This is a genomic window from Vibrio sp. 397 (assembly GCF_033339395.1).
GTDB lineage: Bacteria > Pseudomonadota > Gammaproteobacteria > Enterobacterales > Vibrionaceae > Vibrio > Vibrio alginolyticus.
Genome location: NZ_JAWOUN010000003.1, coordinates 172,160 through 229,830 on the forward strand (window position 1 = coordinate 172,160; position 57,671 = coordinate 229,830).

Genomic DNA, 57,671 nt, shown 5'->3' on the forward strand with positions numbered 1-57,671 from the left:
TCTTTACCATCAACAAAGCTTTTGCTGGCGTGTTTGAGTGTGACAAGTGGGCTTTCCATTTCCTCTCCCTGTATTCAAAAGGTGTCGTTTCTTTTGGCAATGCTTATTGCTGTTCGTTCTTTAGAAACTTTAGACAACAATCAGATAAAAACAGCGATTTACATCGATTTCTTAATAACTTGTACTGAAAAGAAGAGGGAAGAGATTAAATGAGGAGGGATATGACTGGCATTAAAAAAGCCCGAGTCAAACTCGAGCTTTCAAATACATTCAGCGTGGTCAGCTTACACGTAGTACGCTTCAACTTCGCCTTTAAGCTTGATTAGCATTGGGTTACCGAAACGGTCTTTTGCTTTAGGAGAAGCAATTTTTACCCAACCTTCGCTGATGCAGTATTCTTCTACGTCAGTACGCTCTTGACCGTTGATACGAATACCGATTTGGTGCTCGAAGCATTCTTTGATGAAGAATGGGCTACGTGGGTTACCCACTAGGCGATCTGGTAGAGCTGGTTTAGCTGTGTCTGTCATTTTGTGTGACCTAAATTCCGTAAAAAGTGCGCTATTGTAGTCAGTGCACTGTGTGTGTTCAAGATATGTTGAGAGTGGATGCGTTGTTTAACTTTCAAGTACCGCCTACAACCCCTTCAAATACTGCGCGTTGGCTGTTGGTTGAATCATGTCATTCAGCGTTTGGACGGCTTGTTCACTGTGATCTTCAAGTAGAGCTAAGAACGCGTCAATCAACTCAGGTTTGCTTGCTGAGACTTTCGTTTCTGTCTGGATATCACGCAGATCGATCAACACATCGGTAAACAATTGCGGCAGATCGTGCAGCACTTGCAGGTTTAAGACGTTGTGCTCGCTGTAGATTGAATTGTGGCTGCCTTTTTGTTTTTGTACCACGTAAGGATTGTCTTCTAAGTTGATGATAGACGTGCGTTTATCACAGCGTTTCAAACAACCTTTGTTGACCTTCACCTTACGGCATCCTTCGGTTTGTTGGAACAAACATTGGCGGCTCGTGAGTAGGGTATTTGGATGATAAATGCTGTAGAAGCTGCGCATGTTTTTCGGACGCTTTATGTGACGCATCTGCTTCATATTCAGCTCGTTAGAAACAAACGCGCCACTTGCCGCGAACTCGTCTTAGGGCATTTAAACGCGTATGAGTTCACCGTGTTCATTTGTGGGCCTGCCACCCAGCCTAGGCCGAGCTCTTTTGCGAGCATGCCGACGCCTGAGTTGTTGGTGATCAACAATTCAGGTTGGATGGTTTCCAAAAATACACGAGCGGCGTGGTAGTCTTCGCCAATCAAAATGGCAGGGAACCAAGGTTTGAGCATTGGGTTGGCTTGGAACAATTCAATCATCGCGCTCAGTTCACCAGACAATCCCATTGGCAATTGATAGTAAACGTCAACGTTGTGGTATTCACACAGCATGGCTTCTTGTGCTGACGAGATCAGAACCGATAGTTTTGGCGCACCTTGGCGAGGGTCTGGTTGAGGTAACGCTGGCAGAGTTGGCACATCAATCGACCCTTTCAAGCTGCTGCCGGATACTTGTGTTGAAGTGGCATCGAACGACTTAGTTTGCTCTGCCACTTTCTCAATGATCGCGGTTTTGTCATCGTATAGTTTCTTTTTCACCGCTTGCACATCATCAGCAGATTGGCATTGGTAAACCTTCGAAAAATGCTTTACAGCGTGGTCGCGCGGGTTGTCGATGTACATCGCCTTGCCGAAATCACCTTGCAAAAATGCGTTGGAGAAATCACGGTTGAACACCGTGTATAACTCTGTGGTGTCTTCAGAGAGTTCCAAACCTTCGCACAAGCGATCGATTTGCTGACGCCAATTGTCGACCACGGTATAGACGTAGTGCGATTTCTTGATTCGTCCTTCCACTTTTAAGGAATACAAGCCAGCATCGGCAAGCGCTTCCAAGTCCCCAAAGGCGGAGTTGTCTTTCATATTGAGTGGGTAGTTGTTGCCCGTTTTGGTCGTTTCGTACTGTTCGCGACAAGGTTGACTGCAACGTCCACGGTTACCTGATGCACCATTGCGAGCGGAACTTATGTAGCAAATTCCGGAGAATCCGATGCAGTATGAGCCGTGGACAAACACTTCCATCATTACGTTGTGCTCGCGACCAAATTGCGCCAGATGTTTTATCTCACTGATGTTAAGTTCGCGAGATAAGTTTACTCGGCTTGCGGTGATCTGGTTGAGAAAGAGGATCTGGCCTTCGTTATGCGTGTTCAGTTGCGTTGAAGCGTGCACATCCAAATCGGGAAAGTGATGTTTGAGAATATAGGTCAGACCGAGATCTTGCACGATCACGCCATCGATTTTGGTGGTGTTCAGTTGGCTGAGTAAGCGAACAATCGCTGGAATTTCACTTTCTAAAATCAGCACATTCAACGTTAGGAAAATCTTACAGCTGTGCTGATGGGCTAACGTTAACACGCCATTTAAGTTATCTAAGGTGAGGTTGGTCGCTCGGTTACGAGCATTGAAGCGGTCGAGCCCACAGTAAATTGCATCGGCGCCAGCGGCAATGGCGGCTTTGATGGAATCTAAATCACCACCGGGTGCTAATAACTCAAATTGATCGCGTGTCACTACTTTTCTCTTTCTTACTAAAATAGGCTGCAAATGTTACGTATTTCACGCTTTTGATGCTCGGCTAGTTAATGCTTTATTAATCTGAATCAATTAATCCGTGTTACACGGTCGACTCTTGAGTGGGTAGAGTGCAATTCGCGATAGTGGGATCTGACTTCTATAGTTTTCCTACACTTGGTTTTTCTATATCTAGTTTTCGACTCAGAGAGAGGAAGGGACGACAAATGAAAAAAGTAATCATCGGGTTGGTCGTGGCGTTGACGTCATTGAGTGCGTTGGCTGGTGAGGGTGTGGTAACCGTTGCGAGCACGCATTCAGCAAAAGATACGGCGGATAAATTTGTCGCTATCGCGCAAGAAAAAGGGTTGAACGTCTTTGCGCGCATTAACCATCAAGAGAATGCCACGAAAGTCGATATGACGTTGCGACCAACTGAAGTTATCGTGTTTGGAAACCCTAAAGTGGGCACACCACTGATGATCTGTGCGCAGGAGGTGGCGCTCGATTTACCCCAAAAAGTGTTGGTGTATGAAGATGCTGAAGGCAAAACGTGGTTAGCTTACAACGATCCGATGTATTTAAAGCAGCGCCATCATATTGAAGGCTGTGACGAGGTATTGAACAAAATCAGCGGCGTGCTGGGCAATTTAACCCACGCGGCGGCGAAGTAGGGTGCAGTATTAGGGCTGCTTGTTATGTTGAAGAATAAAAAAGCCCCAATGATTGGGGCTTGAATGAAGCGAAGTATGCCGTTTAAAAATAGTGAAAGATCGGCGGTTCATGCATCAAGAAGTTTTGATGGGAGATGTTCCACGCATAGGCGCCCGCTAAGGTAAACACAACGTAATCACCAATATCGACGTGGGCGACGTGTTGATTGCGTGCCAGCACATCTTTGGGCGTACAAAGCTGGCCGACAAAGGTCGCTTGTGCATGCTGAATTGGATGAGAAATCTCATGGTGTTGCTCGCTTTTCAGGATGACGAATGGATGATCATGGCTCTGCGCCGCTGGCGTGCGGAAGTGGTGAGTTCCTCCGCGCGCGATGACAAAGTTTTCGCCAAGATTTTGTTTAATATCCAGTACTTCCATCACGTAATAACCGCATGCCGCCGTGATGAAACGTCCGCATTCAAAACGCAGTGTCCAGTCTTGCACTTGCTCTTTGGCGATGAGGAATTCCAACTTGTCGCAAAACTCCATCCACGGAAAGTGTTGCTCAGGGTTCTGGTAGTTAATCCCCATACCGCCGCCCAAGTTGATCATCAGCTCACTGAGTTCGAACTCCTGCTGCCACGTTTTCACGACTTGGAAATAGCGCTGCATTAACGCTAAGTGACGTTCAACATCGAGCTGATGCGACATCAAGTGAAAATGGAAGCCTTTGAGTGACACTTGCGGGAAATCGCGCAGCAACATCAAAGCATTACTCAGCTCGGACTCGTCCAAGCCAAATGGAGTCGGCTTGCCACCCATCGCCAACTTGCTGAGCGTGATGTCGCCAATATCGATGTTCATACGCAAAAAGATCGAAGCAGGGCGGTTGAGGCGCTCGGTTAGTGCTCCAATGCGTTGTAGCTCGGTGAGGCTTTCGACATGAATTGCATCAACATCAAGCTCAATCGCTTGTTGCAATTCACTTAGCATTTTTCCGGGGCCACCGAAGATCAATGGCTTATCGAGTTGTTGCTGGTGGAGGTGTGTCAACTCCCCGCCAGATGCCGCTTCAAAACCATCGACATACGGCGCGAGCGTTTTAAGAATCGGGCCCGATGGATTGGCTTTGGCTGCGTAAAATAGCTCGACATTTTTCGGCAAAACGTGACGCAGTTGTTTGATGTGTTCTTCTAAGGCGCTTAGGTCATACACGTATGCGCACAAGGGTTGACTTTGCTGCTGTGCGAGTGTGTGAACTTGTTGGCAAACGAGTGTCGGTAGAGAGAGGGAATTAGACATGTTGCGCTCCTTTTTCGTGTTGCTGCCAAGGCGTGGCGACTTGGGTATAGCCCGACTCCTTATCGGCTTTTTGCATCAAACGCGTGGTGAAATTATTTTTGCTCGGGAAGTGACCGCCATTCAGCAACGCTTCTAGTTCCGGCTGTTTTCCATTCACTGATTGCCAACGCACAATGGCACTTTGCACCGCATTCCATAGCGTTTGCTCTAGTGGCTCGTCACCTTCTGCGATGAAGAAAATCGCTTCGCTGATGTTGTTGATAAAGGTGCAGTATCCGATGCGATTCCAGCCTTGTTCGCGACTGTAGTAAACCGATTGTCGCGCGCGTTCAGACAAGTCAGTTAAAGTTTCTGCTGGCCAGAACTCCGGCAGTAACTTGGTGCCTTCCAAATCACGAATCCAAACACAACACGGCATCTCTTGTTCAAAGCCAATCAAGGTGTTTTGCAAATGTGGCTCAAACGCCACCCCGTGTTTGAAGTAGTAGTTAAACACACCCGGAATTAGGCAATGCAAATAGCGTTCAAACCACAGTGTCGCGATGTCGGAATAGCGATTTTGCGTAGTACGCGCTTTGTTTTTAAGGCGTTGAGCAATGCAACTGTTGCCGTTTTTGTCGTAAGCAAACAGAGCGCCAGCGAGGGTTGGTTTTAAGATGTCGACTTCGCTCAGCGAGAAATTTTCGCGGTATAAAATCCCAAACGATTCGCGTGCTTTGGTGTTGTCATCCCAATTGCGCTCAGCGACACTCTCTAGATTCAACGTGGTAGCGTAAGGCTCCGTCATCACTTTAAATACGGGGTTGTGCAGCTGTTCGTTTTCTCGAATCGGTTTGAGAATCGACGTGAGCTGCACGGCGCTGTCGAGTTCGTACCACGCGTTTTTGCGCACGCAATTGGTTAATCGTACGTTGATGGAGAATTTCGCAAACCAGTCCATATCTGGGTGGTAGAGGGTACGAACTGAAGAGGTCGGCTGCATCTTTTCACCACCTAAACCCAGTGGTGTGATCTTGCCTTGCTCAATGGCACGCTTCACGCTTGGGTTGCTCAAAATGGTGTAGCTTTCCCAAGGATGGCAAGGGTAGAGGGTCTTCTCATTGCTGGCGGTGTGTTGTGGCGCGAGCTGTTGTAGCATGCGCTGCGCAGGGTTAGCTTCTCCGTCAGAACTCAGCACATCAAGTAAGGACGTATCCACTTCAAACCAGTACAGCGGGACTTGCGCGCCGACTTCTGGAGAAAACGCCAAGAGATCATCCATGGTGACGCCCGAACGACTTTTCGGGGTCGGATGGAAAGTATGCCCCCAAATCAGAGACTGTTCCGAAGCGATAAACTCGTTGTGATGCGATTTGGGCGCGACGTTGAGAAACTGCTCGGTAACCAGCACGCTATTTTCTAGTTGTTCGATCAGCTCATGGTTAAACGGGATCGCCAACACCTGCTTGAGATAGTTAAGCAAAAGCGTAAGAGTTTGCGTGGCATCCAATTTCGCCCAACCAGATCCCGGCATTTTCGCCCACGGCAGTTCTGCCAATTTGATTTTGCCCAGTTTGCTCGCGTAGTGAATCGGCAAAACCAGCACGCCATTTTGTTGAGAAAGATGAACGGCTACCCGCTGCTTGGCGGAATAGTTGCGTTTTAACGTTTGGGGTAGCGATGTCGATTGGTAGTGCCATTCCACTTGTTGATTCGGTAGCGCAAATTCACGTAAGTAACAATTAAGAACACCCATTATCGTGTTGAGTTGGGCCTTCTCCCGATTGAGCTGCACATCATGCGCGCGCAACTCGCTAGTCTGAGAGGATTGAGTTTGTAACATGTTGATTTCCAAATTTTGAATGGAGAACCAGCGCGATCAAGGTGATTACGCTGACTATCGCAGAAAGTAGGAAAGGAACCTCAAGTAGCCCCAAGCTAGAAATGAAAGAAGCGCAAAATCCCGCCGCCACGCCACCCCATTTGGACATGGCATCAAAGCGAGAAAATACTTTGCCACTGAGTTTGCGATCCAGATTGCTCGCAAGATGCTGATGCAATCCGTGATAACAACACACCATCGCGATGCCAAAGATAATTCTCGCAGCAATGAGTGCGGTTTCGGACGCAATCAAATGCAAGGCAGAGCTCACGGCAAGCAATGCAAACCCGAGCCACAACGTGCGCAGCGGTTGATGGCGATTCAGCCCATCTGACAACACGTGGATTTTGCCTGCCAGCAACAGATAGACGCCATGCGGCAGTGCGTACAAAAAACCGATCCATGCGTGGTGAGTGATGCCATATTGCTGCACAAACGGCGAGAAATAAGGAAAGGTCACCACCATGGAAAACGCAAACCCGAACTGAGCAAAGAAGATCCAGCGAATGGCATGCATTGCGTTTTTCTGTGCAACCGGTTTTTCTTGCTGAGATTCTGAGTTTGGCTTTTCGAGGTTTCGTTCGGCGGGTTTATCCGCAGGCAGTGTTAGCGTGATGCCCATAGCAATTAAAGGCAAAACGCATAACCACAGGTACGCGTTGAGTGGGTTGGTTTCGGACAAGCTCCAGCCGAGCCCAATGGGCGCAACGATCAGCGCCAAGCGAGCAGATAGCTGGGTTTTATTGAGTGACTTGCCGAGTGTTTTGGCTTCTTTAATTTGACTAGATAAGTAGCTGTTCGAGGCGGCCATGGTGCCGCCAAAGGTTCCTTGAACAATAAGACCAAACACAAACATGGCGAGGTTGTCTGCCAAGCCGCACAGCGCAAACCCTGCTGCAAGGCCAAGTTGCGCACGCAAGAGTGAGAGGCGGCGACCGTAGCGATCGGCAAAGTTGCCCCAAAATCGCGCCGCCAACGCAGTACAAAACGTAGGTAGGATAAACAATACCCCTGCCCAGTCCGCATCAATGCTTGCGCCTAACGTTGGCAACACGACGGGTAGAAATAGCGGCATACCTAACGCGGCAAACGCAGCGATAAAGTGGCACAACAACACACTGTAGATGAGTTTGGTCATAATCGTTTAACGTACGCTTTTTTTGATGGCTTCTAAGTAGGCGCGTTGCGCTTCTTCGTTAGAAAGCAGCAAGAAGTTCGGAGCCGACAAACCATAGAACTTATTGATGTCACTCGCGCCGGAGGCTTCTTTCGAGAGCAAACTGCCAGAGCTCAACAAGTACTTGGCGTACAAATCAGGCGCCTCTTGCAGTAACTCGCGTGCCAGTTTTGTCTCTAACCCTTCGCCTTCCAATCGGTTGAGTTGCTCTGCAATGCTTTTGGCCACGATGGCGTAAAGCGATGCTGAAGAGGCAATGCCCTTCGCTGCCATAGATTCTACAATCGCTGCGATATCCAGTTGCAGTGTGATGGTGGTAAACATCTGACCGAGCGCCAATTCATTGTCGACTTTGATGCGTTGGTCGAGCAGTTCATCGCAATCCACTGGAATTGTTTTTGCGCCGTGTTTTTCGGCAGCATGGTCTGTTGCAAAGCGGAAGCGCTCTGGCCAAACTCGCGCCGCGTCGTTGTCTTTCATCGCGAGCGTCATTCTGCCCTGTTGATCAAATGCAACGATGGCGTTTTGCTGGTTGGACTCCAATGCGATGCCATAACGAAGCCACAAGGTGAGGTGCACTTGGCATAATAGATCGACGTAATCTTGGAACCACGCCAGCGTATCTTGTTGATAGTAATGTTCTGCCAAATGTTCTAAGAACAAGCGGTCGTCAGGCATTGGGCTTGCTAGTGCTGCAACCGGAACTAACGCTTTGTCTTCGCAATGAGTAAGTGGGTACTCACGTACGATGTACGCGAAGGTTTTATCATCGCCGATGTGTCCACCGTGTTTTTCGTTGCAATGGAACAAGCGACTGTTTAAGTCGGCGTCCGTTTGTTCAAGGTGGCTGAGTAGGCGTTCAAACCAGTGGCCGTCATACAGTGTTGAAGGCTTGATTAAGCGAATATTTTTCGTGCCTAGCGATCGCATGATCAGCGGAACCTTGATGTGAATGTGCGGTGCCTCGTTGACGACCACAGTACGAACGGAAAGCGTCGGCGTCACGTCTAGATACGTTAAAGGCGCTTCTATCACACCTTCGGGTAAGGCTTCTAAAGATCGCAGGGTGAGCGGATGCGCAGGGAACAGAACGTGGCTAAGTGCAAAATCAGCAGGAAGCCCAACTTGCTCCATGGTTGGCCAGCAATCAGGTTGTTCGCTGGTTAATGTCACCAGTGATTTTTCAATCGCAATCCAATGCAGAGCAAAGCTTTGTGCGAACTCGGGCGCGTACTTAGCAAGGTCTTCATCGCTCAGACCAAACTTCGCACGCGCAGTTGGATAGTACGGGTGGTCAAGGTAAGAAGCGATCTGGTCGGCAAGCAGCAGTTTTTGATGCCAAGAGCCAAGCTTGGATATTGGTTGAGAAATGTGGTCTGCGTGATGATGAAACGCTTGGTCACACAGCGCTTTGTGTTTCTCTGCACATTCCAGTTCTTGAAGATACCCCGCCAACAATTCGTGAGAGCTCTCATGCGCCAGTGTCGTTAGTAGCGCAATCCACTCTTGATAATGCTGCTGATGTTCGACTTGACCATTTTTCTCCACCCACCAACCTTGTGGTGTTTCGTCATTGGAGTGACCGTAGCGCCAGTGCTGCATGTAATACGTTGGCGCAACGGGTAAATACAACGTGAAATCAGAGTTGGCAAATATCAGCCAGACTTGCTCGTCTTGAGGAACAATTACCCCTTTTGGCGCGTCGCTACTGAACTTGGCCTTCGACAAAATGCCAAACATGTCTTCGCGCAAGCAAGTGTCGATCAATCGTTGCGTTAGATACAAAGCGTTGTCATTCATGCTGCCACCTCACGAGTCGGAGCGAGATCGAAATTGCTAAGCGCGTTCTGCAGCGCTTGGTCGAGGTTTCGCCCTGATGGTGAGACAATCGAAATTCGGGCGAGATAATCCTTATTGGAATAACTCTGTTGGAAGTGTTCTCCAGCGGTTTTTAGTACCTGTTGCTGGGTGATGATATCGTCATCGTGTTGGATGAACGACGTCGAACCTCCGTCAATCACACCACTGTGTCCCGCAACTACGTAGTGCACGTGCGCTGACCCATGAATTTGGTAATCGCCGTCCAATCTTCGACCCAGATGCAGACCCAAAATCGTGCTAAACCAGCCGAAGTGAGCGAGATTGTTGAGCAAGAATTCGCGGCCATCTCCAATACTGCGGTAGTTAATTTCCACCAGAACCGGGCCGTTTTCCGTGATGATAAATTCGCTGTGGCAAACTCCAAAACCAACGCCGAACGCTTTCAGTTGAGCCAAGCAAGCTTCTCGGTGAGCAATGCCGTTTGGTCCGTTCCAGTCTGCGGCGGTTTCGATAAAGTAAGGCGGCTCAGAGAGCGACACATCAAAACCGCCCACGGCGATAAGTTGGTTACCGTCTCCTAAAGTTTCGAGCGTAACCAACGGTCCTTGAAGAAACTGCTCCACCAGAATGGCGGCGTTTGGGTGCTTTTGCCAAAACGCCTCGCAGTAAGCATCGAGCTCGCTTTGGGAGTCACAGCGCTGTACATCTAAACTTGCCACGCCTTCTTTGGGTTTTGCTACGACAGGGAAGGCCATGCCTAATGCCGCATTCGAATGGCGGTGCAGCAAACAGCTTTGTGTGTTGGGTAGGGCTTTTTCATTTAACACTTGTCGAGTTAAGTGTTTGTTTTTGGCCTTTAACGTGACAGACCAATCTTTGGATGGGAGGCCAAAAAATTGCGCGCAGATGGCGGTGGAAGTTTGTAAGTGATCACTATTGCTAAAAATAGCGTCTGGCTTTAATTCATGCTCCGTGATGGTTTCGATGAGTTCTAATGGGTTGAAGACATCACATTCTAGAATGGTATCCGGATTAAAGTGACTATCACGACTCGCCAGCTCTAAATGGCTGAGCTTATGGTCGGTGATAAGAACGACGTGAAGGTCCATCGCTTTAGCTGCAGGCACGAAGCCGTGAGTGACTGCATCGTTAACGACATGACTTACGATAATCATCGTAGATTTCATGAGCTTTCCTAATTTTCTAACATTTTCTTCTAACGTTGATAAAGTCGCTCACGGTCGTCTTCCAATGTGCCTCTCGCGAGACGGAGGGCAGAAGTTTTAGTGTTTATTGTTATGATGTTTGGTTTTTTTTGTTGTTAGTTGTGTTTTTAGGGTAAATAAATATAGAGCATAAAATTAATATTGCAAATAGAAATAATATTTGTTCTTATTTCCATCCGTTGGCTTTATAACAACTAAACGGAATTATGGAATGAATAAATTATTGACCCTGACCCCCTTGGCGGTCGCGATTGGTTCTTCACTAGTAGCACCAAGCGCAGTGGCTTCAGAAGAGACGAACTCAACCTCATCAGCAACTGAAACGATTCAAGTCTTCGGGCATCAGTACGAAGGTTATGCTGAACACATGCCTCAATCAGGCACCAAAACCGATGTGGAATGGCTTGATGTGCCACAAGCGGTATCCGTAGTAACGAAAACAGAAATGCAAGACCGAGGCGCGGTGCGCTTAGTGGATGCGCTAGATGGGGTAGCCGGGGTCAATAACACCTTGGGCGAAGGCAGCCGCGATCAGTTCATGATACGTGGTTTTGATTCACTCAACGATATGTACCGTGATGGCTTGCGAGATGACGGTACGTTGCAGTCTTACCGCAGCTTAGCGAACGTTGAACGCGTTGAAATTGTGAAAGGCCCTGCGGGTGCTTTGTATGGCCGTGGTTCGGCTGGGGGCATCATCAACTTGGTGACGAAACGCGCTAACGGTGAGAATTTTACTCACGTAAACGGTAGTGTAGGCAGCAACAACCAGTATGTTGGTCAGGTCGACAGCTCAATGGCGTTTACAGATAAGGTCAACGGGCGTATTAACTTGGAATACCGTCAAGCCGACTCGTACGTTGATCATGTTGATTCAAACGATTTCTTCATTGCACCGACCATTCGTGTGTTACCAGCGGAAGGTCACACCATTGATATTGACGTGGAATACGCCCATCAAGAACTAGTGCCGTATCGTGGTGTGCCATCAAAAAATGGCAAGCCAGTTGATTTGCCAGTAAGCACTTACTTTGGCGGCACAAACGACTATCAGGAGTCAGACAGTCTCCGTATTGCGGTGGATTACGAATGGCGTCTGAATGATCAATGGGTATGGAACAACCGAGCGGCGTTCAACCATATCGAACTTGAGCAAAAAGGCACGCGTCAGGGCAAAGTGACGGGTAATGAAGTGTCTCAAACCGTTAACAACTTTGGTTACGATCCACGTACTACGACCACTTTACAATCTGAGTTGGTTTGGGAAACCAGGGACAATCAATTGATGGTGGGTGCAGATTTCAACCAGATCGATATCGACCTAACGTTGGCAAGTGACAAAACGCTTCCTCTGCAAAATATCTACGACCCAGTCGTTGGTCCAACGCCTGATCCGGGCTTTAAGCCATTTCGTGACAATACCACCACCACGACAGGTTTGTATGTGCAAGACGTCTATACGTGGGGCGACCTTTCTTTGATCGGTAACGTGCGTTACGACTCGATGGAGCTCGAACAACAAAAAGCGGGCTCAGATAAGGAAAAATTGGATGATGACAAAGTCAGCTACCGTGCTGGTTTGGTATACCGCATCAATTCCGACACATCCGTATACGCCAGTTTAGCGCGCTCTTGGCAGTTACCGTACGCTGGTATCTACATCAATCCAAAATTGGCGGAATTCTTCCACACCGACTTAAAAGAGGTGGGTGCGAAAGCGTACCTTTTGGATAACGCATTAATGTTGAATGCGGCACTGTTCCAGATTGATCAAGAGCAACCACAAACTAACGTGGACGGCGATGTGATCGATAAAATTGAAGTGCGTCACCAAGGTATTGAATTAGAGGCTCGCGGTCAAATCACCAAACAGTGGGACATCTCTGTGGGTTACAGCTACTTGGACGCGGAAGACAAAGCCACAGGCAAAAAGCCGAACGATGTATCAGACCACTTGTTCTCTCTTTGGAGCACTTACCAATTGAATGACAACTGGCGTTTAGGCGGTGGTGTGAAGTACGTGGGCGACCGTTACGCAGGTAACGACGAAGCTGTCGCACTTGGCGATTACACAACGGTGGATTTGATGGCGGCGTACACCACTGGTCGTCATAAAATCCAAGCGAACGCTTACAACATTTTGGATGAGAAATACATTCTTGGCGCAACAAACGGCACGTCTGGCTTAAACCAGATTGGCTACGGCGCACCAGCCGAGTTTATGCTCAGCTACGGATATCAGTTTTAGGCTTTTTGTGCGTAGTTAGCGCCTGTTAGCCAATTTTTTCCTCATATTGAGGATGTTTAGCCCCGAGAGCCTACGGGATGTATTCTGCCCGAGGCTCAATTTCTCGCAAAGGAGATCTTAATGTCTTACCAGAATTTGGATGGTAAAGTGCGTGTACGTGCTGGTTTGTCTACCACTTACAGTGTGCTTGCGATTGCAATCGCTTCTGCCACATCCATGAGCGCGGTTGCCGCTCCTGCTAAAAAAGAACAAACTACCGCGATGGAAACCGTCGTTGTCACTGGTAGCGTGATTGGTAAATCTGAAATTGAAGACGTCAAAGAGTACCCAGGTGCTCGTACCGTCATTACCCGCGATCAAATCGAGAAAACCGCCGCAGGCTCGATTGATAACGCGCTGCAGCGCGTGCCGGGTATTAAAGTTCAGGATGAAAGCGGAACGGGCGTATTGCCTAACATTTCCGTACGTGGTTTGAAAGCAAGCCGTAGTGGTCATGCTCAGTTCTTGATGGATGGTGTACCGCTAACACTTGCGCCATATGGTCACACTGGTCAGTCTATCTTCCCAGCAACACTGTCGATGCTTGATCGTATTGACATTGTACGCGGTGGTGCCGCAGTACAGTACGGCCCAAACAACGTCGGTGGTGTGATCAACTTAGTGACCAAACCGATTCCACACACGTGGCAAACTGAAATCAGTAACCGCCTTACCGTGTTTGATGGCGGTGATGCGCCGCTGAATGATTTTTACCTACGCACGGGCGGCTGGTTAAGCGACACATTTGCACTACAGTTGGAAGGTAACTTCCTAAAAGGTGAAAGCTTCCGTGAACATTCCGATACGGACGTGAAGAACTTCCAAGCCAAAGCACAGTGGCTACTGAGTGACACTCAAGAGATTCAAGCATTCCTGCAACGTTACGATGCTGAAACGCAAATGCCGGGCGCACTTTCGCCACAAGATTACGAGCAAGATCGTCACCAATCGAAACGTCCTTACGATGATTATGAAGGTAAGTCGACGCGCTGGAGTGTTAAGTACATTCACGATTTGCCATTTGCCGACAGTGCCGAGCTAGAAGTGCTAACGTTTGGCCATAAGTCAGAGCGTCTTTTCAAGTGGGGCTTTAACAGCGCGGGTGGCCATTGGGCGGATCCGGCTCTGCCAGCGACGGACGTTCGTACCTCTCCACGTGAATTTACCGTGTATGGTATAGAGCCAAAAATGGCGATGTACTTTGGCGAAGGTAAATCCGTTACTCAAAACTGGATCGTGGGTACCCGTTATGTTAATGAAGACATTGACTACAAACTCACTCAGACTCCAATCGCCGGTGGTGCAACCAGCGTTCCGCGTGATTGGCATCTAGATACGGACGCGTTTGCTGGATACGTTAGCAACGAAATTGGTTTGTTCAATGATACATTGAAGGTAACGCCTGGGTTGCGTGTTGAGTCGGTTCGAATGACGTTTACCGATCGTGGTAAAAAACAAACGGCAGACAACACCGTGACGGAATGGTTGCCAGGTTTGACGGTGGCATACAACTTAACTGACCAGTGGGTGACGTATGCGAACGCGCAAAAATCACTTCGTGCGCCACAAATTGCCTACATCCGAGGTTTGGGTGAAGAAGGTAGCGAACTGGCTTGGAACTACGAAGTCGGCGCGCGTTACACCCAAGATGCGACCAGCTTTAACGCTGCACTTTATCGCATCGACTTTGAAGATCAATTGCAATGGCAAAGCTCAACGCAGACCTTCGATAACATCGGAAAAACACTTCACCAAGGCATAGAGCTTTCTGCTCGTTACGTGCCTGAAGCACTACCTGCACTGAGTTTAGGCGCAAGCTACAACTATCTAGACGCTACGCTTGAAGAAGAAGGCGCGAATAAAGGTAATCAACTGCCTTACACCTCTAAGCATCAGCTTGGTTGGGATGCAACCTACGCATTTTACGGCATGGACACCACGCTATCGGGCTTCTACTTTAGTGATTCGTATACCGATAACGCCAACACCAGTGCCGAAGATGCAACTGGCGCAACGGGTAAAGTACCATCTTACATGGTGTGGAACTTCAACTTGGGGACGGATTTATACAAAGACGACAAAGGCAAGTTACGCATGAATGTTGCGGTGAACAACTTGTTTGACGAGGAGTATTACTTCCGCGGGATTGATACAAGCCCAGTTGGTCGGTACCCAGCTCCGGGACGCTCTTACACACTGGATCTGAACTATCAGTTTTAAGCGTTTCGTTCACCGAGTTTGAAAAGAAAAGTCGCCAATTTACCTTGGCGACTTTGCCGATCTTAGGTAATGGAAAACTCTTAGCACTGGAAAAAAGCAAGATGAAAAATAAAAAACAATTTACGATCAAACACTTTTCAACCGTTTTGCTGATGCTGTTGAGCTCAGCTTTGATGTCATTTAGCGCATTTTCTCAGGCGCGCAGCGTGCAAGATGAGCAAGGCACTTTTGAGCTAGAAGCGATACCTCAACGTATTGTGGTTTTAGAATTTTCGTTTGTCGATGCATTAGCGGCAGTCGATGTCTCACCTGTAGGCGTCGCCGATGACAACGATGCCACACGAGTCATTCCTGCTGTTCGTGCCAAGGTTGGTCCTTGGCAATCGGTCGGCATGCGCTCGCAACCGAGTTTAGAGGCGATTGCGGTGCTCAAGCCGGATTTGATCATTGCTGATGCAGAACGTCATCGCGCGATTTATCAAGATTTGCAGCGAATTGCGCCAACTTTGCTGTTAAAAAGCCGTGGTGAGACATATCAAGAAAATCTCGAATCCGCACACAAAATCGGCGTGGCAATTGGCAAACAAGCGAAAATGACACAACGAATTGAGCAGCACAAACAGACAATGGCGGAGTTCAAACAGCATTTTGCAACACAAGAAACCATTCAGTTTGGTGTGGTTTCTGACAAAGGGATGTGGTTGCATAGCCCGGTTTCTTACGCTGGGGGCGTTTTGAGTATGCTGGGCATCCAAAGCCCGCTGGCTCCATCTGAGCAAAAAGCGTATATCCCAACCAGTTTCGAACTTTTACTAAAAACCAACCCTGATTGGTTGTTAGTTGGACTTTACTCTCAACCAAATATTGTGGATGAGTGGCGCAAAAATCCATTGTTTAAGTTGCTAACTGCTGCGAAAAAACAGCAACTTGTTGAGGTTTCTCCTGAACTGTGGTCGTTAAATCGCGGCATGTTGGCTGCGGAAGAAATTGCCCGCAATCTTGAAGCGTTATTGGAGCGCTCATGAGTGCGGCGATAAGCTCGGAAAGCGCGTCTTCGGTTAGCAAATCGCATTGGAAAGCGAGCTTGTTTGTCTGTGCTATGGCGTTGTGTACGCTCTCAGGCTATGCAGCCTCAATGATTGGCTGGTCCAACTTTTCTTTGAGCGTTAATGATCTGACAAGCTATTGGTTTGCGTTTGATGAGGGCAATATGCTGCATCAAATCCTCGCGACGCTGCGTGCGCCTCGTGCCTATGCTGGGTTATTAATTGGCGCTTCGCTTGCGGTATCCGGAGTGCTGATGCAAGGATTAACTCGTAACCCTTTGGCGTCGCCATCCATTCTCGGCATTAATGCTGGTGCGGCTTGTTTTATGGCCTTGGCGTCCATCGGCGTACCATTCTTTAGTCAATTGAACTCAATCATCAACGCAGTACTCGGCGCGCTACTAAGTGGTGGTGCGGTCATGTTGTTGGGCGGTTTTTTTTCCGCGCGTTCTCACCCATTGCGTTTAGTGCTAGCGGGCATTGCCATCAGTGCACTGCTGATAGGGTTAACTCGTGCGTCGGTAATTTTGGCGGATGACATGGCTTACAGCGTGTTGCATTGGTTAACGGGTTCACTCTCCGCGGTAGATTCTGAACAGTGGCAGCAACTGTGGCCTTTTGCGACTTTAGGTTTGGTGCTCGCCATGGGCTTAGCGCGAAACTTAAATTTACTCGCGTTGGGGGACGAAGTTGCTGTTGGGCTAGGTGGTAACATTCGTCTTACGCGATTTATCAGTGGTTTAGCGGTTGTGCTGTTGGCAGGAACTAGCGTAGCGATTGCTGGGCCAATTGGCTTTGTCGGGTTGTTAGTGCCGCACTTGGTACGCCCGATTGTTGGTCACAACTATCACATTCTCATTCCGGTTTCCGCCTTGTGTGGCGCGGCATTGGTGACGTGGTCAGATGCTTTATCACGAGCGATTGCTTTTCCGGCTGAAACGCCAGTGGGCGTGATTACCGCGCTGTTGGGCACACCTTGCTTTATCGCGATTGCAATGAGGAAATCATCATGATGAATCAAACCAAACTGTTTGCATTAGTTGGATTGTTGCTGATTGCGTCTTCTCTCACGCTGTTTGTTGGTGCGGCGAACATGTCGGCTCAACAGGTTTTTGCATTACTGTTTTCTTTCTCTGACTCGGACTTTGTGATTCACCAATATCGATTACCGAGAATGTTGCTCGCCATTGGCGTGGGCGCTGGGTTGGGGCTGTCAGGCGTTTTAGTTCAAGGCGTCATCCGTAATCCACTTGCCTCACCAGATTTAATGGGGATAAGCGCCGGAGCAGGACTGGCGGCTACCGCTTGTTTGGTGCTGTATCCGAATGCGCCAGTGGCAATGTTGCCGATGGTCGCCATGGCGGGAGGCTTGCTTGCTGCTGGCTTTATTGCTGTGCTGGCTTACTGGTCGAAACCAACACCAGCACGTTTGGCGCTGATTGGTGTTGCTGTCAGCGCATTTTTAGCTAGCGGTATCGATTTTCTTCTGATTGTGCACCCTATTGAAATCAACACGGCGATGGTATGGCTAACCGGCAGTTTGTGGGGACGAAACTGGCAACAAGTGCCGTTTATTTGGAGTGCTTTATTGCTGCTACTACCATTGGCGTTTTGGCTGGCTTGGCGGCTAGATGTTATGGGACTGGGAGAAGAAAGCGCCACTACACTTGGCACGAAACCAAGACAGATCCAAATTATTGCGTTGATTGCTGCCGTGCTATTGGCGAGTATCAGTGTGTCTGTGGCAGGCACGATCAGCTTTGTTGGCCTGCTTGCGCCGCATCTTGCGCGTTTGCTGTTTGGCCACAACCACAAGTTGTTGATTCCAGCCGCTGCAACCCTTGGCGCTTTGTTGGTGATTTGCGCCGATGGTTTAGCGAGAGGCTTACAGCCACCAATTGAGCTACCAGCGGGAGTGCTGACATCTGTTATTGGCGCACCATATTTCATTTTTCTTTTGTATCGTTATAGAGGTTGGTAAGCATGTTACGAACGCAGAACTTATCCGTCGCGTACGGCAAACAGACCATCATTCCAGATCTCTCTTTGTCGATTCCTCAAGGTAAAATTACCGCACTAGTTGGTCCAAATGGTTGCGGTAAATCGACACTATTAAAAACCTTGGTACGCATCAATAAACCCGCTTCTGGCCAAGTGTTGTATGACGACAAACCACTAAGCAGCTACGGTGATAAACGCTTGGCGCGTTCGTTGTCTTTGCTGCCGCAGATTCTTGTCAGTCCTGAAGGTATTACCGTCAGAAAACTGGTCGAATATGGCCGCTCGCCTTATCTCTCTCATTGGGGCCGGTTAAGTCAACAAGACAAGACCTTAGTCGAGCAAGCAATGCAAGATACTGGCGTGATTGAGTTTGCTGACAAGCCAGTTGAATCGCTGTCTGGCGGTCAAAGGCAAAGGGCGTGGATTGCGATGGTAATGGCGCAAGATACCGACGTAGTGATGCTTGATGAGCCAACCACTTACTTGGATCTCTCTCACCAAGTTGAGCTGATGAAACTCATGAGGCAGATGAACGACAAAGGCAAAACAGTGGTCGTAGTGCTGCACGATCTAAACCAAGCGTGCCGTTACTGCGATCATTTGGTGGTGTTGGAAAAAGGTCAGTTAGTCACGCAGGGAACACCGCAAGAGGTAATGACAGAAGGCATGTTGTCATCGGTGTTTGATTTACAAGCGAGAGTATTTAATGACCCAATCTCAGGCACGCCGATGTGTGTGGCGGTGTAGGTTTACGTCTTTGGAAAGCTATCTGCAATAAAAACGTCGATCCATAAAAACAAACCCCGCTAGTAACAAAGTTGCTAGCGGGGTTTGTTGTTTTTAAGAGCGTCCTTAATGTGGCGTTTAAGCCAGTTTAAACGTCGCCACTTTCGAGTTGAGATCCTCAGCTTGCGATTTCAGCTCAGCAGATTGATTCATCGATTCTTCGGCACCAACTACCAAGTGATCGGTCACATCTTTAATGGACGTGACATTTTGCGTGATTTCATTGGTTACGTGCGTTTGCTCTTCGGCGGCGGTCGCGATTTGCGTTGCCATATCGCTGATCAGCGCAACGGCCGCGTTGATTTCATCCAGAGCCAGTGCTGCGCGATCAGCATCTTCCACCGAACCTTGCGCGAGCTGAGAGCTTGTATCCATGATGGTCACAGCGCGTTGTGTGGTTTGCTGCAAGGTCTCGATCGTCGAGCGAATCTCTTCGGTTGAGGTGTGTGTGCGTTGTGATAGCACGCGAACCTCGTCTGCAACAACGGCAAAACCGCGACCTTGTTCACCTGCACGCGCCGCTTCAATCGCCGCATTCAGAGCCAGTAAGTTGGTTTGCTCTGCGATGTCTCGAATCGTTGATAGCACGGTTGAGATGTCTTGCGCGTGCTGGTTGAGCTCACCGATGACAACGCTCGCTTGGTTGACTTCAGAAGACAAATTATTGATGGACGATTTGGAATTGATCACCAACTCATGACCGTTTTGTGTGCTTGCTGAAGAGTCTTGAGCGGCTTTAGCCGTCTGCTCTGCATGTGCTGCAATCTCTTGCGTTGCTGATGCCATTTCAGTCACAGCGGTCGCCACCATAGTGATTTCTTGTTGCTGATGGTTCAGATCGGAAACCGATTGATTCGCGCGAGTCGTGCTCAGCTCCGATTGTTGGCTCAGTTCTTCCGCTTGGTGACGAATGTGACCAATAAGTTGCTGCAAACTTTCAACGAACTGGTTGAAGTTTTCAGCCAGCTCACCAACTTCGTCACGGTTTTCTACTTTGATGCGTTGAGTTAGGTCGCCGCTACCGTTTGCGATTTGTGCAAGCGCATTCGAAACGTTGTAGAGCGGACGGAACAAGATGTTACATAGCAGATTAAACAAAGCTACGCAGATAACGACGACGATGGTGGTTGCGATGATCTGATCCCAAACAGCATCGTAGAGTGGGGCAACCAACGAGTTTTGATCTAACACCGTCACTGTTGTGAGCTTGGTACCCTCTATGTGGCGCGCGTAAATCACATATTCGGTGCCGTTAATAGAGACGCGACGCTCTGTACCTGAACGTGCGGCAGACGTAATGTCGTTGTTGTTGAGGCCTAGCTTGCTAACCGGTTGATTCAGCAGTTTACCGTTGTTATGAGTGAAAATATTGCCCTGTTCATTGGCAATAAACATATAACCTTCACCCGGTAGGATCACTTGGTTCAGACTGTTCAGGATATCACCGATCTCTACGTCAGCACCCAGAACGACGGTTTGACCATGCAATTGCAGGGCTTTACCGAGCGACACGACGTTAGCCCCCGTGGCTGCTGCGACGGTTGGGTTATCCATAAAGACTTTCGATGGGTTGGCGATTGCATTGGTATACCAACCCCACTTACGAGGATCGTTATTACCTGGTGGCAAAACCACCCCATTAGCGTTGTCTTGTGACCCGTCCGGGTAAGCGAGGAAAACGTTATCGAACGCGCCAGAGTCTCGGACTTGTTTCAAATGCGTAACCAGAGAACGTTTCTCTGAATCAGAAGAGAGTGACGTTAGTGCGCGCTCTTTAGAGAGTAGCCAGTCCTTTACGTATTGATTGTAAGATGCGCTAGTGCTTTCTAGTCGCTGTGCGACTTCGACATCGAGCCTATTTAATGAATCTCGAAAAGACAGCCCCTCTACCAGCACTCCCCCTAGAATGATGGCGGCACTGGCAGAGATTGCCAGTTTGTTTTTTAATGATAGATTTTTGAACATAAAGCGAATAATAGATCTTTGAATAATAGTTGTTGTGTTTTTATTCTCATCAGTGCTCTCTGCGCTGTTGAATATGCAGCAGAAAGTCAGATTCGAATCTGTTCAATAATTATATTTTATTGCTCAAAATAAATACTGACTCCATGTCGCGAATTTGAGTTTTACATCAAATAAGCAAAAGGATTTGGGACGATATTATTTATGTATTTGTAAAGTAAGGATTTGTCGATTTTTGTAAATGAGAATTCATTTCAATAAATGGTGATCTTTATCACATTTGCGTATTTGATAATCCATTAAAAATGTGAAGGTTATAGCACCGGATATATATTGATTAGCTTAATCATTGTTATGGGCAATCGTTATGCGCAGTATATTGTTAGTCCCCGCGTTATTAGTGTCAGGGTGTGCTCTGATACAACAGTCGACGCCGATTCAACCTGACGCCAACTGGCACGTGGACCAGTTATCGAACGGTATGAAATACCATCTTTATCCAACAGAAGACCAAGAAGTCTCGGTCCGTTTGGTGGTGAATATCGGCTCATTCCAAGAAACATCTTCTCAAAAGGGTTACGCTCACTTTGTTGAGCATATGGCGTTTAATGGTAGTGAACATTTTACCGGTAACGACGTTGTCAAACTTTTCGAGCAATCTGGTGGTAGCTTTGGCGCTGATATCAACGCTTTTACCAGTTATCAGCAAACGTCTTACCAGCTTGACCTTGCGAATAATACGAAGCTAGAAGATGCCCTGAAGTGGATGAGAGATATCGGTAACGGACTTGAGTTTGCTCCTGAGCAAGTAGAGAAAGAAAAAGGGGTGATTCTTGGGGAATGGCGACGTGCTAATCCGGATGATAAGTCCTTTTCTATGCATGCTTACCAAGCCTCGATTGAAGGCACTATGTATGGTGAGCATGACCCAATTGGTACTCGCGAAGCGATTCAAAACGCTTCCTCGAGTAAGTTAAAGGCGTTTTACGACAAATGGTACCAGCCACAAAATGCCGAGTTGATTGTGACTGGTAATATCGACGTAGATTCACTGTCCAAGATTATCAAAAGCAAGTTCTCGAACTGGGAAAGTACCTCGGATACGGTAATAGAGAAGCGCCGTGATATTCGAGTGAACAACGAAAACAGAATCTTGCCAAGTAACACGATGGAATCACCCAGTCTTCATTTAGTGATTGAGCGTGGTCTAAGTGGCGGCACGACGATTGAGCAACAACATGAAGTGTGGCGTGATGAAGTCGCAACACAACTCATTCAACAGCGTTTGATCCGTGTACTCAGTGATGCCGCTGAACCTTTTCAATACGCTTATGCAGAGCCCTATTACTCTAACTATCAGCGTATGATGTCGGCAGGGATTTCGTTTGCACCAGATCGCCGCGAACAAATGCACCAGACTTTCATTCGTACCTTGGCGTCGTTGAGAGATTATGGTGCGACTCAATCCGAGTTAGATAGCGTTATGTCAAATTGGCAAGGTGAACTTGCAAATATTGATTCAGATTGGAGTCAGCGTAAGCCAAACAGTTACGCAGAAGCACGTGTTTTTCAAATTGGACAAGACAGTGTCAGCCAATCAAAAGAGAACTATGCCCAGAGTTTGGCAGAATTCATCAACAACGAGAATTTAGAGAGCATTAACACACAATTGACGGCTTTGTTATCTCAGCAGCCGAGCTTTTTTATTGGTTTGGGGAAAAGCGAAACGTCAGAACAGTTCAATGGTGTATTTGCCGCTCTAAACAGTGCCTATCTTCAAACTGGCGAAAAACCGTTAGAGATGTATGACAAAGTGGATGGATTCTTAAAGCCTACCCAGGAAGGCAGCATCACGAGCATGCGTCAGGAAGCGGGTGGTTTTCAAGTCTATACGCTATCAAACGGTGTCGAAGTGTGGTTCCAAAAAGATACTAAAGCGGGTGGTCGAGCGTATATTTATTATGCGAGTCAAGGTGGTAAAGCCGCTGTTGATCCGACGTTGTATGCCGCTTATGAAATCGCAGCAACAACGGCAATACGCAGTGGGTTAGGGGCATTTTCTGGTTCAGAGCTAGATAGCTACTTACGCAAAAACAACATTGCGCTTGGCGCGATGCTTGATGCGACCAGTCACGGAGCGCAAATTACGGCGCCAAATACGCACCTAACTGATGCTTTGAATGGACTATACAACCTAGCGACGGAGATTAAAGTCGACGAGCGCCAGATGGCGGCAGCGAAGCAAGAGTTTAAACAGCAGAGCGGCGCTTTTTTTGAATCACCGATGGGAAAACTGATTCAAAAAGCAAACGGCAATTCTTATTTGCCGGGGAGTCGTCATCGTATAGTGTCCAGTGATGATGTTGAACAAGTGACTTCCGAGCAGATACTAGCGGTGCATGAGCAACTTTTCAAAACCAATGATGGCTTTAAGATGGTTATTGTTGCAAACGTAGAGCCGGAAGAAATTACACCACTTTTGCGTAAGTATGTGGCCTCTATCGAAATGAAACCGAGTCGTTCGATTGATTATCACGTTGCGTTTAACCCGGAAGTGCCGGAGCGAACTGTGGTTGCGGATGGGCATGAACCTTCATCGTTGTATGTAATGCGTTTGACTAATACGAGCGATTACCAACGTACGGCAAGAGACACGGTTATCGAAGATATTTTGCAACGTATTAGTAATGCACGTGTTTTGGATATTGTGCGAGAAGAGTCTAGCCTTGATTACAGCCCGAGCATTTACACCATGACACAAGATCGCGAACCCATCTCTGATTGGCTCTTGGAGTCTCAAGTTGAGCCCGAAGACGTGGCACTTTTAGAGAGTAAACTGGGCAAAGTGTTTGATGATTTAGCGTCAAATATTACCCAAAAAGAAGTGGATACGGCCGCGAAACAACTGGCAGTCGCGATGCAAGGATTGGATGACAACCCAGCACAGAGATCATGGGCATATACTCGTTATTTGGTGCATGATTACGGCGTCGATGTGTTACTTGACGTTGAGAAAGTGGCTAAAAGTGTGACGTTAGATGAAGTGAAAGCGCATGCAAAATCAGCTTTTGGTCCACAAGCAAAACGCTCGGTGATGGTTTTAAATCCGGCCGAATAATCACGTAGTTTCTGACGAAAATCGTGGCAATAGTAATAAAAAAGACGGCGTGAAAGCCGTCTTTTTTAAGCACTTTAATCAAAGCTTTTATGCTGATTTACGCGAAAGTCGCTTTTCATTGTTGGTGTTGTTTTCTTTTGTGATCGCACTGTCTTGAGCCTTACCCTTGAGCGTTACCACTTCCTTTTCAGGTAATTCGGCTGCTTCACCAAAGAATTTGCCACCAGGTTCAATGCTGAGGTTATTGCTCCAGATCCTACCGCTTACGCGTCCCTTGGCAAGCACTTGAATGTGTTCTGCGTGACAGTTTCCGTCCATCATGCCGTTAATGATCAGCTGTTTAGCGTAAATTTCACCGTTTACTCGCCCGCTTTCTGCGACAACGAGAGTGCCTTCCACGTTAATTTGACCATCGACGATGCCATCAATCTGGACATCGTTTTCTACTTTGAGTTCTCCGCTAAGAGAACAGCCTTTGGCGATGAGAGTTGAAGCTGCTGAGCTACTCGTTGTTCCACTGTTTTGATTAAAGATTCCCATCGTATTCTTCGCTCCTTAGTAAAAATGTCTTCGAAATCATTAAGGCTCCAATCGACAAATGGTTTCGGATTCAGTGCTCGCCCAACAAATCGCACCTCGTAATGCAGGTGAGGGCCAGAAGAGAGCCCACTGTTGCCGGAAATTGCAATCAGTTGCCCTTTTTTGACGAACTGACCACTTTTTACTTTGAACGCTTTCAAGTGCGAATAAGAACTCGAAAAACCGAAAGAATGTTGTAGCCTGAGGAAGTTACCAGAGCCTTTATTACTGCGGCGGGTGACTTCCACTACCCCATCGGCAGGGGCATAAATTTTGGTGCCGATATTTACGGCAAAATCGAGCCCACGATGCATCTTGGCAACTTTTGTCACCGGATGGATACGCTTACCGAATCCGGAAGATAGCCGTACCTTGCCGACTGGAGAGCCACTTGGTATTTGGTTTAATAACACCATGCGAACGTTTGAGGTTATCGCCGCCGCATCGAGCCTAGCATCCAAGTTATTTGTCGAGGTATGTTCTCCAACCCCAAGCACTTTCTCTAATTCACCCAAACGTTCCGAAACAAGTTGTACCCGTTCTTCCCGTTCTGAAAGGTCATTTTCTAGCTCTGATTTAAGTGTTTTCAGTGTGCTGAGCTCTTCACCCATGGTGCGTGAATGCTCTGTCAATTCAGCTTGTTTTAACGCTGCATTATCAACGCGAGTGTACAAGTGATGAATTAAGATTACGGTCGCGGCCAGAGCAACAACAAAAAAAACGAAAAACGTTTTTATGTTGCGTTGCATCCTTTTACTGAAGTACCAATGTCTTGAGCCATTGATAGTTGATATAGAGATCGTCAACTGGTCTTTCATCGTCTTCTATTGCTCGTATTTGGTATACGTCTCGTCACTGAGTTAGTAGGAATGTAAGGAAAACGAGTAGGGACCGCCAGAGGCAAATTGGAAAGAAGTGTCAGGTCGTGAGGCGTTTTCAGATATTAGATAAAAGACTCAATAAAGATTTAATATTCTGCTGATTTTGGTCGTAATTACTCCAAATCGCTTCATTTAACTGAATATTATGATTTTTAAGGCGGTTATCCGAGAAATTGGATTGTGAATATTGCCAATAGCATCCGCACGCAATTCAACTTACTTCACGGTTTGCCTTATAAATGTTGGATAATTTATCAAACCGACATTCATTACATCGATAACTTGTTTATGATAGCGGTTGATATAAAGCACTATTCATTGGCTTTAAACCTAAGCGTTACATTTCGTTTAGGAACACATAACTATGACAACGGAGTTGGTCGTGAAAAAACTACTATTGGCTACAGCAGTGGTCGCAGCAGCAGGGGGCGCTGGCTACCTGTACCAAAACAATACTACCGCGAGTGATGCAGGCTCACTGTTAACGCAAGTTCCTGCAGATTCACTTATGGTGACGTATCAGACAGAACCTTTTAACCATTATAAATACATGAACGCATTCGGTACGGCGAATCAAGGCTCGATTGCAGAACTTTTTGCCGATGAACCACTGTCTCCACAACAGCAGTTTGCAGTTAACTTATTCGATGGATACCTAGAGAGTGCTGCGTCGCCAGAAACATTAAAAGCTTATTTGGGCACCGGGGAAAACATTAATCCTGTGTTGTACACAATTGGTATGGTACCGGTGTACAAAGTGGATATTGAAGACCCTGCCGCGTTATGGAAAACACTGGATCATGAAGAGCAGATGAGCGGCGCTAAGCATGAGTTGGTTAAGCTTGGTGAAGTCGAGTATCGTCGTTACGAGATGACTGATTCAATTGACCCGCAGGAAGGTATTGGCTTGGTTGTAGCCGTGGTTGATAACGTGCTTACGTTAACGATTGATGTTCCGCAACTGGGCGTTCAAAACCCGATTAAAATGGCACTAGGGCTTGAAGCACCAAGTCAAAATATTGCTGACAGTGGACGCCTTGAGGCGTTGCAAGCCAAATACGGTGAAAACAACAACTCTTTTGGTTACTTTGATCATCGCGAAGTGATTAAAGGTTTGACGACGAAAGATGGCAATATGTTTGCTCGTCAAATCAGCACGTTGGATGCAATAGATCCTGAACCAACTATTGAGGAAATGCGTTCACCAGCCTGCCATACTGAGCTTACTCAAGTTGCAGAAAACTGGCCTCAGTCCGTCGCGTTTGCAGAATACAAGATGAAAGGCGATCAGGCGTTCATTAAAGGTTCTTTTGTTGTTGAGTCCAACAATAAAGTAATTCTAGATGCGCTCAAGTCGATTCGTGGTGTATTGGCTGAGTCTAAAAGTGATAAGAGTTTCTTTAGTATGGCGCTTGGTTTAGACATTAATACTCTAGCGCCATCGATTGGTCAGATTTGGGCTGACTTGACCCAGCCTCAATATCAATGCTCTTTATTGACACAAATGCAGCAAGAGATGGGCGGCCAGAATCCAGCAGCCGCTGTAAGCATGGGGTCAGGCATGGTTAATGGCCTTAAAGGGTTAAGCCTGCAAATGTTTGATATCAAAGTAGATACTAATGCTCAGCATGGTGAAGTATTTAGCCAGCTAGATGGTATGTTGTCTCTTTCTGCCAATGATCCAATGATGCTTATTCAAACTGCGCAAATGTTCGTTCCTGAACTTGCTCAATTGCAAATTCAACCGGATAACCAACCTGTTAATGTCAGTGACCTATTAGAAATGCATACTGGCATGAAGGTGGACGTGTTTGCTCGTCTAAACGAAAACCATTTCACCCTTTACAGTGGTGATAGTGCTGCGGAAGCAAGCAAAGAAGTGATGGCGCAATCACTTTCTCCAAATGGCTTGTTCAGCTTTGATTTTGATTCAGAGCGTATTTTGGAAGTGTTAGAGAGTGCGTCGTCAATCACAGGGGAGCCGGTTCCGGATGATGTTGTCAAAAGCTTACAAGGCGAGCTTGTTGGTGGTATGACGATGGACGTGACAGACCAAGGTATTGGTTTTGATTTTGATTACCGCGGTGCAACTAAACCTGTAACGGTTGCACAGCAGTAACACATTGCGTAGAAAAAGGCGGCTTGAAGCCGCCTTTTGTTATTATGTACCGTATTAAAAAGCGAGTGGGAAGAGCGACGCTTACTCATCTATTTGAGGATGAGAGTATTGCTGATATTCAGGTAACTCTTTTCTTAAATTACTAAATGTCGCCCATGCACTTTCTTTTGAGAGTTTGTTGATCAGCCAGTTTGGCAATAGACCTCCGGGGTCAGCAAACGCCTTGTATTCCACGAGTGTTGTATCGTTTGTGAGTTTTTGTAACTCCCAAGTCGCATCAACCGAGCGAATTCGAACATAACCATTTTGTTCAGCAAGATATGAGTCAGGTGCGCTTTTGATTTCTATCGTGAATCCCAGCTCATCGACCCAGTACTTTGAGTAGGTGACCATATCCCGATTTTTGGCAGGCCATGGTGCTTTAAACTGGGTGTAAACGATGTTCTCGGTGGCCGATATCTGATTTAAAACCCGGCTATGACTGGCATTGTCAATCCAGTTCGGGATATTGTCACTGTCTTCCAGTAGCGTTAAAAATGCACCATAGCTGGTGGGTGTGAACATCCGGGCACGGATCTCAACTAAACCGTCACTATGTTCTCGGGAGTAAATTGTGATTCCATTCTTGTCACTCTCGAACTGCCAGTTCTCGTTGGCGCTCGCATCAGTGCCAGCGGATATCAATGTGGCGAGTGTTAAGGCGCCCATTCTTAAATGCAACATCATGTTAGTATCCGCCAACTTTTCCTAAATTTAAGTTTATACGATTTGTCGTAACTATAAGGACAATAGTATGTTTTTTGTTATCGTTCTGAAGGTTGCTCTGCACTGAAGCCACGTTGAATGTTGGTGAAGGTAAGCGATGCAAATATTACGATAACGATCGCTAGATGCCATGCTTGACTCAATCCAAGCTGCACCAGAGTTAAGCTGACCAATGAGGAGACGACCATTTGTCCACCACCAGACATTGCCGCTGCGGCACCTGCTTGCTTTTTATAAGGTTGCATTACCATCGCTTGTGCACAAGGTAGGGCAATACCATTACCCAAGATCATTAATAGCTGTCCTAGCATCAGAAATAGAGGCTCAACAGGACAGAAAAATAACCATATTGCGGCAGCGAGGTGAAGAAATGGGGTGCAGAGCAGCATTTTTTTATTGCCAATAATTGGCCTTACTCGGTTACAAATCGTGGTACCACATAACATACCCAAAGCGGGAATGAGCGCCCACATCGCGTATTGAGCGGAGGTCATGCCAATTTGATCTTGCATGATAAATGGCATCACAGAGACTGTCGTAATCATTAAGCTGAAGTTTAACCAACTGATACTGGCGAAACTCATAAAGTAACGAGACGTAAGTAAGCTCTTGTATTGGAGTAACATTTTTCGGGGTGACGGAATGACAGAACGTTTTGTGATGGTTTCTGTGAACTTAAAGGCGATGATTACCCAAGCCAGCGAGACATAGCCCAACAGAGAAATAAACACCATACTCCAACCGAAGTGGAAGTTGATAAAGCCGCCAATCACAGGTGCAATAAGTGGCGTGATTGAAGCCGCCATGGCGATGTAAGACATTGCCACTGGGAGTTCATCCCCGCTAAATCTATCTCGAGTCGACGCCCTCGCGAGTACCGCGCAGCATCCTGTACCTAACCCTTGTAAAAAGCGCCCCATCACCATCCCTGTAAATGTGTCACTGAAGAAAATAATTATCAGCAGACCAGACATCGCGATGAGTAAACCGGTAAGTAATACTCTTTTTCGTCCTAAAGCATCTGACACTGGCCCGTAGATAAATTGAGAGGGGCCGAAGCCGAGCAAATAAATACTCACAAGCAGTTGAGCTTGGTCGAGGGAGATGGAAAAGTCTTTTGCTATCCATGGCAAAGAGGGCATAACTAGCCCCATGCTCAACTGGCCAACGCTAATAATAAGACAGGCGAGTAGTATAGTATGAAAGTTGATTGGGCGACTCATGACTGGTCTCCATTCAAACAACCTTTTTGGCGTCGTGAGCTTAAGCCGCCTTCGTCATCCACTTCATTTAGCTTTGCTTTGACCCGCTTCACAGTCGATAGACTGACTTCGCATTGCTCTGCTACGTTTTGCAATGTGTAGCCTTCTAGCAGTAACGTTGCGATCTGTTGGTGTTTGGTTTTGTTTGCGGGGCGGCCGCGAAACTTCTGTTTCCATAATTCTGGCTGCTCTTTAATGGCCTGTCGCCCTTGCTCTGCGGCAAACAGGCGATGTTCAGTCTGCACTTTCCCATATCCAGATAACACTGTGAGTAGTGTTTGAGTCTGAACAGAACCTGGCTCAAAAGTTATTGATTCACATACAGTTTTCAATGTTACCCCTTTATCGAGTAGCATTTTTATCGTGTTCAATGCTTGACTAAAGTCGCGACCAAATGCGGTCAGCCACCAGAGCACAATCGTATCCCCAGCTCTGACGGAATCGAGCAGTCGTAAGAATGCCTCTCTCTCGGTTGGAGGCATGCAACCACGAACCTTATCCTCAAAATGCTGAGCTTCGGGCGCAAAAGCTTTTAGAGTATTAAGGTGCTCTTGGTAAGCTCGATTTTTTGGCGAATAACGAGTGTAAAGATACGTGGTCATAAGGATTATGAGCCTTTTTTTGTTTGGTTCATATAGTGTAATGGCTCATAAATATACATGAGTTCATTAATGCTGACAACACTAAATGAGCCGTTTGGGAGTCAGAGGCACATAAAAAAGCCAACCGAATGGCTGGCTATAGCTATTTAAGCTTTTGTTGTCTGTCGCTCGATTAACTTCACTGGCACCATCATTTTTACTAGGCTTCCGTTTTTCGTATTAATTTGATCAACAATGATCTTCACGCATTCGCGAGCGAGGCGACGGAAATCCTGGCGGAACGTGGTTAATTGATAGCTTAACCATTCTGTCTGCGGAATATTATCAAAACCAATGACTTGTAAGTCCTGAGGAATCCTCAACCCGCATTCTATACGGGCGATATCCATGACCGCCATCGCAAGGTTATCGGTTGCACAGAACACCGCTTCAGGCCGATTTTTGTCTGCCAGTATGGCACGGACTTTATCAAGTGAGCTCGCGTAGTCATAACTGGCTTCAATGATGCGTGGCGTCTTGCCGGTTAGGTCTTCAAATTCAGAGCAGAAGCCGCTTTGGCGTTCGTCATTCGTAAAGGTTGGCACTTCTCCCGTCAAATAAACCGCGTTCTTCACGCCACTTTTATGCAGAAGTTGCGCGGCTTGTTGGCCTGCTTCGTAGTTGTCACTGATAACGTAGCTACTCCTAGTACCTTCAACAACTCGTGCGTATTGAACAATTGGGATATTAAACTCTTCACATTCTTCATAAAGGGACTTATTGAAGGTTGCGGAAGCGGCAATGACACCATCGACGCGATACTGGAAGATATTTGGGATTGAGTGACCCTCTTCTTCATCCACTTGCCATGGAATCAATACGGCAGAATAACCTTTTTTCTGTAACTCACTGGAAATTAATTGCAGTGTTTTCATATGGATAGGGTAATCCGCATCAGGAAACACCAAACCTATCAATTTCGATTCGTTTGTGGTCAGGCTACGTGCAAAGGCGTTAGGGCGGTAGTTAAGGGCTTTAGCCGCTTCAAAGACTTTTTGCTTGGTCTTTTCGGATACTGAGCTACCCGGAACAAACACGCGCGATACAGTAGATTGAGAGACGCCTGCCATCTTTGCCACATCTTTTGATGTGACTACGTGTTTAATTGATTTCATGAATAAAACTTAGTTGCCAGTAATTGAGGTCATAAGACTAGCATAAATAGGTACGTATTCATAAATGTTCTGACAGGGTATCCTAAGTAGAATAATGGCTTTGGAGTGTTAAAAAGCAAAATGTGGGTTAACCCATTTGGTTTGCTTTGAGCTATCACTAGATCTAGAGCGTAGATACTGTCCGTTTGTTGGACGTACAGTATCTACGTAAAGAACATTAATTTGCTTGTTTGACTGCAACTTTACGTTTTGGGGAGAGGAGTGAATACCCCGTGTATCCGATGCAAGCGGTAGCGACAAGAATAGAGCAGCCACGCATAAAGTTAATCAGCATAGGAGCGTTGTCGGTAAACGCGTTGATCCCCCAAAGCATCACGATCGAGAATACAAACATCACTAGTAAGCCATAACATGGAGCATCGATTTTACCGGGAACGACATACCAACCATCTTCCTTGATTGGTTTATTTAGACGAGCATATTCCGCTTGCTGGCCTTTCACTGTGTAAAGATGCATTTCATCTTGTTTACCCGTCAGGAGAAGGCTAGCAATGTAAGCGACAACGGCATTCACAAGGACGCCAATCACGCAATACCAAGGCCACGCAATATCGGTCGCAACGGCTACATACCAGATCACCAAGAAGCTAGCAGCAACGCCAATTAACAAGCCTTTTTCCGTAATGTGTTTTGAGTAGAAACCAAGGACGAACATACAGAAGCTCGCACCGACAAAGTAAGAGCCTGCCTTACTCAGCACTTCCAGTACCGAGCCTGTGCTGGTGGCAAACATGATCGCTGGAATGATGACCAAAATCGCCCACGCCACCGTGAAGAAACGCGATACCTTTAAGTAATGCTCTTCCGACTCGTTTTGCTTGTAGAAGCGTTTGTAAAAGTCAGCCACAGAAACGGTCGCCATTGAGTTAAATGCGGAATCGAGACTCGACATACTTGCCGCCAGAATCGCAGCGGCAATGATGCCCATCAAGCCTGGCATTCCATATTCACTCGCATAATGAAGAATGATGGTGTTGCCGTTTTCGAACTCTTTACCGTCGTAATAAGCGTTGAACAGGACGCCAAGCAAGATAAAGACAAAGTAAATAAAGAAGGCCACGTAGCCCATCATCAGCATTGCCTTTTTCGCATCGCCCATGTTTTTCGCGGCCATACATCGTTGTACCATCATCTGGTTACCGCCATACACGGTGGTGTGGAACATCGTCATTGCGATAACACCAGCCCATACCGTCGTTACTTGGCTTAGGTCAAAACTTGTCTGTAGGGCATCGGTCATTCCTTTCGCTTTGAGTTCTGCCATGACCTCCGTCATTGGAGCAGGCATGCCATTCCAAACGGCTTCAATGATGATGAATGCGCCAATAAATAAGATTACTGCTTGAATCACATCGGTCCAAATGACAGCCGCGATACCGCCCATTACGGTGTAGATAAGGGCAATTGCAGTGACGATCATGATGCAGTACATCACGTCGATACCAGTAATGAACTCTAAAATCATTGCTGTCGCATAGAGTACGGCTGCCGAGCTCAATGCTTGTTTGATAAGGAAGATAAACGACAAAGTCAGTCGTGAAGCCTTACCGAAGCGTCGTTCTTGATACTCGTAGATAGAGGTTAAACCGTTGTTGTAGAAAAACGGCATAAACACAGCCACGATGAAGAAGATCACCAGCGGATAATTGAGGTGAATCGCGATAACCGACAGGCCTTCTTTGTAAGACCAAGCTGGCCCGCCAAGGAACGACATGGCACTCACGTAAGTACAAACGACAGAAATACCGATCGCCCACCAAGGGATGCTCTTATCACCCAAAGCGAATTGGCTAGCTGAAGTTACTCGCTTACCAATCACCGCACCCAATACTAGCGTTAGGGCTATGTATCCACCAAGGATGCTCCAGTTAAGTGCGCCAAACTCATGCATAATTAGGTCCTTCTAACTGTTCTTTCATTTGTGCAAACACGTCATAGCCAAGTTGCAGCAGGATATGAACGATGTCGATCGCCACCCAGTTTTCCTTCAGTAAATCGCCTTCGCGTCGCCAAATGTCCATAACGCGAAGTTCGATGTGTTTTCCGGTTGGGGCAAGACCGAGCCAGCCACTGTGACCAGTGTGAGTACCATGCATATGTGGCCAACCACCTGTGGATACGTAGTCATTTTTGGCCAAAAAATTGACCTCAATATCGACACTTCGGTCAGGGAAGGCAAACACAAATGGCGCTTGATGGTGGTTACGGAAACCTTTGATACCGCGCGTAGTACCAATACCAGCAGGGCCGTACCACATGAAGTCATTGTGCCAGTAGTTTTCAAGATCCATCGAGAAAAGATCTTTGCCATCAAAACGACCCAAGCAAGACAGCATATCTTCAACCAGCTGGGCGCTCTTTTCACTTTCTTCCAAAGACACAACAGAATGTTGGATACCATTAGAAGTCGCAGGAGAAGGGACCAAGCCATCGTGACCTAAGCTTTTACGAAGAGGGTTGCAGCCTGCTTGATTCATCGCGTCGATGAAGTCTGGGATCATGTAAGATTCGGTGATTTGGTCGTTCTCCACACACACCATTTCGGTGTAACGCAAGTAGAGTGTTTTCCCTGTTGCTGGGATGCCAAACAGTGGTTGTTCAAATGTACCGATAAAATAGCCGGTAGAGTTGTACCAAGTGCGACCTTCGTATTCGCCGTGCATCACAATTATTGGTCGGCGCTCGGCGTCAGGCAAAGCATTAACAAGTGGTGAGAGGAAAGATTCGTGGGTTGCATCTGGGCCATTAAGATCGTTCACAGGGTGCGCCACGCACCATTTTACGTCAGGGTTCAAAGTTTGCAGAGCGGCCTGTTTTTGCTCGATGTCTGCGGCTTTGAAGTAGTTCTGGTAGAACTGTTCGATGATGTTGAGTGACATGTTGCTTCCTTACTGTCTGTGATTTTAATAAATAGTGTTTAGTCAGCCGTTAGCCTTGCTGAAGCAGGATTTGCTTCCAGATTGCGGTCTCGTCAAACAAAGTGAATTCGCGACGAAGACCCCAAGGGCCAAACTCAGCGTGGCTGATCCCCATGATGTAAACCTCTTTTCCTGAAGGTTTACCAAACATCCCATATCCCTCATGCTTACCGTGCAAAGACCATCGAATTGCAGCGCGTGGTGACATCATGTCGTCATCTCGGCCAATACGATGGTGAACGGTAAATTGAGCATTTGGGAAAGACGCACGAAGTGCCATCCAAAAATGATCGACTTCCGAGTGTGATAGGGCAGTTTGACCGCCAGTGTATTCGCCGATGCAAGCGCGGTCGTACTCTTTCGGTACTATAGAGAACTCGGCATTCATAAGGCTTCTGAGAATTGCTTCGTAGCGCTGACCATATTCGTTGTCGTTGCCTACGCCCAAATAAGGTCCAGGAATGTCGACTTCAGGTGTGAACGGAAATGGGCTTGATTCCACGCCACCTTCAAATTCGATTTGTTGGCGTGCAAACTCTTCTGACGTCATACCCAGTTGTTTCGCGATATCGGCTTGATCGCGAACCAACCATTCGTCATTGATTTGGTTATTGATAGCGTGGCAATCTGCGATAATACGGAAACGAAGTTTGCGGTTCGAGGCTTGCCCGTAGAAGCCGTTGCCACTGTGTGTTGCAGTAGAGATGATTCGATGAGAAGAAAGCATGCCTTGCTCTGGGGTGCCTGACCAAATGACGTCTTCGCCATATAGCGTGCGATCGGGAAACTCGGCCAGTGTCGCCATTGTTGCACTGATCACCCCTTCGTTTCCTTGAACGATAGAGAGTGGAGTACGCACAACAATGTCGGGAGAGTAGTAGTGTTCTAAGGTGTTTAAACCTCGGTCTTCCCAAATCTCTTTTGTGATACCAAGAATGTAGTCGGGAAAATCACGCCACTTTTCATCGAAGCCAACCATGGCCATAAATCACCTCCGTAATTGAATAATTATGTTTTGATTACGTATTCAAAATATATCATGTTGCCATTTTGTCAACGGATTGTTTTTCGATTGTTTAAATAGCGTGCTGATGATCAGATTTTTAACAATTGAGCGGAAAATAAACTAAAAAAGTACAGGAGAGATGGAAGCTATCTCTTATCGAGACGTGTTAATAAGAAAGGAGGTCAAAGTTTTTTGTATGAATTTCCTAATATCTTATTGTTTTTTAATCGCTTAATTTATTTTTATCTGTTTGAATGGAAACAAATGATTAAGCCAAAACTGATAATCATGCAGATCAAGGCACCCAAATAGACTTTATCGCTAATATTCAGCTATTTTGGTGTCAATTATCCTTATATCTTTCAAATTTTCCTTTTGCATACGAATGCTTAAAGGCTTTTTTATTAAATCGGAAGTAAATAACGAATAAGCCACTAGAAAGGTGTTTATCTAGTGGCTATAACAGTCATAAGCGCTCTATGAGTGCAACGATCAGGATAAAAGCGCAGGTAACGATAGCGAGATGGCAGGGATGAAGGTAATCAACATCAACGCCACTATCATTGCACCAATCCAACCCATGATGGCTTTAGAGAGCGACTCTATCGGTACTTTGCCTACCTGACTTGCCATAAACAGGTTGGCACCCAGAGGAGGCGTAACAAAGCCAATGGCCAAGTTCACGATCATCACGATACCAAAATGAACGGGATCCATGCCGAGTGCTGACGTAATGGGTAACAGAATTGGCGTGAGAATAACAATGGCCGCCAGCGTTTCCATAAAGGTACCGACGAGCAACAACAGAACATTGATGCAAAGCAGTATCAGAAGTTTGTTTTCGGTAATCGATAGAATGAACTGAGCAATCTCGGTCGGTAGACGTTCTAGGGTCAATATGCGGCCAAACGTCACGGACGCACCCACAATAACGAGCACTGCGCCAACTAACACTGACGACTCTAGAATGATTTTCACAACTTGCGCTGGTTTGAGCTCTTTATAAACAAACATGCCAAAGAACAAGCCATAGAGCACACCAATGGCGGCTGATTCGGTAGGCGTGAAGATTCCGGAATAGATGCCACCGAGAATGATAACGGGTAGTAGCATTGCCCAACTGGCTTCTTTTAACGCATCAAGACGCTCTGCCCAAGTCGCTCTGTGCTCGTTACCGGTGTAGCCCCGCATTTTTGAGACAATTAGACAGTAGCCGATCAATACCATACCGACGACCAAGCCAGGAATGATTCCCGCCATGAACATCTTAGTGACGGAGACTTCAGCAGTGATCGCGTAGACGATCATCACCACAGAGGGTGGAATAATGACGCCAATTCCGCCGGAAGAGGCTATCAAGGCACCGGCAAAGCTGCGGTCGTAGCCTTTCTTCACCATCGAGGGAATCATCGTCAGGCCGATAGCGGCAACAGTGGCAGACCCCGTACCAGAGATGGAAGCGAAGAACATGCACGCCACAATGGCGACGATGCCAAGCCCACCAGTAAAGTGGCCAAAGAAGACCTCCGCCACATGCAATAATCGTTTTGAGATCCCTCCTTGGCTCATAAGGTTACCTGCCAAGGTAAAAAGAACGACGGCGAGGAGAGGGAAAGAGTCGAGCCCTGTTACCATTCCTTGGACTAAAAACTCGATGTTAAGAAATGGCAGACTGAGTATCGCGACCATACTGGCTGCCGCCAGAGCAATACCGACCGGAACGCCAATGAGCAGAAGCAGACCAAAGCTGCCAAACAAAAGTGCAGACGTCATGCGTTAAACTCCAATAGTCGATTAGAAGTACGGTACTTTGCTTTGATATGGCGATAGCGTTGGCGAGAAAAGCGAACTCGTTCATTGCTGGTGGAGCACGCGTTCACACGTTGATAAATGCTGGTTACCAAGCGCACGCAGCTTAAGATTGCGCAAACTAAAACAGAGGCATACAAACACGCAATAGGAATTTCCATTGCGGGTGCAATCTGACCGAGTTGCAGGCTGCGGTTTATAACCTTAAATCCAAACCAGGCGACAGTTGCACTAAAGGCAAGGTAGATAAGATCAGAGACAATCAAACTGAATTGCGTCCAATTGCCCGGAAGTTTATCGATGAACACACGAATGCGGATGTGTCGATCATCTCGGATACAGTAGCTGATGCTCAGGTACATCGCCCATACGAATAAATAACGAGCCAGCTCTTCAGCCCACGCGATCGTTGCATCGAACAGGCGTAGGGCGATTTGCAAGCACAGTAAAGTTGTCATCGTTGAGATCGCGATAACGATAAGGGTTGGTTCTAGGTATTTGTCTAGTAAGCGAAACCACTTCATGTTCACCTCCAAAACGAGAAAGCACGACCTGTTGCCAGATCGTGCAAAAGAGTGGGAGTTATAGGCGTTCTATCTCGGCCATCACGTTGTCAAACAAGTCTTTACCCGTTTTACTGCGCAAGTCCTGGTACACGGCCGCATTCATTTTCTCTTTCATGATGCTGCGTACCTCGTCTGGGACGATGTTAACCGTCATGCCTTTTGCTTCGAGCTCTTTGATTACTTCTTGGTTTTGCTGCGCGGCGAGCTCACGCTGTTTTGCGATGGTTTCTTTGCTTACTTCACTGATCAGCGCTTGTTGTGCGGCCGGCAGTGAATCCCAAAACGATTTGTTCATGAACAACACGTAGTTGGTGTATATATGGTTAGTTAAAGAGAGGTACTTTTGTGCCTCGTAAAAACGTTCGGCATAAATAGAGTAGATAGCACTTTCTTGAGCGTTAATCAGGCCTTGTTGTAACGAGGTGAAAATTTCTCCCCAAGACAGAGGTGTTGGCGCAGTACCAATAGATTTCCACGCGCTTATTTGAGTGGGGTTAGATGCCGAGCGAATCTTTAGCCCTTTCAGGTCCTCAATACTATCAATTGGCTGTTTGTTGTTGGTCACGCTACGAAAGCCGACCTCCATAAAGCCAAGTCCATGAAAGCCTTTTGATTCCATAACATTCAACAATGGTTGTCCGATCTTCTCACTGTCGAGCGCTTTGTGTGCTTGCTCTTCGCTATCAAAAAGGTAGAACACGTCGAGCACGTTAAACTCTGGGACGTAGGGAGAGAGTAAAACTGACGCACCAAACGTCATTTGTAAGTTGCCTTGCTGTACGAGTTCAGTCGTCTCACGCACATCGCCTAGTTGTCTCGCCGGATAGATTTCAACTTCTATCTCACCGTTTGAGCGAGCTTCCACTTCTTGTTCGAAATAGAGCATTGCTTTGTGTACGGGAGAGGTTTCTTGACTGTCATGAGCAAGACGAATAACACTGGTTGCAAACGTATTCATACTGCTAAATGCAAGCCCCAGTGCGGTAAGTGAAGTAAGGATTACTTTCTTCATCGTTCTTCCTTGTTTCTGGTATGACCTGCCATTGGCATTCGTCGGCAAGTCACACAACTTTTTATGTTTTTATAAATTAGTTGAGCAATTCATATCCATTTTGCATACGAATCCAAAATAAAACATTAAAGTAACAAGTCAATAACAAGATTGATGAATTGATGAGGAATTAAATAACGATTGGTGAAAATTTAATCGTGATCACAGAAAATGCCTTACTCGAAAGCAAGGCATTTTGTTTATGAAGAATGAATAAAAATGGATTTATTAAATGGTGCTACTACGTTCGATCAAGGTGCCTTGCTCGAAAAGGTATTCGCCAGTTGCATCCAGGTTGCCGTTGATTCGATTCATCAAATCTTCAACCGCTCGTTTAACAATTTTGTCGACTGGTTGAGCAATGGTGGTCAAATCATAGCTCGGCCATGCAGACATCGGAATGTTATCTACACCCATCACAGAGAAGTCTTGGGGGATCTTTGCTCCGGCTTGTCGCAAGCCATCCATCACACCCATGGCGAGGATGTCGTTTGCACAAAAAATTGCATCGGGTTTGCTAGTGTGCGACAAGATCGCTTTCGCCGCTTCTAAGCCTGCTTCAAAGCTGTACTTGGCTTGGATAAAGGTTGGTGACGGGGAGCCGAGTTCTTGCAATTTTGAAGAGAAACCCAGCCAACGCTCTTCACTGGTCATGGAGCCAGCATCGCCACTGATGTAAGCACACTGTTTTGCGCCTTTCTGCGTTAAATACTCGGCTGCTTGTTGGCCCGCCAATCGGTTGTCAATACCAGAGCTATTGGCATTAATACCCTCGGCGTAGCGGTTGATCAAGCTTAAATGAACGCCAAACTTTTCGCATTGGGCAAACGCGCGTGAGGTTAAACGGCTGGTGGCGATAACGAGTCCGTCCACTTGGTATTCAATGGCGCGTGAAATGGCGAGATCGAGGTCGTCCTTGTCGATAGGGCAAAGCACAACTTGTCCGCCTCGCTTTTGAATTTCGACAGCCAAAGCACGAGATTGCATGTCGTACATTGGGTTTGATTCGCTATCTAACGCAATCGCCACTAAGCCTGAACGATTCGAAATCAGACCTCGGGCGATGGCATTCGGTGTGTATCCGAGCTTAGCTGCGGCATCCATCACCATTTTGCGTTTCTTCTCGCTAATACTCGCAGTCGGGCTGAATGCTCTAGATACCGTCGATTGAGAGACGCCGAGCATCTTCGCGACGTCGATCGAAGTTACTTTCGCTTTAATGGTGATACTCCTTATTTAAGGCCATTGAACCTTCTCATACGTGCTGAGTGTATGGGCTAGGGGATTTCTGTGTCTAGAGCATTACATTGATAAGGCGTAAATATCAGAGAAAACTCAAGAATTCATCACATTTCTCTCTTGTTTAAAGCCATCAATGATCATCTTGTGTTCAGACCCAACGCAAAAGAAGCTAACGCCGAGTTCACGCCATTGCCGAGCTTGTTGAGCCGTCGCGACAAACATGCCAACAGGTTTATTGGCTGCTCTGGCCGCTTCGATTACTCGCATACTTGCTTGCGCGACTTTCTCGTCATGAACGCTATCTGCCCCATAAGCGACAGTGAGATCGACTTGGCCAATAAAGAGTGCATCAATACCTTCAACATTGGCAATCGCTTCAACATTTTCGACCCCTTGAGGATCTTCAATTTGGGCAATGACAATCGTATTCGCACGGCTGTCTTTCAAGTGTTCAACCATAGGCTTGGTGGCGTATTTCGCTGCTCGACTGGAGCCAGCATACCCTCGGCCACCTTCTCCGTAATGGCAGATTTTCGCCAATTGCGTCGCTTGCTCAGCAGTACAAACATGGGGAATTTGTACACCCGCCGCGCCACAGTCAAGCGCGTTCAAAATGGTTGAAGAGGCGCTGTCTTGTACTCGTACCACGCACGTGAGGTCATTCGCTTTGGCCGCCATGATGCACAGATCGAGCGAGAAACGATCGAAAGGTGCGTGCTCGGCATCCAGTACCACAAAAGGCAACTCTGCCAGTGCCAATACTTCGATAATGTGAGGGTGAGGGGTTTTAACAAATGTACCTAATAGCGTTTCTTGATTCAGACGTTGCTTAAAATTGCTCATGATTATCTCCTTTGCAAAGGTATGCAAAAACTAACATGGTGAAATGTAAAAGATGAGTAAAAATGATGTGATCTAAAACTCATTTTTGATTAAAAAGTAAACGCAATCAAAGTCGAAATTACTTTCTATAGCCTGTTTAAATTAGTTAATACAAAGGGTTAAAGGTGGCTTTTGTTGTTTGTTGACTTAACTTGTCAAATGTTAATTAAGTGTTTAATCTGATTTTGCATTCGTATCCAAAAGCATAAAAATAACCGTTCGTCAGCCTCAATGTTCAAGGAGAAACCCAATGGCACGCATTTTAAAAAACGGAATCACTGAAGAAGCATCAGCATCAAACGACGCAAAAGTGCGTCAGATTGTCGAAAACATTCTTGCTGATATTGAATCGAAAGGTGATAGCGCTGTACGTGAGTTGTCTGAAAAGTTTGACAACTGGTCGCCGGAGCAATTCCGCCTGTCAGAAGAGCAAATCCAAGCCTGTGTGGATGCGCTTGATGAATCGACTCGACACGATATCGAGTTCGCTCAACAACAAGTTCGAAACTTTGCTCAAATTCAACGTGACTCAATGAAAGACGTCGAGGTAGAAACCATGCCTGGTGTGGTACTGGGGCATAAGAATATTCCAGTAAACAGTGTGGGTTGTTACATCCCAGGCGGTAAATACCCATTGGTTGCATCCGCTCACATGAGTGTACTGACGGCGAAAGTAGCGGGCGTAAAACGTGTTATTGCTTGTGCGCCTCCGTTTAACGGTCAGCCGAACGTCGCGATTGTCGCTGCGATGGCAATGGCGGGTGCGGATGAAATCTATTGCTTCGGTGGTGTTCAGGCGGTAGGTGCAATGGCTCTGGGGACGGAGACTATTGCACAGGTCGATATGATTGTAGGGCCGGGTAACGCATTTGTAGCAGAGGCAAAACGTCAGTTGTTTGGTCGCGTCGGTATCGATTTGTTTGCAGGCCCAACTGAAACCTTAGTCATTGCTGATGAGAAAGGCTGTGACCCTGAATTGGCAGCGGCGGACTTGCTTGGTCAGGCCGAGCACGGTTACAACTCCCCAGCTGTCTTGTTGACCAACAGCGAGACATTTGCAAAAGAAACTATCAAAGAGATTGAACGTCAGCTAACTATTCTTCCAACGGCGGAAGTTGCGGGTAAAGCGTGGGCAGATTACGGACAAGTGATCGTATGCGATAGCTACGAAGAAATGGTGGAAGTGGCAGACGATATCGCTTCTGAACACGTTCAAGTGATGACGGAAGATCCTAAATACTTCCTAGATAACATGACCAACTACGGTGCCTTATTCCTAGGTCGTGAAACCAACGTTTCTTACGGCGACAAATGTATTGGTACCAACCATACACTGCCAACGAAGAAAGCGGCACGATATACCGGTGGTCTTTGGGTAGGGAAGTTCATCAAGACTTGTACTTACCAGCGTGTGACGGAAGCGGCATCCTTAAAAGTCGGCGAGTACTGCTCTCGCTTGTGTGCACTCGAAGGTTTTGCTGGCCACAAAGAGCAAGCGGATATTCGTGTGCGCCGTTACAAAGGCAAAGTGGAAGAGGCGTAATATGTCGAAACTTGCCTTAGTCACAGGCGGCAGTGGCGGACTGGGTGCCGCCATTTGTCGCAAGCTAGCTGAATCGGGATATCGCGTAATTCTGACTTACAACAGTAATCAGAAAGCGGCCGAGGATGTGCTTTCCTCGCTGCCACGTAACGAGCATCTAGCATTCAAATTGAACGTGGCAGATTCTAGTGCGATTGAACAGCTTAAACATCAAGTCAGTGAAATAAGCGACAAGCTGGATTTGTTGGTCAACTGTGCGGGAATGACGAAATTCGTCGCGCACTCTGATTTGCAAAGTTTAGATGACCAGCTGTTTGACCAAATTTTCCAAGTGAACGTCCGTGCGCCTTTTGCCATGGTTCGAGCGTTTGAGCCTTGGCTTAAGCAAGCCAATGGTTGTGTGGTGAACATTACTTCTATCGCGGCACAGACTGCGATGGGGAGCAACATTGCTTACTGTGCAAGTAAATCTGCCGCGGAGAACATGACCCGTTCTTTAGCTCGCGCTCTGTCTCCCGAGGTTCGAGTTCTGGCTGTTGCTCCAGGGCTTGTCGACACTGAGTTTGTCAAAGGCTTGGATGACGCATGGCGTAATCAACAAGAACAATCCACACCGCTTAAGCGTTTAGCCAATGATGAAGAAGTCGCTCAAGCCGTGTACGCCGCGGCAGATCTTCTGACCTTCTCGACAGGCAATACCATCGCGGTTGATGGTGGGCGACCTTTAGGTTTGTAACTAACAATTCAAAGGCTAGGTCCAAACAAGGACAACAAGGATTTACAATGACTCTACAATCTAAAATGAATAATAACCTGGTCCGCTACATGGAACTGATTCCGGGTACGAGTGCGTTTATTGATGCGCGCACGCCAGGCAGTGATCTCAAAGATAACTTTTGTATTATCGGTGCAGGGGTGGCAGAGAGCAGTCGTCAGCATGTTCATATTCGCGATACGGCGGGCTTTAATATTGGTGCCGCAGGCCAACCGCCGGGCATCAAAAATTCGTTACATTCTCATCGCACCGCTGAGCTTTTCTTGGTGTTCAAAGGTCAGTTCCGTTTTTATTGGGGGAACGATGGAGAGCATGAGGCGGTGTTGTCTCACGGTGACGTCATCTCGATTCCAACCAATCTCTTCCGTGGATTTGAAGTGGTTGGCCGCGATTACGGCTTTATGTTCTCGGTACTTGGCGGCGACGATTCAGGTGGCGGCGTTATTTGGCATCCAAACGTTATTAAAGACAGTCAAGGTTATGGTTTATACCTCAAAGCCGATGGCACACTCGTGGACACCATTAATGGCGACCCGGTGCCACAAGAATCAGAATTGATGCCGCTGCTTACCGAAGAAGAGCTCGCGACCTTCGATACCTACACCGCAGAAGAGATGATGCCATTTGTCGCTCTGCAAAAAGATTATCGTGAAATCAAAGGCGATTTCAGCGGAAGCAACGTGAAACAATACGCCTTAACGGGTCACCCTTTGGCGAGCTATGACTTCCAAGTAAAGAGTGAAGATGAAGTGAGCATCATGGCTTATGAGCTTTCTGAAGGTGGCTCGATTCCTCAACACTGCCGAGAAGAAAAACAAGTACTTATCAACTTTGATGGCGATACTGAAGTGGTCCTCACGCATCAAGGCGAACAAGCGAGTGTTGTTTTAACGCGCGGTGATGTGCTGAATGTTCCAGAAGGTGCGTCTTATTCACTGACGAACTTGCGTGGTAATAGTTTTACGTATTGCATTCTTGGGTCTGATCAACCAAAGCCGCTTGCAGGAGAATAAAATGACGCAACCCACCTCGTTAGTTTGGCTACCCGGACTACTTTGTGATGGCACATTGTTTGAGGATATCAACCGAGCGTTGCCAAGTTGGGTTGAGCCTACATGCCCGACGCTGGCTTCATTGCCGTCAATGGAACAGCTGGCGCAGAAAGTATTGCAAGACGCACCGCAGGAGTTTGTCTTGGGTGGCTTATCAATGGGTGGGATTCTTGCCTTTGAGGTGTACCGTCAAGCGCCAAACAGAATCAAAGGCTTGATCCTCATGGATACCAATGCAGCAGATGAAAAGCCAGAGGTGACACAAAAGCGTGATGCACTGGTTAGCCGTGCGTTAAGTGGTGAGTTTGAACGCATTACGGCTGACACTCTGATGCCTGTGCTGATTCATCCAAGCCGTTTGCAAGACAAAGCGTTAACTGAGCGTATAGAAGGCATGGCGGTCAATGTAGGTTTGGAGGCATTTGAAGCACATGCTAAAGCGTTAGCAACTCGCCCGGATGCTCGACCTTTATTGGCGGACATTCAAGCTCCTACGTTGGTGATAACAGGTAAAGAAGATAAGCTTTGTCCGCTAGACAATCATCTGCTCATGGAGAGATGCATCCCAAACGTCACACTTCATGTTATCCCTGAGTGTGGGCATCTATCTACGCTTGAGCAGCCTTTAATTATTAGTGAAGTGATGGCTACTTGGCTTCAAGATAACTTTGCTTAGTGTTGATAAGAACTTCATCACTCACCACCTTAAGGTTACTTGGGTATAGGTGGTGAGCGATGAGTATTATCAGAAGTAGTAGCGAATACCTGCCGCGAATTGATCATCACGGTTTTCGAATTTGCTGCCATCGTACTGATCTTTACCTAGGTCGAACTGGTATTCAGTCCAAACTAGGAATTTGTTCTTCTGGAAGTGGTATTCAAGACCAGGGATCAGCAAGTTACGCTCGTAACCTTGTGTCTCGTCACCACTATCCTCCATGTAGTTGTAGTTCAACGTTGGGCGCAAGCCGTTGTCGAAGTGGTAGTAAGTGTAGATTTCGCCACCTAGGGTATCGAACATTACGTCCGTACCGCCTTGGCTCACTGCTTCCCAGTTTTCGCCAACGTGGAAAGTCGCACCTGCGTAGAAGCCACCGTTGCTGTAGTTTGCGCCCAATAGCATGATGCGCATGTTGTCGCCGTTTTCTACGCCAACCACGCTTGCGTCTAGATCCGCAACTTCATTTTGATGGTAAGCCGCACCCAGTGTTACGCCATCAACGGGTTTGTAAGTGATCGAAGCACCCATGCCGTTTTTCAGTGAGGCTGTCGCATTGCTTGCTAGAGCAACATCTTCACGCGTGGTCTGGTAAGTAAAGCCGTAGCTCACTTTTTCATTAATTGAATTACGGTACGTAATTGAGTTTTCCGCACGACCAGCACCGGATGCGATACCCCAGTCAGCTAGGTTGTAAACACCTGAGCCACGAGTACCGAATACACGACCTAAATCGGTGTACCATGCTACGTCGTAGAAGGTAGACCACTGCTTAGTACCCGCAGCAATCTTGCCGTATTTTTCGTGATCAACACCTGCGTATAGCAAGCGGTCGTAAATGTTGTCGCCGTTCGCGCCAGAGTTGTAGCCCCATTCCGCGTGACCGAAACCAGTCCAGCCGTTATCCAGACCCATTTGGCCTTTCAAACCGAAACGTGAGCTGCCGCTGTTCCATTCGCCGTTGTCATCACCGCCACGGTCTTGGTAGCGAAGATCGAAACGGCCATCGATGGTTAGGCTGTCGCCAGCGTCATTAACAAAAGTGTGTGCAGCAAAGGCTGAGCTAGAAGTAAGCGCTGCTAAAATCACTGCAGAAAGGGTCGACTTTTTCATCATCAATCTCGTTATTCAGGGCGCAGAAAGCCACCGTGCGTTCATGCCCGTTTTGAATAAGGGTTCTATCTTGAGGTTGTGCCCCATCCTTGAGGCACGAGTTGGGAGCATATCGCCTGAACCGAGAGGGGATTCAGGCAACATAAAGGCGGGTTGACAATCCGCCCCTAGGACATCTTATAGCGAAGGGTTTAGGATCTGTTGCGTACGCTCGAACACGTCTAGACCTTGCTGTTTTAGCCAGTAAGGAAGGTCGATCAGTACCCAGTTCTCAGATAGCTTGTCGCCGTCACGGTAGTAAACGTCAACCACTTGCATGTCTGCACGTACTTCACCACCTGTCATACCTAGGAAACCACCGATTGGCGTGTTAGATAGGTTTGGCCAGCCGAAGAAACAAGAGAAGTTACCTTCTGCGAAACGACATACGTGGCCGTTAAACTTCTTGTCTTTTAGGTTGTTACGGAACGGCAATTGGTGCTGCTGTTGGTAACGAGGAATTGTGTAAGACGCACCGATACCACATGGACCGTACCAGATCATGTCTTTAGACCAGCTCTTCTCAAGAACTTCTGGTGGGCAACCCATAGCGCCGCTGTCGTTCAGTGCAGATAGGTCATCAACCATCTTGTTCACTAGTGCTAGTGTTGCTACGCCTTCTTCTGGTGCTGCGTCTTCGAACAGTAGACCGTCGTGGTTACGAGGACCAGGGTATACGAAGTGCTTACCTGTTGATGGTGGTAGTGGGTAACAACCCGCTTGGTCCATCGCGCCTAGAAGGTCTAGGAATAGGCCAGTCTTAGTGATCTTGCCGTTTTCAACACAGTTAAATTCTGCGTAACGGATGTTCATGATTTTGCCAGTTGGGCGCATGCCTAGGTATTCAGCGTCGAATAGACCCATGAAGTGACCCATGCTCATTACCCAGATTTCACCTGATGTTACTTCGTTCTCACCACCGATGAAGATGTCTTGACGACGCTGCATGCGAGTCATTGATTTCATCAAAGGAGCCCAGAAAACGTCAGCCGCTGCTTGAGCGCCTTGTTGCTCACGGAATGGGTAAACACCACGCCATAGGTAATCTTCTGAAGTGTGTGCTTTTAGTACTTCTGCCACGTTCTCGTGAGTTGCGTTTTCCATTGCGCTGAAGTATTCACGTACAACGCGTTTCGCTTCTTGATATTTAGACATAATAAACTCTCTTATTTGCTGTCGAGTCGGCTTTGGGAACAGGACTCGAAATTAAGTTTTTTCATCCGGCCGGGGAGCCAGCCGGAGTTTTTGAAATTCAGTTACGCTTTTGCTGCTTCGGCTTTTTTGCTCTTATCGAACACGCCGCCTTTTAGTGTCTCTGGCAGTGATAGCCATAGAAGACCAGCAAGGATCCATACGATTGGTGAACCCCACATTGCGGTTTGTAGGTCGGTACGCTCTTGGATGAAGATAAGTACCATTGGTGCCCACATACCGAGGATACGACCACCGTGGAATAGCGCCGCGCCGTAGCTACGTAGGTGTGCTGGGAACAGCTCTGAGAAGTAACCACCCCATACCGCTGAAGAAGACAGGCCGAAGTTGTAAATCAGACCAAGTAGAGCCAGCATGTTTAGGCCGCCAATCACCATGTCGCCAGGTGCAACAAAGAAGATTGAAACCATGATGCCCGCTAGGATGAAGCCAAACGCGTTCACCTTACGACCGAATTTGTCAGCTACCCAACCCCAGAACCACGCACCAAACAGTGAACCAAACGCTGAGATAGAGAAGATGAGACCGATGGTTGCACCGTCGAACATACGTACATCACGTAGGTAAGTGGTTACGAAGCCACCAAAGAATTGGAAACCGTAGAAGTTAAGGCCAGCCAGTAATAGACACGTTAGAGTGATCTTACGGTAAGGCTTGCTTAGCATTTCGCCCCAAGAGCCTTTTTTCGCTGGTGCATCTGATTCTTCTGCTTTTGCTTGCTCTTCTTCACCGTAAGCGATCACTTTGCTGTCGCTAGGTAGTACAAAGATCATGACAACAGCCGCTGCCAATGGTGGGATACCACCTACAAGCATTAGGCTTTCCCATGGTGCATCAATGCTTGCAATAAATGCTGCATACGCACCCATTACCATCAGTGCTACAGAGAACATAGAAGACGCGAATGCCGTCAACTTACCACGTACCGTTGGCGTAAATAGGCCGATCATCAAGCTTACTGCCACGGTGAAGTAACCACCCAGTGATAAACCAATGATGAAACGCATTGCTGCCCATGTTGTGTAGTCGGTGAACATCATATTGATGATCGTAGCGCCACCGTTTAGGGCTGTGATGGTAATAAGAGTGGATTTCTTACCAAATTTTGTTGCGAACCAAGCACAGCTCAATGCACCGATAAGTGCACCAACCGACTGCCATGTATAGAACTGGGCAGTGTCTGACAGGCTAATACCATCATACGCTTCAACGATGTATGGGCGTACGTAGTCAATAATTACAAAGTTATAACAATAGAAAAAGTAACCAACCAGTATCGCTAGATAGGCAGCTACCCTTTGAATCATAGGAACTTCGCTCATGTGTCTTTTGGCATTCATGACCGATAAACCTCTATTTCACTTAGGATTTGTTGCTATTCAAACTTAACGAACACGATCTTATTTGGATCATCTTCGATTTCGTGTCGGTGTGAATCATAGTTTTTTTAAGGTCATTAGATCCGTGATCAATATCAATTTTAAAATGAATGCGTACCCAATTGGTGGTTTTTAGTGATGGGAGTCTCATTAAATCGGTCTTTTTGGCATTTTTGAATATATAACCGTCTATATTGGTGATTGTAGTCACAGTTATGGCGGGATTATCGTTTAGATATGCTTTTTTAAAGTAATATCCAAGCACAAATAATTAGCACCCAGAATTATGGAAACCCTGAAATGGTTACGTACTCAAGTTTTGTGGTGATTGCGTTATACGTGTTAATCACCATATTAATCAGCTATTTAGTGAATAAGCGCTACAGCAATGGTGGCGACTTTTCTACGGGTGGAAAGCAATTTGGCTGGTTTACGGCAGGTGTTTCGATACTTGCGACTTACATTAGTGCGATGACGTTTGTAGGGATGCCAGGTTGGGTTTATAGCTCTGGCATGGAAGCGATGAGTATTCACCTTAACTATCCCATCGTTATTTTTTTCACCGTCATTTTCTTTGTGCCTGTCTTCTATAAGCTGGGTCTGACTTCGATTTATGAATATCTTGAGCACCGCTTTGGGGTGTACGCAAGAACCATCAACTCGATTGTGTTCATTGTGGTTCAATGTATCTCTGCGGGTGTGATTTTGTATGCCGTGGCGCTGATCTTAGTGCAAGTTCTGCCTATCAGTATTTCTGAAGCCATTGTCTACATTAGTATTTTCACCGCTTGCTATACCTATGCGGGCGGAATTTCCACGGTTATCTGGACCGATATGTTGCAATCTGCAGTATTGGTAGCAGGCAGCATCGCTATCTTTGCTATTCTAATGACAGAGATTAATGCGGCAGATTACCTTTCTCGTGATCACCTGAATATCATCAATTTAGACTTTGATTTAGGCGTAGATACCACACTCTGGGCTGGCGTGGTTGCGGTGAGCTTTTTGCATTTGAGTGTGTACGGCACCAACCAATTGATCATCCAACGCACGTTAGCGACGAAATGTGAAAAGACGGCGCAGAAGTCGATGCTGTTGTGTGGTTACGGTGCGTTTTTCGTGTACTTGTTCTTCGCGGTACTCGGTGTTCTTTTGAGTGTTTTCTATCAAGAGCAATCGTTTGAAAACAGCAACGAAGTGATTTTGGATTTCGTCTTCAACCACACTAACCCAATAGTCGTTGGTTTGATCATTTCCGCATTGGCGGCGGCCGCAATGTCGACCTTGGACTCGACCTACAACTCAATGGCGACTGTCGCGACGTTCGATATCTACAAGCGTTTCGTTCGCAAAAGTGCCGATGATGAGCACTACGAAAAAGTCGCAAGAAAGATGAGTTTGCTCGCTGCGGGTATGGTGGTAGTGCCAGCTCTTCTGGCTGTATCGAATGAATCGGTACTCAAAACCATCGCTAGTCTGACTTCTATCTTTGTTGGTATCCGTTTGGGTTCATTCGTGCTTGGTTTATTCTGGGCGAAAGCCAATGAGAAAGGCGTGATCGTTGGCAGTATCATGAGTGTGATTGCGGTGTTTACTGCAATGTATCTCGACGTGGCTTGGCCGTGGTTCGCGCCAATTGGTACGTTCGTCTTCCTTTTGTTTGGTGTGTTAGTGAGCCGTCGTTGGGGCGCTGTGACTGCCGAGCAACAAATTTTTATCAATAATCAAAAACATCTTGTTGCAAAGCCAACCGCAAGCCATTACGGGCTGTTGGTGTTCGCTGTGGCGACCATCGCTGCTTGTATGATTCTCCCTGATTGGCTTTATGCTGCATTGTCGTAATAGGTAAGTTTATGCTGTCCATCTTTGATATTTACAAGATTGGTGTGGGCCCTTCTAGCTCTCACACCAATGGTCCAATGATCGCGGGTTACCACTTCACTCGTTTGATTGAATCTAACTTGGCAAAAGTGGTTCGTATTCAAGTTGATTTATACGGTTCACTTTCGTTAACGGGGATTGGTCACCATACAGACCGTGCGACCATTTTGGGTCTGTTGGGTAACAAACCAGATACCATCAAAATCGCTTCTGCGAACAAAGCGATGCGCAAGGCGATTGAAGAGGGCATGATGTCTGTCGATGGCCGTCATGAAATCGAATTCAACTACAAAACGGACATGTTGTTCCATGAAGAGAACCTTCCTCTGCATGAGAATGGCATGACGATTACTGCGTTAGATGCGCATGGCAATCAGGTTGGGTTTGAAACTTACTACTCTATCGGTGGTGGGTTCATCGCAACGGCGGATGAACTGCAAAATGGCAGCGCGACTTCACCCGTAGAAGTTGAGTTTCCATTCTCCAGTGCGGACGAAATGTTGGCACAGGCAGAGAAGAACGGCATGAGCCTTGGCGGCATGATTCTGAAAAACGAACAAGCGTTTCAGGATATGGAAGCCATCAATCAACGTGCAGAACAGATCTGGCGTGTGATGACGCGTTGCATGGAGCGTGGTTTCGAGACAGAAGGTATCTTGGATGGCGGCTTGAACGTGACCCGCCGTGCGCCTAACTTGCTGAAGAAGCTTGAAGCAAATGAAGCAATCGAAAACGATCCGATGGAAATCATGGATTGGATTAACCTGTTTGCTTTTGCTGTGAGTGAAGAAAACGCTGCTGGTGGACAAGTCGTAACGTCGCCAACTAATGGTGCGGCGGGTGTGATTCCTGCGGTATTGATGTACTATCATCGCTTCATCAAAGAGCTTGATACTAAACAGCTTAAAGACTTCCTTGCTGTGTCCGGTGCGATTGGCATTTTGTACAAAACCAATGCGTCTATTTCGGGTGCCGAAGTGGGTTGTCAGGGTGAAGTCGGTGTATCTTCCTCTATGGCGGCAGCTGGCTTGACCGCGCTACGTGGTGGCAGCAATGAGCAAATTTGTATTGCGGCTGAGATTGCCATGGAGCACTCACTAGGCATGACTTGTGACCCAATTGGTGGCTTAGTGCAAGTACCGTGTATTGAGCGTAATGCGATGGGGGCAATGAAAGCGATCAATGCTTCTCGCATGGCATTAAAGCGTAATAGTAAATGTTTGATCTCGTTGGATAAGGTGATTGAAACCATGTACCAAACGGGCAAAGACATGAACAAGAAATACCGCGAAACGTCACTGGGTGGGTTAGCTTTGATTCACCTAGCGCCACCTTGCGAATAATGAGTTAGGCACATCTAACCAACAAAAAAGCCGAAGCACTGAGATGCATCGGCTTTTCTTTTTTGGAACGTTTATAACTTAGCTATGCGTTTGCTCACCTTTTGGTGTGCTTTGGTTTGGTTGATAGTGCAAAATCACCATCGAGGTGGGTGACAGCAAGACTTCGCCTTCAGCATGTCCTGGGTTGAGGTTACGTACGTTTGTATCACAGATCGTCACCCATTCTTGCTTTCGCTCATTAGGGAGCTTAAAGCGCGCTGTGGCGTTAGTTTGGTTGATGAGGTAGACCAGTTCTTGCCCTTCTTTACCGATACCAAGGTGAAGTGCGACAGAGCTTAAACGGTTCCAATCATCGTGCTCCATTAAGCGACCGTCTGTACGGCGCCAGAAAATACGGTTGTTATTGCGATTCTCGCCACTGAAAGCTCGGATAAATGGCGCCATGTATTGATTTCGGTTGGCGACCATTTGTGACATCCATGCTTTGAAATGTTGCTTACGTTCTGTCTCTTCCCAGTTCAGCCAACTGGTTTCGTTGTCTTGGCAATAGGCATTATTGTTACCGCCTTGGGTGTGAGACAGAACATCAGCAGTGAGAATGTGTGGGATACCGAAGGCAAACAGCAAGCTAGCAATAAGGTTGCGTTTTTGCTTCTCACGCGTGGCGATGATCATCAGATTTTCGGTCTCGCCTTCGACACCGTAGTTTTCTGAACGATTGTCACCGTGACCGTCGCGATTTTCTTCGCCATTAGCTTCATTGTGTTTGTGCTTGTAAGACACTAAATCTTGCAGTGTGAAGCCATCGTGATACGTGATGTAATTTACGGTGAGTTTGTATGGCCAGTTCGCTGCACTGTAAATGTCACGAGAGCCCATTAATCGAGTGGCAAACTCTTTTAAATAGCCTTGATCACCGCGCCAAAAACTGCGGGAAATATCACGCAGTTTGTCATTACATTCGTTCCAACCAAATGGAAAGTTACCCACTTGGTAGCCATTTGGACCAATATCCCAAGGTTCGGCAATCAATTTGGTTTCACGCAAAATTGGGTCTTGCGCAACGGCTTTAAAGAAAGCTGCTTCTGGGTTGTAATCATCGCCCTGTCGACCTAACGTTGCAGCCAAGTCAAAACGGAAGCCATCGACTTTAAATTCGCTAACCCAGTAGCGCAATGTATCCATCACAAGGTTTAAGGCGGGCTGGTAGGTGAGATCCACTGTATTTCCGCAGCCAGTGTAATTGGCGAAGTGGTTGCCATGTTTGATGTAAAAACAGGAATCGAGGGCCTTCAGGTTGAAAATTGTAGGCCCTTCACCACCTTCAGCAGTGTGGTTGTAAACCACGTCGAGAATCACTTCGATACCGTTTTTATGCAATTCGCGAATTGTTGTTTTTAATTCCGTAACGGCGTCTTGTTCTGCGTAGCGCGGATCGGGCACCATAAATAGATAAGGGTTGTATCCCCAATAATTGACCTTTTCCATCTCTAGTAGGTGAGGCTCATGCATGCATGCTGCGACAGGTAGCAATTGCAGCGTGTTGATGTTTTGCTGTTTGTAAAAGGCCAGCATTTCAGGTGATGCAAGACCTAAATAGCGCCCCTTCAGCTTGTCCTCAACCTCTGGGTGGCGTTGGGTAAGCCCTTTGACGTGCGTCTCAAACAACACCATCTCTTCTCTGGGTATACGCGGGTGATCCGTGTTTTGCCAGTCAAAATCATCTTCGATAACGACGCACTTCGGCATATCGAAACTTTTGGCTGGAGAGTAGGGAGGGTGATAGTGGAGGGCTTTATCTATTGATTTTGCGTACGGATCAGAAATTAACAGTGGCTCGTCCTTGTGGGAGACAAGGTAACCGTATTTTTGCCCCGGCTTAATATCTGGAATAAAAGTATGACGTATGCCAGCGTATTCATTCGGTAAACCGTGAAGCTCGTAGCTGCCATCGTCTGCAAACAATGCCAGTTGAATGTCTTTTACGCCTGGAGCATGAATAGAGAAGTTACAGCCTTCTTTATTCAATGTTGCGCCCAGGGGGTAGGGGCGAGAGAGAAGTCGTGTCATCGGAGATACTTTATTTAATATTTATTGCTACCTTTAGGAAACTATAAGTTAAAAACTTTGTCTTACTAAGGTCAACCACCCTAAATATAAAAATATTCGTGTAATTTAATTACTTTATGTGACGGCTTAGAGTCAAAAATATGAAATGGCTATCACTTTGTAGCGGCTCAAAACCGAACAAACTTACTAATTCCTCCCTAGATTGGTGATCTGACTCGAAAAAACACCATTCGGTAAATTTTCTACTCCCTTCTCATCCCCCTTAAATTAGTTTAGGGCGGAGGAAGTCATCCTTGTACGCCTCGGGTAATCTCACAACTGTTGAAACAAACGGGGATTCGTTCCCATCTTACCTCTCTTTCTTTAGGTGTGTTTTTACTGCCTATATTCACCTAAAAGAGTGAGCAGGGAAGACAGAATTATAAATACCCTTAATGGAGTTAAGAATGAAAAAAGTAAGTGCAATTGCTGCTGCTGTAGCTGCAACTTTAGCTGCTGGTTCTGCATTCGCAGTGGATTTCCACGGTTACATGCGTGCTGGCGTTGGCGTGAACGCTGACGGTGGTCAACAATTAACATTCGAAAAGAACAAGATCGGTCGTCTAGGTAATGAAAGCGATATCTACGGCGAGATTCAACTAGGTAAAGAAGTTTACAACAACAACGGCAAAACGTTCTACGTAGACTCTATGGTTGCAATGACTTCTAATGGTTCAAACGACTGGGAAAGCACTTCTGCTAACTGTGGTTTGGATAACGGCGAAGTGAAATGTGTTGACGATGCACAATTCGCACTACGTCAATTCAACGTTCAAGCTAAAGGCCTACTAAACTTTGCTCCAGAAGCAACACTTTGGGCTGGTAAGCGCTACTACCAACGTCACGACATTCATATCTCTGACTTCTACTACTGGAATATCTCTGGCGCGGGCGCTGGTGTTGAAGGTATCGAAGCTGGTCCAGGTAAAGTTTCTTTCGCTTGGGTTCGTAATGACCGTGGCGATATCGCAGACCCAGGCAACGATGGTGGCGCAACAAACGTAAACACTCTAGACGTACGTTACGCAGGTCTTCCTCTATGGGACAACGGCTCTCTAGAAATGGGCTTGAACTACGCAATTCTTAACGAAACTGACGCTGCGCCAAACGGCACTAAAGATGCGAAAAACGGCGTAATGTTCACAGCAGAATTGACTCAAGGTCTAGACGCTGGTTTCAACAAAACAGTGCTTCAGTACGGTACTGAAGGTTACTCAAAAACAATGGCATTCTACGGCGACGGTAGCTGGTACGGCGCAGAAGCTGACAACGGTGCATCTGGTTACCGCCTAATCAACTGGGGTGTAATCGGCATGGGCGACAGCTGGGAAATGGGTCACCAGTTAGTGTACGGTGTTGGTGAAGACATGTGGGCTGGCCAAGACAAGTGGGAAACAATGTCTGTTGTTGTTCGTCCAATGTACAAATGGGATGACAACCACAAAACTATCTTCGAAGCTGGTTACGCTATCGACGATAACGACGGCGAAGAAAACAAATACGGTAAGCTAACTGTTGCACAAGCATGGTCTGCTGGCTCTAGCTTCTGGGCTCGTCCTGAAATCCGTGTTTACGCTTCTTACCTAACGGCTGACAAAGAAGACAACTCAAACACATTTGACAACGGTCGTTCAGACGATACGTTCCAATTCGGTGTACAAGCTGAAGCTTGGTGGTAATCATCTAGCCACTAAGTCCTAAATTGTCCTAGAATGATACAGCCAGAACTTATCTGGCTGTATTTATTTAAAAAACAATAAAGAGTCGAGGTAGACAGTAATGAAAAAATGGCTTGCTCCCGTACTGCTGGGCATGTTGGCTACTGGTTGTGCGTCTGTAGAACAAGTAGAGATGAGTCCAAAAGGTCAGCAACAAGTGATCACGCAATCGGGTGATATTCAATGGGTACAGCTTAACGTGCCTGTGGTTACTGAATTCGCTTTGACTGATAAAAGCCAAATGTTGTTGGATGGTAACAGTGCTGGCGCTATTGCAGCGTTTGCTCTTCCAGGTAACCGTGGCAGTCTCGATATCAAATTAGAGACATTCGTAAGTAAAGAACTTCAATTTTATGCTCCTAATGTCGCAGTGATGAACTCGGCAGGAGAAACCATTTACCAAGCAGATTTTTCAAAGTTTAAGTACGAACCAGCAAAACTGTTGGACAATGATAAATTCGTACTTGATCTCAATGTGATTCCAGACATGACAGGTAACGATCTGCATGTGTTGGTTTACACGACTTCCGCCAATCTAAAAGGAAGTACACAAGTTTTACACCCAGCAAAAGCCTTCGCTATGGCGCGTCACACTCAGCCGCCAGATATTGCAGACCCTCTAGCGAAACATAGCCCACTAGGTCAGTTCCGCTTTTCGGTATCCGCGAATGATATTGTGAATACTAAGATTGTTGCGAAAAACGACAACATTCCCCAAGGTACGGACCTTACTAGCTACTACTACAGCTCAATTGAAGCGGCAGTCGCAGCGAATGATATTCCGAAAGCGCTCACTTTGCTTGATGAAGCAAAAGAGCTAGGTATTGAAGGTGCACAACAAGTGTTTGTGAAAGCCGTAAATAGAAAATAATCAGATAAAAAAAGGTCAGCGAAATGCTGACCTTTTTCATAGAAAATAAACTAATAAAAATACCCCTACATAGAGTTACCTTATTCACATAATTATTTTTATTACTTTGTTTTTTATATAGGTTGGATCAATAATTAATGGCAGTTCCTAATTTATTTTTTGTACTTAGGAAATAAACAAACTTCTCGAAGTGATTTAAATTCGCAATCTGACGATATTTATTTGGCGTTTGATATTTCCATTTTAATAACGATTAATATTTCTTTTAACCGTTGAGTTTATTTTGCTTTGGATATACTAAAAAGGAATTACGTGAAATGAACATGATGAAGACCTCTCTTGCTGCTGCCCTACTTGTTGCCTTAGTAGGTTGTCAATCGACGGCAGAACCAGAAGCGGCCGCAGAGCCTGTTGTTAATATGTCTCAAGACGAAGTGGTTGCTTTCATGAAAGCGTGTGACAACCCAGATAGCACAGCGAAAGGACCTATTTCTAAACCACTATTTGTGGTGGGTACTTTTGCGGATTCCGATTGGAAACACGTGCCTCAGCGTCAATACACCTACAAAGGGAATAATTTCTACCAAGCCGTGGTTCAAGAAAAAGTAGGCTCCTACAAAATGCAGTATGCGACCGAGTTGTGGTTCCCACAATTTACCGCAAAAGGTAATAGAATGAACGTTGGTGAATTAACACCATTAACATTTGGTGGTTACGGTACGGATACTTCGGTTGATATTAAAGAAGATGGTAAATATGTATGGAGTCTTCAGTTTGAAGGAAAAGGTAAACCCGTTCATGTCATGGTAAATAAGTGCCAATAATATTCCATTCAATTATTTACAATCTATTTTTATTTATTAACCCCTGCATGAAACAAATGTCGGGGTTAATTTTATTACTCAAATGTCATTAGTTTATTTGAGTAAGTT

The 57,671-nt window shown here is 46.7% G+C and carries 44 protein-coding genes and 1 pseudogene (1 of these 45 cut by a window edge); 18 read left to right on the forward strand and 27 right to left on the reverse strand.

The window, feature by feature from the left end; translation table 11 throughout:
• From R7P36_RS06280 to R7P36_RS06290, 3 genes and pseudogenes are all read right to left on the reverse strand, one after another.
• Positions 1-59, reverse strand: the start of a protein-coding gene (locus R7P36_RS06280; RefSeq protein ID WP_104980245.1) for an ABC transporter ATP-binding protein. 652 nt of this gene lie to the left of the window's left edge; only the first 59 of its 711 coding nucleotides appear in the window; its start codon is at positions 57-59; the stop codon falls past the left edge of the window.
• Positions 60-284: 225 nt separating this feature from the next.
• Positions 285-530 carry a DUF3297 family protein gene (locus R7P36_RS06285; RefSeq protein ID WP_213899053.1) on the reverse strand — a complete coding sequence of 82 codons (246 nt, stop codon included), beginning with the start codon at positions 528-530 and terminating at the stop codon, positions 285-287.
• Between the two features lie 105 nt (positions 531-635).
• Positions 636-2,626 (reverse strand): annotated as a pseudogene (locus R7P36_RS06290) (U32 family peptidase).
• A gap of 227 nt (positions 2,627-2,853) precedes the next feature.
• Here R7P36_RS06290 and R7P36_RS06295 point away from each other — a divergent pair.
• Complete coding sequence (locus R7P36_RS06295; protein ID WP_017634511.1) at positions 2,854-3,300, forward strand: DUF302 domain-containing protein; 447 nt, start codon at positions 2,854-2,856, stop codon at positions 3,298-3,300.
• Positions 3,301-3,382: 82 nt separating this feature from the next.
• Here R7P36_RS06295 and R7P36_RS06300 read toward each other — a convergent pair whose 3' ends face one another.
• Genes R7P36_RS06300 through R7P36_RS06320 form a run of 5 tightly spaced genes read right to left on the reverse strand, consistent with a single transcriptional unit; the run spans position 3,383 to position 10,631 of the window.
• A complete protein-coding gene (locus R7P36_RS06300) occupies positions 3,383-4,585 on the reverse strand; it encodes a type III PLP-dependent enzyme (protein WP_318122066.1) in 1,203 nt (400 codons plus the stop codon).
• On the reverse strand, positions 4,578-6,407 hold the full coding sequence (locus R7P36_RS06305; protein ID WP_213899054.1) for an IucA/IucC family protein: 1,830 nt from the start codon (positions 6,405-6,407) through the stop codon (positions 4,578-4,580). The genes R7P36_RS06300 and R7P36_RS06305 overlap by 8 nt, the downstream gene beginning before the upstream one ends.
• On the reverse strand, positions 6,379-7,584 hold the full coding sequence (locus R7P36_RS06310) for an MFS transporter (protein ID WP_318122068.1): 1,206 nt from the start codon (positions 7,582-7,584) through the stop codon (positions 6,379-6,381). The genes R7P36_RS06305 and R7P36_RS06310 overlap by 29 nt, the downstream gene beginning before the upstream one ends.
• Positions 7,585-7,590: 6 nt before the next feature.
• Positions 7,591-9,423, reverse strand: coding sequence for a siderophore biosynthesis protein PsvB (locus tag R7P36_RS06315; RefSeq protein WP_005374704.1), 1,833 nt, complete (start codon positions 9,421-9,423; stop codon positions 7,591-7,593).
• Positions 9,420-10,631, reverse strand: coding sequence for an ATP-grasp domain-containing protein (locus tag R7P36_RS06320; protein WP_005374706.1), 1,212 nt, complete (start codon positions 10,629-10,631; stop codon positions 9,420-9,422). Before R7P36_RS06320 ends, R7P36_RS06315 begins: the two co-directional genes overlap by 4 nt.
• 250 nt (positions 10,632-10,881) lie before the next feature.
• Here R7P36_RS06320 and R7P36_RS06325 point away from each other — a divergent pair, with 250 nt between their 5' ends.
• The 6 genes from R7P36_RS06325 to fecE all read left to right on the forward strand — a co-directional run bounded on the left by R7P36_RS06325 (position 10,882) and on the right by fecE (position 18,971).
• Positions 10,882-12,918 (forward strand): TonB-dependent receptor, encoded by a 2,037-nt coding sequence (locus R7P36_RS06325; RefSeq protein ID WP_005374708.1) that lies wholly within the window; start codon positions 10,882-10,884, stop codon positions 12,916-12,918.
• 120 nt (positions 12,919-13,038) lie between these two features.
• On the forward strand, positions 13,039-15,177 hold the full coding sequence (gene pvuA, locus R7P36_RS06330) for a TonB-dependent siderophore vibrioferrin receptor PvuA (RefSeq protein WP_053303931.1): 2,139 nt from the start codon (positions 13,039-13,041) through the stop codon (positions 15,175-15,177).
• Between the two features lie 101 nt (positions 15,178-15,278).
• Positions 15,279-16,202, forward strand: a complete 924-nt coding sequence (locus R7P36_RS06335) for a Fe(3+) dicitrate ABC transporter substrate-binding protein FecB (RefSeq protein ID WP_025768676.1) — start codon at positions 15,279-15,281, stop codon at positions 16,200-16,202.
• A gap of 74 nt (positions 16,203-16,276) precedes the next feature.
• Positions 16,277-17,236: a FecCD family ABC transporter permease gene (locus R7P36_RS06340; RefSeq protein WP_250654690.1), complete on the forward strand. Its 960-nt coding sequence runs from the start codon at positions 16,277-16,279 to the stop codon at positions 17,234-17,236.
• Positions 17,233-18,204: a FecCD family ABC transporter permease gene (locus tag R7P36_RS06345; RefSeq protein ID WP_047102431.1), complete on the forward strand. Its 972-nt coding sequence runs from the start codon at positions 17,233-17,235 to the stop codon at positions 18,202-18,204. Before R7P36_RS06340 ends, R7P36_RS06345 begins: the two co-directional genes overlap by 4 nt.
• A gap of 2 nt (positions 18,205-18,206) precedes the next feature.
• The gene (gene fecE, locus R7P36_RS06350; RefSeq protein WP_017634499.1) at positions 18,207-18,971 is read left to right on the forward strand and encodes a Fe(3+) dicitrate ABC transporter ATP-binding protein FecE; all 765 of its coding nucleotides are present in this window, start codon (positions 18,207-18,209) and stop codon (positions 18,969-18,971) included.
• A 117-nt stretch (positions 18,972-19,088) separates the two neighbouring features.
• Here the strand turns inward: fecE and R7P36_RS06355 are convergent, their stop codons facing one another.
• Positions 19,089-20,975 (reverse strand): methyl-accepting chemotaxis protein, encoded by a 1,887-nt coding sequence (locus R7P36_RS06355; protein ID WP_182038132.1) that lies wholly within the window; start codon positions 20,973-20,975, stop codon positions 19,089-19,091.
• 364 nt (positions 20,976-21,339) lie between these two features.
• On the opposite strand from R7P36_RS06355, the gene R7P36_RS06360 reads away from it, so the two are divergent.
• Positions 21,340-24,090 carry a M16 family metallopeptidase gene (locus tag R7P36_RS06360; protein ID WP_203345550.1) on the forward strand — a complete coding sequence of 917 codons (2,751 nt, stop codon included), beginning with the start codon at positions 21,340-21,342 and terminating at the stop codon, positions 24,088-24,090.
• An 87-nt stretch (positions 24,091-24,177) separates the two neighbouring features.
• On the opposite strand, the gene R7P36_RS06365 is transcribed toward R7P36_RS06360, so the two are convergent.
• Both R7P36_RS06365 and R7P36_RS06370 read right to left on the reverse strand, forming a co-directional pair.
• Complete coding sequence (locus R7P36_RS06365; protein WP_080276973.1) at positions 24,178-24,630, reverse strand: bactofilin family protein; 453 nt, start codon at positions 24,628-24,630, stop codon at positions 24,178-24,180.
• Positions 24,534-25,487 carry a M23 family metallopeptidase gene (locus R7P36_RS06370; protein WP_053307982.1) on the reverse strand — a complete coding sequence of 318 codons (954 nt, stop codon included), beginning with the start codon at positions 25,485-25,487 and terminating at the stop codon, positions 24,534-24,536. Before R7P36_RS06370 ends, R7P36_RS06365 begins: the two co-directional genes overlap by 97 nt.
• A 427-nt stretch (positions 25,488-25,914) precedes the next feature.
• Here R7P36_RS06370 and R7P36_RS06375 point away from each other — a divergent pair, with 427 nt between their 5' ends.
• Positions 25,915-27,669 carry a hypothetical protein gene (locus tag R7P36_RS06375; RefSeq protein WP_213899059.1) on the forward strand — a complete coding sequence of 585 codons (1,755 nt, stop codon included), beginning with the start codon at positions 25,915-25,917 and terminating at the stop codon, positions 27,667-27,669.
• 81 nt (positions 27,670-27,750) lie between these two features.
• Here the strand turns inward: R7P36_RS06375 and R7P36_RS06380 are convergent, their stop codons facing one another.
• The 12 genes from R7P36_RS06380 to R7P36_RS06435 form a co-directional block, all read right to left on the reverse strand.
• Positions 27,751-28,395, reverse strand: coding sequence for an START domain-containing protein (locus R7P36_RS06380; protein WP_017820098.1), 645 nt, complete (start codon positions 28,393-28,395; stop codon positions 27,751-27,753).
• Between the two features lie 77 nt (positions 28,396-28,472).
• Positions 28,473-29,657: a multidrug effflux MFS transporter gene (locus R7P36_RS06385; protein ID WP_017820099.1), complete on the reverse strand. Its 1,185-nt coding sequence runs from the start codon at positions 29,655-29,657 to the stop codon at positions 28,473-28,475.
• The gene (locus R7P36_RS06390) at positions 29,654-30,298 is read right to left on the reverse strand and encodes a recombinase family protein (protein WP_047102429.1); all 645 of its coding nucleotides are present in this window, start codon (positions 30,296-30,298) and stop codon (positions 29,654-29,656) included. Before R7P36_RS06390 ends, R7P36_RS06385 begins: the two co-directional genes overlap by 4 nt.
• A 146-nt stretch (positions 30,299-30,444) precedes the next feature.
• Positions 30,445-31,452 carry a LacI family DNA-binding transcriptional regulator gene (locus tag R7P36_RS06395; protein WP_017820101.1) on the reverse strand — a complete coding sequence of 336 codons (1,008 nt, stop codon included), beginning with the start codon at positions 31,450-31,452 and terminating at the stop codon, positions 30,445-30,447.
• Positions 31,453-31,669: 217 nt separating this feature from the next.
• A complete protein-coding gene (locus tag R7P36_RS06400; protein ID WP_213899061.1) occupies positions 31,670-33,403 on the reverse strand; it encodes a sodium:solute symporter family transporter in 1,734 nt (577 codons plus the stop codon).
• Complete coding sequence (locus R7P36_RS06405; protein ID WP_054576562.1) at positions 33,396-34,391, reverse strand: ester cyclase; 996 nt, start codon at positions 34,389-34,391, stop codon at positions 33,396-33,398. Before R7P36_RS06405 ends, R7P36_RS06400 begins: the two co-directional genes overlap by 8 nt.
• A gap of 49 nt (positions 34,392-34,440) precedes the next feature.
• Positions 34,441-35,415, reverse strand: a complete 975-nt coding sequence (locus R7P36_RS06410; protein ID WP_017820104.1) for an ester cyclase — start codon at positions 35,413-35,415, stop codon at positions 34,441-34,443.
• Positions 35,416-35,928: 513 nt separating this feature from the next.
• Positions 35,929-37,209, reverse strand: a complete 1,281-nt coding sequence (locus R7P36_RS06415) for a TRAP transporter large permease (protein WP_017634488.1) — start codon at positions 37,207-37,209, stop codon at positions 35,929-35,931.
• A complete protein-coding gene (locus R7P36_RS06420) occupies positions 37,206-37,769 on the reverse strand; it encodes a TRAP transporter small permease (RefSeq protein WP_085569423.1) in 564 nt (187 codons plus the stop codon). Before R7P36_RS06420 ends, R7P36_RS06415 begins: the two co-directional genes overlap by 4 nt.
• 58 nt (positions 37,770-37,827) lie before the next feature.
• Positions 37,828-38,823: a TRAP transporter substrate-binding protein gene (locus R7P36_RS06425; RefSeq protein WP_213899062.1), complete on the reverse strand. Its 996-nt coding sequence runs from the start codon at positions 38,821-38,823 to the stop codon at positions 37,828-37,830.
• A gap of 267 nt (positions 38,824-39,090) precedes the next feature.
• Positions 39,091-40,047: a LacI family DNA-binding transcriptional regulator gene (locus R7P36_RS06430; protein ID WP_025768661.1), complete on the reverse strand. Its 957-nt coding sequence runs from the start codon at positions 40,045-40,047 to the stop codon at positions 39,091-39,093.
• A gap of 150 nt (positions 40,048-40,197) precedes the next feature.
• Positions 40,198-40,947, reverse strand: coding sequence for an HpcH/HpaI aldolase family protein (locus R7P36_RS06435; RefSeq protein WP_213899063.1), 750 nt, complete (start codon positions 40,945-40,947; stop codon positions 40,198-40,200).
• Between the two features lie 289 nt (positions 40,948-41,236).
• On the opposite strand from R7P36_RS06435, the gene hisD reads away from it, so the two are divergent.
• The 4 genes from hisD to R7P36_RS06455 are packed head-to-tail and all read left to right on the forward strand — an operon-like array spanning position 41,237 to position 45,032.
• Positions 41,237-42,529, forward strand: a complete 1,293-nt coding sequence (hisD, locus tag R7P36_RS06440; RefSeq protein WP_213899064.1) for a histidinol dehydrogenase — start codon at positions 41,237-41,239, stop codon at positions 42,527-42,529.
• Position 42,530: 1 nt separating this feature from the next.
• Positions 42,531-43,265 (forward strand): SDR family NAD(P)-dependent oxidoreductase, encoded by a 735-nt coding sequence (locus R7P36_RS06445; RefSeq protein WP_025768659.1) that lies wholly within the window; start codon positions 42,531-42,533, stop codon positions 43,263-43,265.
• 47 nt (positions 43,266-43,312) lie between these two features.
• On the forward strand, positions 43,313-44,317 hold the full coding sequence (locus tag R7P36_RS06450) for a cupin domain-containing protein (protein WP_213899065.1): 1,005 nt from the start codon (positions 43,313-43,315) through the stop codon (positions 44,315-44,317).
• A gap of 1 nt (position 44,318) precedes the next feature.
• Positions 44,319-45,032 carry an alpha/beta hydrolase gene (locus R7P36_RS06455; protein WP_318122070.1) on the forward strand — a complete coding sequence of 238 codons (714 nt, stop codon included), beginning with the start codon at positions 44,319-44,321 and terminating at the stop codon, positions 45,030-45,032.
• A 69-nt stretch (positions 45,033-45,101) separates the two neighbouring features.
• Here R7P36_RS06455 and R7P36_RS06460 read toward each other — a convergent pair whose 3' ends face one another.
• The 3 genes from R7P36_RS06460 to R7P36_RS06470 form a co-directional block, all read right to left on the reverse strand.
• Positions 45,102-46,187, reverse strand: a complete 1,086-nt coding sequence (locus R7P36_RS06460; RefSeq protein WP_017820111.1) for a porin — start codon at positions 46,185-46,187, stop codon at positions 45,102-45,104.
• Between the two features lie 177 nt (positions 46,188-46,364).
• Positions 46,365-47,381 (reverse strand): nuclear transport factor 2 family protein, encoded by a 1,017-nt coding sequence (locus R7P36_RS06465; protein WP_005374772.1) that lies wholly within the window; start codon positions 47,379-47,381, stop codon positions 46,365-46,367.
• 101 nt (positions 47,382-47,482) lie between these two features.
• A complete protein-coding gene (locus tag R7P36_RS06470; protein WP_005374774.1) occupies positions 47,483-48,778 on the reverse strand; it encodes an MFS transporter in 1,296 nt (431 codons plus the stop codon).
• A 339-nt stretch (positions 48,779-49,117) separates the two neighbouring features.
• Here R7P36_RS06470 and R7P36_RS06475 point away from each other — a divergent pair, with 339 nt between their 5' ends.
• On the forward strand, positions 49,118-50,659 hold the full coding sequence (locus tag R7P36_RS06475; protein WP_213899067.1) for a sodium:solute symporter: 1,542 nt from the start codon (positions 49,118-49,120) through the stop codon (positions 50,657-50,659).
• An 11-nt stretch (positions 50,660-50,670) separates the two neighbouring features.
• Positions 50,671-52,041: an L-serine ammonia-lyase gene (locus tag R7P36_RS06480; protein WP_017820113.1), complete on the forward strand. Its 1,371-nt coding sequence runs from the start codon at positions 50,671-50,673 to the stop codon at positions 52,039-52,041.
• A 78-nt stretch (positions 52,042-52,119) separates the two neighbouring features.
• Here the strand turns inward: R7P36_RS06480 and glgX are convergent, their stop codons facing one another.
• Positions 52,120-54,111, reverse strand: a complete 1,992-nt coding sequence (gene glgX / locus R7P36_RS06485; protein WP_053303917.1) for a glycogen debranching protein GlgX — start codon at positions 54,109-54,111, stop codon at positions 52,120-52,122.
• 446 nt (positions 54,112-54,557) lie between these two features.
• Between glgX and R7P36_RS06490 the strand changes: the two genes are divergently transcribed.
• From R7P36_RS06490 to R7P36_RS06500, 3 genes are all read left to right on the forward strand, one after another.
• Positions 54,558-55,829: a maltoporin gene (locus R7P36_RS06490; protein ID WP_005374784.1), complete on the forward strand. Its 1,272-nt coding sequence runs from the start codon at positions 54,558-54,560 to the stop codon at positions 55,827-55,829.
• Positions 55,830-55,929: 100 nt separating this feature from the next.
• Positions 55,930-56,739, forward strand: a complete 810-nt coding sequence (locus R7P36_RS06495) for a MalM family protein (RefSeq protein WP_213899068.1) — start codon at positions 55,930-55,932, stop codon at positions 56,737-56,739.
• A 317-nt stretch (positions 56,740-57,056) separates the two neighbouring features.
• Complete coding sequence (locus R7P36_RS06500) at positions 57,057-57,563, forward strand: hypothetical protein (protein ID WP_005374788.1); 507 nt, start codon at positions 57,057-57,059, stop codon at positions 57,561-57,563.
• The last annotated feature ends 108 nt before the right edge of the window (positions 57,564-57,671 follow it).

Bases quoted from the DNA above. Each gene is read 5' to 3' on its own strand.
- R7P36_RS06370 (WP_053307982.1), bottom strand. From the start codon at position 25,487: ATGAAAGACCAGTTGACGATCTCTATATCAACTATCAATGGCTCAAGA.
- R7P36_RS06460 (WP_017820111.1), bottom strand. From the start codon at position 46,187: ATGAAAAAGTCGACCCTTTCTGCAGTGATTTTAGCAGCGCTTACTTCT.
- R7P36_RS06405 (WP_054576562.1), bottom strand. From the start codon at position 34,391: ATGTCACTCAACATCATCGAACAGTTCTACCAGAACTACTTCAAAGCC.
- R7P36_RS06495 (WP_213899068.1), top strand. From the start codon at position 55,930: ATGAAAAAATGGCTTGCTCCCGTACTGCTGGGCATGTTGGCTACTGGT.
- R7P36_RS06300 (WP_318122066.1), bottom strand. From the start codon at position 4,585: ATGTCTAATTCCCTCTCTCTACCGACACTCGTTTGCCAACAAGTTCAC.
- R7P36_RS06375 (WP_213899059.1), top strand. From the start codon at position 25,915: ATGACAACGGAGTTGGTCGTGAAAAAACTACTATTGGCTACAGCAGTG.
- R7P36_RS06450 (WP_213899065.1), top strand. From the start codon at position 43,313: ATGACTCTACAATCTAAAATGAATAATAACCTGGTCCGCTACATGGAA.
- R7P36_RS06315 (WP_005374704.1), bottom strand. From the start codon at position 9,423: ATGAATGACAACGCTTTGTATCTAACGCAACGATTGATCGACACTTGC.
- R7P36_RS06420 (WP_085569423.1), bottom strand. From the start codon at position 37,769: ATGAAGTGGTTTCGCTTACTAGACAAATACCTAGAACCAACCCTTATC.
- R7P36_RS06365 (WP_080276973.1), bottom strand. From the start codon at position 24,630: ATGGGAATCTTTAATCAAAACAGTGGAACAACGAGTAGCTCAGCAGCT.
- R7P36_RS06320 (WP_005374706.1), bottom strand. From the start codon at position 10,631: ATGAAATCTACGATGATTATCGTAAGTCATGTCGTTAACGATGCAGTC.
- R7P36_RS06385 (WP_017820099.1), bottom strand. From the start codon at position 29,657: ATGAGTCGCCCAATCAACTTTCATACTATACTACTCGCCTGTCTTATT.
- R7P36_RS06380 (WP_017820098.1), bottom strand. From the start codon at position 28,395: ATGATGTTGCATTTAAGAATGGGCGCCTTAACACTCGCCACATTGATA.
- R7P36_RS06360 (WP_203345550.1), top strand. From the start codon at position 21,340: ATGCGCAGTATATTGTTAGTCCCCGCGTTATTAGTGTCAGGGTGTGCT.
- R7P36_RS06355 (WP_182038132.1), bottom strand. From the start codon at position 20,975: ATGTTCAAAAATCTATCATTAAAAAACAAACTGGCAATCTCTGCCAGT.
- R7P36_RS06490 (WP_005374784.1), top strand. From the start codon at position 54,558: ATGAAAAAAGTAAGTGCAATTGCTGCTGCTGTAGCTGCAACTTTAGCT.
- R7P36_RS06335 (WP_025768676.1), top strand. From the start codon at position 15,279: ATGAAAAATAAAAAACAATTTACGATCAAACACTTTTCAACCGTTTTG.
- fecE (WP_017634499.1), top strand. From the start codon at position 18,207: ATGTTACGAACGCAGAACTTATCCGTCGCGTACGGCAAACAGACCATC.
- R7P36_RS06415 (WP_017634488.1), bottom strand. From the start codon at position 37,209: ATGACGTCTGCACTTTTGTTTGGCAGCTTTGGTCTGCTTCTGCTCATT.
- R7P36_RS06400 (WP_213899061.1), bottom strand. From the start codon at position 33,403: ATGCATGAGTTTGGCGCACTTAACTGGAGCATCCTTGGTGGATACATA.
- R7P36_RS06470 (WP_005374774.1), bottom strand. From the start codon at position 48,778: ATGAATGCCAAAAGACACATGAGCGAAGTTCCTATGATTCAAAGGGTA.
- R7P36_RS06395 (WP_017820101.1), bottom strand. From the start codon at position 31,452: ATGAAATCAATTAAACACGTAGTCACATCAAAAGATGTGGCAAAGATG.
- R7P36_RS06435 (WP_213899063.1), bottom strand. From the start codon at position 40,947: ATGAGCAATTTTAAGCAACGTCTGAATCAAGAAACGCTATTAGGTACA.
- R7P36_RS06340 (WP_250654690.1), top strand. From the start codon at position 16,277: ATGGCGTTGTGTACGCTCTCAGGCTATGCAGCCTCAATGATTGGCTGG.
- R7P36_RS06430 (WP_025768661.1), bottom strand. From the start codon at position 40,047: ATGCTCGGCGTCTCTCAATCGACGGTATCTAGAGCATTCAGCCCGACT.
- R7P36_RS06325 (WP_005374708.1), top strand. From the start codon at position 10,882: ATGAATAAATTATTGACCCTGACCCCCTTGGCGGTCGCGATTGGTTCT.
- R7P36_RS06480 (WP_017820113.1), top strand. From the start codon at position 50,671: ATGCTGTCCATCTTTGATATTTACAAGATTGGTGTGGGCCCTTCTAGC.
- glgX (WP_053303917.1), bottom strand. From the start codon at position 54,111: ATGACACGACTTCTCTCTCGCCCCTACCCCCTGGGCGCAACATTGAAT.
- R7P36_RS06285 (WP_213899053.1), bottom strand. From the start codon at position 530: ATGACAGACACAGCTAAACCAGCTCTACCAGATCGCCTAGTGGGTAAC.
- hisD (WP_213899064.1), top strand. From the start codon at position 41,237: ATGGCACGCATTTTAAAAAACGGAATCACTGAAGAAGCATCAGCATCA.
- R7P36_RS06425 (WP_213899062.1), bottom strand. From the start codon at position 38,823: ATGAAGAAAGTAATCCTTACTTCACTTACCGCACTGGGGCTTGCATTT.
- R7P36_RS06390 (WP_047102429.1), bottom strand. From the start codon at position 30,298: ATGACCACGTATCTTTACACTCGTTATTCGCCAAAAAATCGAGCTTAC.
- R7P36_RS06410 (WP_017820104.1), bottom strand. From the start codon at position 35,415: ATGGCCATGGTTGGCTTCGATGAAAAGTGGCGTGATTTTCCCGACTAC.
- R7P36_RS06475 (WP_213899067.1), top strand. From the start codon at position 49,118: ATGGTTACGTACTCAAGTTTTGTGGTGATTGCGTTATACGTGTTAATC.
- R7P36_RS06455 (WP_318122070.1), top strand. From the start codon at position 44,319: ATGACGCAACCCACCTCGTTAGTTTGGCTACCCGGACTACTTTGTGAT.
- pvuA (WP_053303931.1), top strand. From the start codon at position 13,039: ATGTCTTACCAGAATTTGGATGGTAAAGTGCGTGTACGTGCTGGTTTG.
- R7P36_RS06500 (WP_005374788.1), top strand. From the start codon at position 57,057: ATGAACATGATGAAGACCTCTCTTGCTGCTGCCCTACTTGTTGCCTTA.
- R7P36_RS06465 (WP_005374772.1), bottom strand. From the start codon at position 47,381: ATGTCTAAATATCAAGAAGCGAAACGCGTTGTACGTGAATACTTCAGC.
- R7P36_RS06310 (WP_318122068.1), bottom strand. From the start codon at position 7,584: ATGACCAAACTCATCTACAGTGTGTTGTTGTGCCACTTTATCGCTGCG.
- R7P36_RS06345 (WP_047102431.1), top strand. From the start codon at position 17,233: ATGATGAATCAAACCAAACTGTTTGCATTAGTTGGATTGTTGCTGATT.
- R7P36_RS06295 (WP_017634511.1), top strand. From the start codon at position 2,854: ATGAAAAAAGTAATCATCGGGTTGGTCGTGGCGTTGACGTCATTGAGT.
- R7P36_RS06305 (WP_213899054.1), bottom strand. From the start codon at position 6,407: ATGTTACAAACTCAATCCTCTCAGACTAGCGAGTTGCGCGCGCATGAT.
- R7P36_RS06445 (WP_025768659.1), top strand. From the start codon at position 42,531: ATGTCGAAACTTGCCTTAGTCACAGGCGGCAGTGGCGGACTGGGTGCC.